The organism is Bacteroidetes bacterium GWF2_43_63 (assembly GCA_001769275.1).
Taxonomy (GTDB): domain Bacteria; phylum Bacteroidota; class Bacteroidia; order Bacteroidales; family DTU049; genus GWF2-43-63.
The window spans coordinates 115,344-173,014 of sequence record MEOQ01000045.1; the positions used below are offsets into that span (position 1 = coordinate 115,344).

Below are 57,671 nucleotides of genomic sequence, written 5' to 3' on the forward strand. Positions count from 1 at the left end.
TTCGAGGGAAAACAGACTCTAAATGGAATGTTTAAATTGTTATCTTTGTTTCAAAATCCACAACAATGAACGACGTACGCAACTACATTGAAAACAATAAGGAGCGCTTTCTGAACGAATTGTTCGACTTGATTCGGATCCCTTCCATTTCAAGTGAATCTGCTCACAAAAACGACATGATTTTAGCCGCAGAATATTGGAAAAAATCCATTCTTGATGCTGGTGCCGATTTTGCCGAAGTGAGCCCCACCACCGGAAATCCTGTGGTTTATGGTGAAAAGGTAATCGATCCATCTTATCCTACAGTCATTGTTTATGCCCATTACGACGTGATGCCGGTCGACCCGTTGTCGGAGTGGAAAACAAATCCCTTCGAACCGGTTATCATTGATGAAAAAATTTATGCCCGTGGCGCCGATGACGACAAAGGACAAGGTTTCATGCATGCCAAGGCCTTTGAATATCTCATGAAAAACAACTTGCTCAAATGCAATGTTAAATTCATGATCGAAGGCGAGGAGGAAATCGGAAGTCCGGCCATGGTGGAATGGTGTAAAAGCAACAAAGACAGACTGAAAGGGGATATTATTCTGGTTTCAGACACAGGAATGATTGCTGCCGATATTCCAAGCATCACTGTAGGATTGCGGGGATTGACCTACCTGCAGATAGAGCTTACCGGACCCAACCGCGACCTGCATTCAGGGCTTTTCGGCGGGGCAGTGGCCAACCCGATCAATATGCTTTCGAAAATGATTGCTTCGCTCACCGATGACAAGGGCAGAATTACAATTCCCGGATTTTACGATGATGTTGAGGTAGTGTCCGATGCAGAGCGGACTGCGCTGAATAAAGCGCCGTTCAGTGTCGATAATTATAAATCAGCCATTGATGTTGCTGAATTATTTGGCGAAGAGGGTTATACAACCCTGGAAAGAACCGGCATTCGTCCAACGCTGGACATGTGCGGCATCTGGGGCGGATATACAGGAGAAGGCTCAAAAACGGTGCTTCCGTCAAAAGCGTATGCGAAGCTATCGGCACGTTTAGTTCCTCATCAGAATAACCATAAAGTGGCAGAGCTGATCAAAGCACATCTTGAAAATATTGCTCCGGCTTCAACAAAAGTTAAAGTGGACATTCTTCACGGTGGGCAGCCTTATGTAATGCCAATTGAAGGAAAAGCATATCAGGCAGCGGATGCGGCACTGACCGAAATTTTCGGAAAGCGGCCTGTTCCAACCCGCAGTGGAGGCAGTATTCCGATTATTGCCACTTTTGAGGAGATTTTGGGTGTGAAATCGTTGCTCATGGGATTTGGACTTGAGTCCGATGCCATTCATTCGCCAAATGAAAACTTTCGGGTCGAAAATTTCCTGAACGGAATAGAAGCCATTGTGCGCTTTTATCTCAACTTTCAGAAGCAGGAAAATGCCTGATTTCTGCCTGGAAAATAATAACGGAAAACCGAAAAGCAAAAAATAAGTACTTTAGCCACATCAACAAAACGGAATCATGGTAAATAATCTGGGTAAGGAAAACTCAATTGTGAATCAGTTTATCAGCGAGCTGCGGGATGCTGAGATTCAACAGGACAGCATGCGTTTCAGAACTAATCTGGAACGTTTGGGCGAAATTTTCGCCTACGAAATCAGTAAAAAAATCAGCTATGTTCCCCGTCAGGTAACAACCCAGCTCGGCGAAGTTGATGTTCCTGTAGTTGACAAATGGCCCGTGCTTGCTACCATTATGCGTGCAGGTTTGCCTTTTCATCAGGGTTTTCTGAATATTTTTGATAAGTCCGAAAGTGCGTTTATTTCAGCGTTCCGGAAACATCATAAGGACGGCCGCTTTACCATTCAGGTGGAATATGTCAGTTGTCCCGATATTGAAGGGAAAACACTCATAATTGCAGACCCAATGCTTGCTACAGGTTCATCGCTTGTGTTGTCGGTTAAGGAATTGTTCCAATTCGGAATGCCCGAAGAAATTCATGTGGCAACCATAATCGCCAGTACGCAGGGCATTGAATATGTTCGCCAGCATCTGCCGCACCGCAAACTGAAGATCTGGGCAGCCGCGGTGGATGAAGAGCTGACGGCCCACGCCTACATTGTTCCGGGGCTGGGTGATGCAGGCGATCTTGCCTATGGCCGCAAAGACTAAATTCCTGATATGTTAAACATACTGTTTCTCACAAACAGGTTTTACGAATATCTCTACGTTGTTGCCATCAGCACCTACAAGTTTCTGTTTGCAGGACCTGTTGCGGTGGCAAGCGGCTTTAATTACTGGGAAATTTCTTTGTGTCTTGCGCTGGGTGGCATTATTGGTTTTATTGTGTTTTACTGTTTTTCGGCGGAAATCATTTTGGTTTTCAACCGATTGTTTCAGAGAGGCGTAAAAACACCCAGGACTGGCTGGATTAAAAGGTACCGCAGACAAGTGCGTTTACGAAAATTGGGGTTTCCGATGCTGATGATTTTTGGCCCGGCAATACTTTCGATTCCTCTCACTGCGTTCATTGTCCGGCGGTGGTTCAGGAATACAAAGTATATATTTGTTTACTTTTGTGTATCGGTTGTTTCCTGGGCTTTCATTTTTGGTACACTGGCCTGGCTTAATATTGTGTAGATGAATCTAAAAATAATAGGCGAAAGCTTTAATATTGCTGTTCGATCGGTACGAAGCCATTTGCTGAGGACCATTCTCACTGTGCTTATTATTGCCTTCGGAATCATGGCGCTCATCAGCATTTTAACAGCCATCGAGTCCATTAAGTTTTCGCTCAGTGAAAATTTCACCCGTATGGGGAGCAACACTTTCACTATTGTTGATACTCAGATGCGCGGAGGTCCGGGTGGAGATCATAACGACCGGGTGGAATTTGAAGATATTTCGTGGGATCAGGCAACTGCTTTCAAAGACAGATATCAGTTTCCTGCGGTAGTGTCTATTTATACGCACGCATCTGGTACTGCGACCGTCAGGTACAATCTCGAAAAATCAAATCCCAACGTTGGCGTAATGGGAATTGATGAAAATTATATGGTCACCAGTGGCCAGGAAATTGAAAAAGGACGTGGTTTTTCGCGGCACGAAGTGAATATGGGCCGAAATGTAACCGTGATTGGCAGCGACGTGGCGGAAATTTTATTCCCGACGGGCGAAAACCCGGTTGGCAAGCAGATTTCGGTAGGTCCGGTCCGCTTTGTAGTTGTTGGAGTCATGAAAACCAAAGGCAGCAGTTTTGGTTTTTCCGGCGATAATTCATGTCTGGTGCCCGTTACAACCGTGCGTCGCTATTTCAGCAGCTCAGATGTTTCGTTCAGAATCAATGTGATGCCGACAGATACAAAATTGCTGGATGCTGCAACAGGAGAGGCTACAGGCATATTCAGAACTATTCGTAAACTTAATGTCGGGCAGTCCGACAATTTCGAAATCCGGAAAAGCGACAGCATGGTTAATATGTTGCTCGAAAATTTGCGCTATGTGACCCTGGCGGCAACGCTTATTGGTCTTATTACACTCATGGGTGCATCTATCGGATTAATGAATATAATGCTTGTTAGTGTGTCGGAACGGACGCGCGAAATTGGCGTTCGAAAAGCAATGGGTGCCACGAGTGTGGCCATCCGGAACCAGTTTTTGATTGAAAGCATAGTGGTAGGCCAAATGGGCGGACTACTTGGAATTTTTCTGGGTGTGCTTGCCGGCAATGTTATCAGTATTTTTCTCGACAGCAATTTTATTGTTCCGTGGGGATGGATTATTCTGGGTTTTACGCTCACGCTTGCCGTTGGAATTCTTTCCGGAATCATACCCGCAAACAGAGCGGCGAAACTTGATCCCATCGAATCGCTGCGATATGAATAGCCGGTTGTTGACATATTGCCTGATTGCGGTGCTGCCCTTGGTGCTGATGCTCGAAGGCTGCAGCACCACGCGCCGTCATCCGGGTAAAATCTTGCTGGCTGACACAAAATTGATTATCGATAACAACGCCTTGGATTATTATGATCTTGACGGCCTGATCAGGCAGCACGAAAATCGTCGGTTTGTAGGCATGCGGCTCCATACAGGCGTTTACAACCTGGGTGAATCGATGAAGGATCGCACGGCAAAAAAAGAAGCCAGAATAAAAAAGAAAATCCAGAGAAAAAAAAGCAGACATCCGAATAAATACATCAACGAGCAGAAAGAGCTTGAAAAAGCAAAACGCGGAATGCGCAGCTGGCTTATGAATACGGTTGGCGAAGAACCTGTTTTTCTCGATTCCGGCCTCACCCGGCAAAGCGTTTTGCAGATGGAATTGTATTGCAAAAAACATGGATTTTTCAATGCTGAAATACAAGATACCGTTGTATACAACAGAAAGAAAAACAAAGCAAAAAAAGTTGAATACCGCATTTTAGCTGGCATTCCTTTCACTATTAAAAACATTGATTTTGTATCGGCCGATCCAAACATCAGTTCCTATCTGATTTCCGAAAAGAAAAACTCACTCATTCAGACTGGAGAAATATACAACGAAGATGTGCTGGAAAGTGAACGTATCCGCATCAATGATGATTTGAAAAATCTTGGATATTTTGCCTTCAGTCAGTCTTATATTCGCTACGAAGTAGATTCGGGCCTCGGCACCAATCAGCTCAATATAAAAGTGATTATCAATCGTCCGTTTGTACAGACTAAGGATTCAACTGCGTTTTACAATCACCGGAAATACAAGGTCCGGAAAATTTCCGTCTTTCCGGATTTTTCAGTCACCGACGAAGGGAAAATGGTTTATGACACGCTGGCATTTGTAAAACACCTGCGCAACAAAACAGAAACTGATACGATATATTTTCTTTTCCAGGATCGTATGCGGGTGAAACCAAAGGTTATTGCCCGAAAAATATTCATTCGCACCGGTAATTATTTCAATCTGAATAATGCCAACAAAACACAGGCTGAACTTAGCAGTCTGAACATTTTCAAATACATTAATATCCGCTTTGTACCCGACACAGCCGCGATCAGTCATGGTCAGCCTGTGCCCCTCGATGCCATTGTCGAACTTAGCTTGTCGCCCGTGCAGGCAATTAATGTTGAGGTCGAAGGTACCAACTCCTCCGGAAATCTTGGCACAGCCGGCAATCTGGTGTATAAAAACAGAAATTTGTTCAGAGGTGCCGAGCAGTTCAATTTTAAATTCAAGGGAGGTCTTGAGTTTCAGAAGACAATTTTTGAGGAGGAAAATGATGTCATCAACGGGCTCCCTTTCAACTCAGCCGAAATCAGCTCAGAAGTTGGCCTGACAACTCCCGTAAACAGTCGTTGGTTTACACAGAGCAGCCATCCGATGCTGAAGTACACAACTGGCTTTAGCTATCAGCTGAGGCCCAATTACGAGCGGTATATCAGTCACCTCAAGGCATCGCTGGAGTGGAAAGAGTCGGCAACAACGGTAATGCAGTTTTATTTGCCGATCAATCTTGTGCGCATTTTGCCGGATTCATTGTTTGCAGAGCGAATTTCGCAGTTTTCGAGAACCATCCGTTACAGCTACGAGGATCACTTTATTCCTGGATTTGGCTTCACAATGGTCTCAAGCAATCAGGCCCTTCGGAAAAACAAACCTTTTACGTATAAGAAAATTACGTTTGAGCAGGCCGGGGTAACGTTGTGGATGGGAAATGGCTTCAATAGCTGGCGTCAGGGCGAAATTTTCCGGGTACTCGGCATCAATTATTCACAATATGTCAAGCTGGATATTGATGTTCGCTATTACAAACCCTGGCTGAATGAGACTATGTTTGTGAGCCGTGCGTTTTTTGGCATTGGCTTGCCATATGGAAACAGCAGCCTGTTGCCTTTCGAAAAAAGCTATTCCGCCTCCGGCTCCAACGATATCCGGGCATGGAAATTCCGTTCCCTGGGGCCAGGTACTTATTCCGATACAGCCGATTTTGAGTTTGACCGGACCGGTGACATAAGTCTGGTGCTGAATTTCGAATACCGTTTTCCAATAATCAGCTGGTTCAATGGAGCCTTGTTTGTCGACGCTGGCAATGTGTGGCTCAAAAATGCCAGCGATGAGTTTCCGGGAGGCGAATTTAAATTGAATTCATTTTATAAGCAATTTGGTGTCGGCACAGGGTTCGGCCTCCGCCTTGATTTCGATTTTTTTATATTCAGAATTGATGCTTCCTTCCCATTAAGAGATCCTTCATCACCAGCAGGTGAAACGTGGGTTGGATTTGATAAGCCTTTCAATGGAACCACCCTGAGCTTTGGTATTGGTTATCCGTTCTGAGCCAAATGGTTTTTTGGATGATTTAAATCAGGTGAAGAAGCGTAATTTTAAAGCATTCTTAATTGATCTCATTTAAAATGCTTTTCATACTTTTGCGCCAAATTTAAACTCTGCTCGTTATGGACATGTTTTTACTAATGGTCATTGTGTTCGTGCTTGGTTATCTTGCCATCGCACTTGAACACCCTCTTAAAATTGACAAAGCCGCTTCTGCCCTTTTGATTGGTTCTTTAACCTGGGTCGTTTACATCTCAGGCGCATTCGATATTTTTTCCAGTGGTGCAAGCACTGCATGGAACGACTATTTTGCTGCAAACCCCGATGCCAATACAGTTGAAGGCATGCAGCATTTTATTGTTCACAATCAGATCATTGAGCATCTGGGTGAAATAAGCGAAATTCTTTTCTTCCTACTCGGTGCAATGACGATTGTTGAAATCACCGATCAGCACGAAGGTTTTAAAGTAATTACCGACCGAATCAAAACCACTCATAAAGTAAAACTGCTCTGGATTATCAGTTTTATTACTTTTTTCCTTTCAGCTATGCTTGACAACCTCACAACAACCATTGTGATGGTAGCCCTGTTGCGAAAACTAATTGGTGATAAACACACCCGTTGGTTCTATGCCAGCATGGTTGTTCTGGCTGCAAATGCCGGCGGTGCATGGTCGCCCATCGGCGATGTCACAACCATTATGCTCTGGATTGGCGGACAGGTAACAACAGTCAGCATTATTGTTGGTGTTTTCCTTCCCAGCCTTGTTTGTATGGTTATTCCGCTTAGCTTGCTTAGTTTCACCATGAAAGGGAACGTAACAAGACCTAAAATTGATGAAAGCAAAAAATCGAAAACAACATCTTTCGAACGAAATTTAATGTTGGCGCTAGGAGTAGGTGGATTGTTGTTTGTTCCGGTTTTTAAAACCATTACGCATTTACCTCCGTATATGGGCATGCTGCTCAGTTTGGCCATCATCTGGATGATTACCGAAATTCTGCATTTGAAAAAACCAAAAGAAGACAAGCTCAGTGTAGCTACCATCCTAACAAAAGTTGATGTTCCGACCGTGCTCTTCTTCCTTGGAATTTTGTCTGCGGTTGCCGCATTGCAATCTGCTGGTCAGTTAAGTGTTTTGGCGCAGGCACTCGACGATTCTTTAGGCGATGTTTATTTGATTGGTGGTGCAATCGGAGTTCTTTCGGCTGTGGTTGATAATGTTCCGCTTGTTGCCGGCGCCATGGGTATGTACCCAATAGCCGAACCCGGTGCAACGGGCTATCTGGCCAATTTTGTGCAGGATGGCTTGTTTTGGGAATATCTTGCCTATACGGCAGGAACCGGTGGCAGTATGCTCATCATTGGCTCTGCTGCAGGTGTTGCCGCCATGGGGCTTGAAAAAATTGATTTCATCTGGTATATGAAACATATTTCCTGGCTTGCATTGCTGGGGTATTTGGCCGGTATCGGTGTTTATGTGCTGGAGCATATGCTGATAGGATAATAAAAAGTTGTTTAAAAAAAAGAGGCTGAAATTTTCAGCCTCTTTTTTTTGGTTCATTTGTGAGCGATGATTATCAAAATTTCTGAACAAACCGATAACCAATTGAGGGCTCAGTAATTAGAATTTTCGGATGATTGGGGTCGTCTTCAATTTTTTTGCGGATTTGCCCTACAAAAACGCGCAAATATTGTGATTGTTCTGCATAGGTAGGTCCCCAGATCTGTTTTAAAATAAATTGATGTGTCAATACCTTGTTGCGATTGCTCGCCAAGAGCGTCAAAAGAGAATATTCTGTTGCTGTAAGTTTAACCGGCTCGTTGTTTTTTTTCACTATTCTGTTTGCTAAATCAATAAAAAGATCGGCTGCTTGAATTATATGGTTTTGATCTTTTTTTGCGACCTGCCGCAGCAAATTGCGGATGCGCGCCAGAAGTTCGCCTGTTCTAAATGGTTTAACAAGATAATCGTTGGCGCCTAAGTCAAGTGCCGACACTATTTCATTTTCAGAATCGCGACCCGACAATATAATTACTGGCGAAAAGAACCATTCACGGAGTCCTTTCAAAACATCCTTTCCGTCTGAGTCAGGCAGACCCAGGTCGAGCAAAATCAAATCTGGAGGTCTGCTTGAGGCCAGTTGAATTCCTTCTTTTCCTGTAGAAGCTTCAATAACGGAATAACCAGCGCTGTATAGTGTTAGCTTTAACAGCCTTCGAATCTGGATTTCATCATCAACAACCAGAATACATGGCTTATTCATCATCATTTTCCCTCCATTCTGTTGTTTCAACAGGAATATTCAATTGTACACTGGCTCCTCCATTTGCATTGTTTGAAAGGTTCAGAGTGCCACCATGCATGGTCAAAAATCCATTTACTATGGATAATCCCAGGCCAAGACCTTCATTTTTGTTTTTCTGGACAATGTCGTTTTTTTGCAAATCAATATTCGTAAAATTGAATCCCGGGCCATCATCTTCAACGGTTATTTTGAGAAGCTTGTTGCTAAAATCAGCTGTCACCTCTACCATGGATTTGTCCGGGGTGTGTAATACAGCATTATGAATAACATTATAAAGGGCCTGTTCGATTAAACCGAAATCAAGTTTGACTAAAAGCATTTTTTTAGGAAGCACTACGTTGATATTTCTATGGCTGAAATTTTCAGGTATTCGGTTTATTGCAGTATAAACAAGCTCGGTCACATCACACCATGTTTTGTTAGCCCTAAGAAATCCTGATTCAATGCGCGACATATTCAACAGGTTTTCCACTAACTGATTCAGCCGCTCTCCTGCAGTTAACACTTCGCGATTTAACTCGATCCTTTCTGTATCAGTGATGTTGGTGTCGGGGTTTAAAATATTTTCGCTAACACCAATGATGGTGGTGATAGGTGTTCTCAGTTCATGTGAAATTGATCTGAATAAGGTGTTGTAAAAGCCAAGTCGTTTAAGTTTTTCCTCTTTAAGCATAGCCTGTTTTTCAATTCGGCGAATTTGAGAAGTGAAAATACCATTAAGCAAAACAACAAGAAAATACATGCTAAGCATGAGCCCGTCTTCGGTTGTTATCGGATGAAATGAAAGAAATGGAGGAATGAAAAAGAAATCCCAAATAAAAACACTTATCACTGCAGAAACCAGCACTGGCCATACTGTGAAAACCATTGAAAGTATGGAAACCGTAAAAAGAAGTATCAACGCAATGCTTTTGTATCCAACCCAACCACTCAGAAAGTAGCAGATTATTGAGACAATAATGATTATCGAAACACTCAATGTGAATTGTTTCCACAACTGCATTTTCGTAAATGTGCGCATGCCAGGCCAATTTGAAATGCAAAGATACAAAAGCAAAGCTGTTTATCATTTTGGTTGCATCTGAGTGTATAAGGATTTTATAAAGATTTATTTTGAAGCTGTTTTGCTTAAAATCTGCATCTAATTTTGCAGACTGAAACAACTTTTCTCTGTGTCAATTTAAAATGAGGATTATGAACCTTTTTAATTTACCAAAAAGCGAAAGCAAACCGTTTACTGGAAAAACACTGGTCGGTATTCTTGCAACCATGTTGCTTTTAATGGTGCCCGTTTTTTCTTTTGCGTCAGGTGGAGGCTCATCATCGGCTGACATGCCTAATATTGGCGGTATCCGCATCGAGTTTTTCCTGTTTGCTGCAACCCTTCTCTGTGTTGCCATTTTTCATGACCACACTTTTTATGTAGCACTGACGGGGCTTGCAGTCATTCTGGGTTACAAATTAATCATGGACTCCGGTTTTAATTTCTTTGAACATTTCATCGGAAATCAGGAAACCAATCCATTTTTGGAGCAAATCACAAACAAGGAATCCCGTGTTGGTGAATGGGGAATTATGTTGAATCTGCTTGGTCTTCTGCTTGGATTTGCCGTGCTTGCAAAACTGTTTGAAGAATCAGGCGTGCCAGATAGACTTCCGAATATTCTCCCCAACAATTTCATGGGTCCGTTCATGTTGTTGGTTATGATATTTTTTCTTTCATCATTCCTTGATAATATTGCTGCGGCTCTGATTGGGGGCACCATTGCCCTGGTCGTGTTTAATAAAAAAGTACACATTGGTTATCTTGCTGCTATTGTTGCTGCCTCGAATGCCGGGGGTGCTGGCTCTGTCATTGGTGATACAACCACCACCATGATGTGGATTGACGGCGTAAATTTTGTTGAAGTTCTTCATGCATTTATTGCTGCTGGAACTGCTCTTATCATTATTGCCTGGTTTGCCGCACATCAGCAGCACAAATATCAGCCAATTATGAAAAGCTCGTCGGAAGGTACAAAAATCAAATATGGCAATCTGTTTACCGTACTAATGATTCTGGCCGGAGCAATCACAACCAATGTAATGTTCGATATGCCCTGGCTGGGAGTGTGGGTGGCTTTGGTTATTGGAATGATTTTCTGCAAAGTGCCATGGGGCGAGGTTTCTGGCTCTATCAAAGGTTCGATTTTTCTGCTTTCACTTGTTCTCTGTGCCTCGATGATGCCGGTTGACACCCTTCCCGAAGCTCATTGGAGTACCGCATTTATTCTTGGATTTATTTCGGCAGTATTCGACAATATTCCTTTGACAAAACTCTGTCTCGATCAGGGCCATTACGATTGGGGTATGCTTGCCTATGCTGTTGGATTTGGTGGTTCAATGATCTGGTTCGGCTCTTCGGCTGGTGTTGCCATTACCAACAAATTCCCCGAAGGTCGCAACGTTATGCTGTGGCTGCGCAAAGGCTGGCATGTAATGTTGGCTTACATTGTTGGATTCTTTGTTCTTCTGATTGTCTGGGGCTGGCAGCCAACAAGCAACAATGAGCATAAGGAACCGGCTACTGAATGTTCTTCACCCAATTGCAAAGTGGCTATTGAAAAGAAAAGTCGTGCAGGTATAGAACTCACTCCTGAACAGCAACAGTATTTGGATGAAAATCCTGACATTTCTACTTATCCGGAGAAATAATCATTAAAGGAATAATTGTTTTCCTAAAAAAAAAGAGGAGCTTAATACAGCTCCTCTTTTTTTTCTACATTTGAACCCTCATTATTTTTGAGTGAAGACAATCAAGGTATCGTTTATTCTGATTTTCTTTCTGCTTTCAGTGGTTGGCGGACAATATCTGCTATATAAAACCTATCGCTTTCATTTGCGTAATCAGGCCAAACAATCACTCCGCGAAATGGCCGCAGAAAATGCTGAGGTCCTTGCGTTTTCAAAAAAAGATTTTCGTCATGGGCTTCCTTTTATCAGAGTCGCAGATAAGGACGATGAAATTATTTTTCTTGGGGAATTCTTCGATGTAAAAAACATGAAGGTAAGCAGCGACAGCATTTTTCTGTATGCTTACCGCGACTCGAACGAAAAACATCTTGTAGCGCAATTCGAAAAATCGGCCCGCGAAAACGATCAAAGCCCGCTCGCCATGCTGCTTCATCAATTCTCGGGAATTTTTACTTTCATCTCTGGTGTAAATGAAATATCCTTTCCATTCAGGAACACATGTGATTTTGAATTTCTTCCTGTCGCAGACAAAAATTACGATTATTTAGCTGAAGCTGAAAGCCCGCCTCCTCGCTTGATTTGATTCTGTTATTGCATTTTGTCCGGAGGCACATTTCTGCCTTTCCGGAATAATTTCTTTATTAATCAAATCAGAAAGAATAATGAACAAAATTGTATTGTTTTTTGCAGGCATATTACTAATGTCGTGTCTGCAGGCTCAGGTGGTCACAGTCAAAGACCGTCTGTCCGGGTTGCCACTCGACCTGGTTACGCTCACAAGCGCTCAGCCCCATGCCTTTGCTGTAACCAATCCAGATGGTCAAGCTGATATCAGAGCGTTTAAAGGAGTGGAGAAAATTGAAATCCGTATCCTCGGATATAAAACCGAAACCATGAGCTACGCTCAGATTGAAGCGGCTGGTTTTGTTGTTACGATGACACAAACGGGCATCAACATCGATGGTGTTGTTGTATCAGCTACCCGCTGGAATCAGGTTTCATCGGGTGTTCCGTCATCGATTGTTTCAATTTCGCCCAAATCGATTGCGTTGCAGAATCCGCAAACAGCCGCCGATTTGCTGGGCTCATCGGGAAAAGTGTTTATCCAAAAAAGTCAGCAGGGTGGCGGAAGCCCCATGATACGCGGCTTTGCGACCAACCGCTTGTTGTACACGGTCGATGGAGTTCGCATGAATACGGCTATTTTCCGTTCAGGCAATATTCAGAATGTAATTTCGCTCGATCCTTTTGCTGTTGAAAATACCGAAGTCTTTTTCGGGCCAGGTTCAGTTATTTATGGAAGCGATGCCATCGGGGGCGTGATGAGTTTTCAAACGCTGACGCCCAAGCTTTCGATGACCAATCAGCCCTACACCAGCGGAAAAGCTGTGATGCGTTATTCTTCAGCAAATAATGAAAAGACCGGTCATTTCGACGTGAATGTTGGCTGGAAAAAATGGGCGATGCTCACCAGCATCAGCACGTTTGATTATGGTGACCTGAAGATGGGAAGCCATGGCCCGGATGAATATCTGCAGCCATATTATGTGCAGCGCCAGGACAGTGTGGACCGCATCATGACCAACAATGATCCGAGGGTGCAAACACCGACAGGGTTTTCACAAATGAACATGATGCAGAAAGTTCGCTTTTCGCCCAATGAAAAATGGGACATTCAGTATGGTTTTCATTATTCCGAAACCTCTGAATATTCGCGCTACGACAGGCTTATACGGTACAAGAACGGTTTGCCGCGCTATGCTGAATGGAACTATGGCCCTCAGAAATGGATGATGAATAATCTCAGTGTTTCGTACAACAAAAAAAATAAAGTGTTTGATCAGTTGTCGCTGAGAATTGCTCAGCAACATTTCGAGGAAAGCCGCATCAGCCGAGATATAAACAAGCCAACCAGAGAAACAAGAATTGAAAAAGTGGAGGCGTATTCTGCAAATCTCGATTTCAACAAAGGCATCGGAAAGAAGAATACTTTGTTTTATGGTGCTGAAATGGTCTGGAATGATGTGACTTCAATTGGCTTTGATGAAAATATCGAAACCAGTATTGTACAGGATGGACCTACCCGTTATCCGCAGTCAGTTTGGGCTTCCTATGGAGTTTATCTGACAGATCAGCATAAGTTTTCTGACAAATTCATGTTGCAGGGAGGTTTCAGATACAGCATGTATCAACTGGATGCAACTTTTGATACTACCTTTTATCCTTTCCCGTACACCACCACGCAACTCAATAAGGGTGCGGTTACCGGTAGTGTTGGATTTGTGTTGCGTCCATCAGACAAATGGGTGGTTACTGCAAATATTGCAAGCGCTTTCCGTGCACCAAATGTCGATGATATGGGAAAAGTGTTTGACTCCGAACCGGGCTCAGTCATTGTTCCCAATCCTGATCTGGAGGCGGAATACGCATATAATGCCGATCTTGGTGTGTCGAAAGTTTTTGGAGAATTTCTGAAAGTTTATACCACCGGCTACTACACGATTCTGCAAAATGCAATGGTCCGTCGCGATTTTCAATTAAATGGACTTGACAGTATTTTGTACAATGGCGAATTAAGCCAGGTGCAGGCCATACAGAATGCCGCGGTAGCCAATGTTTACGGTGTGCAGGCAGGCGTTGAAATCAAGCTCCCGAATGGCTTTGGTTTTGAAACGGATTATAATTTTCAGGTAGGCGAAGAGGAACTGGATGATGGCACTACAAGTCCGTCGCGTCACGCAGCACCGCGTTTTGGTGTGACAAGACTGGCCTATCATTCCGGCAAACTCGATTTGCAGTTATATGCGAATTATTGCGCCGAAGTTTCGTATGAAAATCTTCCCGAAGAGGAAAAAGGGAAAACCGAAATCTATGCTATAGATGATAACGGAAATACATATTCACCTGCATGGTACACCGTCAATTTTAAAGCGATGTATCAGCTGAATACTACTTTTGCTGTTAGCGCTGGATTGGAGAATATTACAGATCAGCGCTATCGTCCATATAGCTCTGGTATTGTTGCGCCGGGACGTAATTTTATTTTGTCGCTCCGGGCAAATTTTTAAAAATTTCTAATTAAAAAAAAGGCTCGCAATTTTGCGGGCCTTTTTTTTAGAAAACAATTTGCGCCTATCTTGCAAACGCTTTTATCCATGCGCATTTATCGCCGCTCTGAACTTCTATCAGAATAACACCTTTTGCATTTTCCTGCAAAACAGAAGTGCCGTTTTTATCTGTTGTATAGAATTGCTGTATAAGCCGACCATCCGATGAATAAATGCTGATCAGACTATTTTCTGCAGGCAACATCCAGTGCAGATTTCCATCGTTTGCAAAAACTTTCGCCCAGTCACTTGTTTCGTCAAAACCTATATTCTGATAATTGATTGGAGTGGAGCAACCTGTGCATTGGCCTGTATTATTGGCGCAAAGCATATAAGTGCCGGGCTGAGTTGCAGTATATGATTGTCCTGTTGCACCGGGAATAGTATCTCCATAAAGAAACCACTGATAATGGCTGAAAATCAGCGGTGAGGTGAACACAGAGTCATTGGTGATATTTACAAAAACATTGGGCACCGGCATAATGAAAAACTGAATGGAGTCTTCGCCAACACATCCATTAGTGTCTGTATAAGTAAGAGATACCCACATGTTTGTAGAAGGTGAAATAGATGGATTTGGATCGGTTGCGTTGGATACAACGCCAGCCGGACTCCACAGACAATTTGTAAACGCTGTGTTGACGCCTGGCTGCATGGAAGCGCCGTTGCAGAGATTGTAACTGGTAGCACTTATGGCATTCATGGCTTCAGTGCTCACCAATATGTCGAGCCCAGCTGAAATCAGAATTGAACTGTCGGTATATCTAATCGGATAATTCCCTGCGGCAAGATTCTGCAAAGTATTGCTGGTAGTGTATGTCGCACCATTATCATAGCTGAAGTAAACCGGTCCGTTGATGGTTCCGACATTCAGCGTTAAAGAACCGTCATTGTTTCCACAATGGGCTGGAGTGGTACTTTGACTTTGGAAAACGATGGTCTGAATTTTTGAAACTCCGCCTGCAGTGCCAATCCAAACGAATCCGTCGGAGTCAATTATTGCACTGGTTTGTGTAGCTGAAACAAGCCCGGCGGAGGTTCCGTAAGTTGTGAACACTCCATTGCGAAAATGGCTGGTTCCGTTACCACTGGTGGCAATCCACATGCGGCTTTTAGCATCTGATACAATTCCTCTGACATCGTTATGCGCAAGACCGTCTGTCGTTGAATAGGCCGTCCATATTGTTCCGTTCCATTTGTACAATCCACCTCCGATGCCCATGCTCGGGAGTGATCCAACCCAGATGTTTCCGTCGGCATCGGTGGTTGCAGACTGAACCTGATCTCCGTTGGTGTTAAAACCGTTAAGGCTGGTGTGGCTTGTCCAGACTGTGCCGGAAAATTTACTGACACCAGTTGCGGTTCCGAACCACATGTTGCCTGAAAGATCTTGGGTAATTGCAAGAACAGTATTGTGTTGAAGCCCGTCTGTTGTTGTGTAGTTGGTGAAACTGACGCCATTGTATTTGCTTACTCCGGCCGAATTACCAATCCAGATGTTGTTGGCTGCATCTGCGTAAACACAGCGCAGGTCATTGGTTGGCAGTCCTTGTGCCGTAGTATAGTTGGTAAATGTGGTGCCGTTGTATTTTGAAAGACCTGCCGTTGTTGCAATCCAGACATTGCCAAGTCCATCCACATCAATGCCTTTGACATTGTTGCCAATCAAACCTTCGGTGGTGGTCAGGTTTGTCCAGTTGCCACCGCTGAATTTTGACATTCCGTTTGCCGCGGTTCCAATCCACATGTTTCCGCTATTATCTGCTTTTAAAGATGTAATATTGTTGCTGCTGAGTGCACTATTCGAACTTGTGTAATTGGTTACGGAATGGTTTTGAGCAAATAGCCCAACGGTGGTCACTGTCAGAAGTATAAAAAACAAGTTTCTCATAAGGTGATTTTTTGAGTTAGATTCAAACAAAGGGATTTTGTTTAAGCAACGTCAAAAATACTAATTTTGAAGCATGAATGTAATGTGGCTTGTACTTTTGAGCATCGGTTTATGCTTCGATACGCTGGCAATCAGCATTTCCATCGGAATTAATGATCGTAAAGTCCGGTTCGGACAGGCTGTTCGCATAGCATTTATTATGGCTGTGTTTCAGGGAATAATGCCTGCATTGGGATGGCTTGGCGGCATGTCGCTCGAACAATATATAGCACCGGTAGATCATTGGGTGGCCCTTGTGCTGCTGACCATCGTGGGAGGAAAAATGATTATTGAATCATTTAGCAAAGAAGAAAAAGACCCGATGGATATCAGCAGCATGAAGCTCATTTTTACGCTCGCATTTGCAACCAGCATCGATGCTTTTGCCGTTGGAATTCCCCTGGCCTTTACCAATACAAACATCTGGATTGCTGCGCCTGTAATTGGCCTTTTCACGGGTGTTACCGCTATGATCGGAATGCTTATCGGTAAAAAAGCAGCCGGATTTTTGGGCCCGAAAATTCAAATTCTTGGCGGACTGATTCTGATCGGAATCGGCTTGAAAATTTTTCTGGAACACATGAATGCGTTGTAGTTCAGACAATGTCGCTTTGTAGCAGTGATCAGTGAGCTTTGCGTGATATCCGAAGAAGCTTAATTCATAATTCAGCCTTCACTTCGAACTTCAATGTTCATGATTCAGTGTTCGATGTTCATTTCGCCCTTTCCTTCAAAAATCAAAAATCTCAAATCTTATATCTGAATTCTCCCCAGTTCCACGCCGCAGCTGTTGATTTTGATTTTTCCGGCATCTGATATTTCGATTGCCAGCGACCTTCTCCAAAAACAGAATTATAGTATTCTACCATTGGCAATATGGTTTTGTCGAGATCGGGGTTCATTTCTTTGTTGTTTTTGAACATAGCAGAACGCTCCGGTATTAATTCTGAAGGCATGTCCTGAAGCGGAATGCAGACGGGGTATATTTTTTCAATCAGAAATTCCGTAAACTCCTGCGACTCTCCAATAAATTTATGGCGCACCTGCCATTCAAAAGTCGGGTGTTTAAAAATGTCTAAAAAACCAAGTCCGAAGTATTTTTGAAATAATTTCTCGTGTTGTTTAAAAAGACCGGGCTGTGTTTTTTGCGTCCGGATGACGGCTTCGCGGGGATTTTCAGAAAGCGACCAGGGCTGAACCTGGGGGGCAAAAGGACAATAGGAAAGACTCCAGATATATAAGTCATAAATCATGTCTTCCCATCTGCTTTTAATTTCGTCCCATTCAATTTTCATGGACTCAAACCGGTGATCAATCCTGCGGATTCCAAAATTTAATTCATCGCTGTTGGGAACATGAATGGTTGATGCTGCCGCCAAACGGTCAAATAATTCCAGCTTTTGTTTTTCGCATTCAATGTGGTGCGGACTTGCAGGCAATGCTTCGGTCATTCCAAGTAAAAACAACATGCCTTCGCGCGCAGCAATGGTTCCTTCCATGGCTTTATCCAAACCTTTTTCTATCTGTATTCTCAGATATCGTGGATAGGTCATTCCGGGCTCTTCGCCCAGTTTTATCATGTCATCTATTGGTTTTGTATAAAGCTCTGTTTTGAAAAGTGTGTCAATTTCAACATCGCTGTTATACGCATTTGGCCGGACATTGAGCTCTGCGTCAATATTTTTTTCACCTTCTTTTTTCACCAGATCCAGACCGCCGCTGCCTGCAAATGCGCCTTTGGCCAGCCCGTTCTTTTTCCCTTCGTTGCGGTGAGCAAAATCAAGCGTGTCCTTCATCGCTTTTTTCGGGTCGTAGTTTCTGGCTTCTTCTATCACCCTTGCTTTCTCATCTTCGATGCGTTTAATTGCATCGCGCAATGCATTCAGATTTTGCGTTAGCAATGCCGAATCGTCGTAGCCGATTTCTTTTTGTTGTTCCTGCGCCTGAGCACTCAGCAGGCGGCTGTAACAATCGCTTATTTTTATATAAATGTCCTCTTTCATCACCTGCATGTTGAAAGCCATCACATCGTCGTGGGTGCGCGTGAGCTCTTCGAGGCGGTTGTAGTGTTCACACATCTTCTCGAAATAATCTCCGCTCATGTTTTTGTCGCGACATTCCTGCACCATGTTTTTAAAAGTTCCAAGCAGGGCATCGCTCATCATTGGGTCAAGTGGCATAGCAGTTTTTTTAAATGTTCGCGATGGTTTTGTATTTCAAAATCTGTTCGTCGATCTGTTCGTCTTTATATGGCAGTAGTCTCCGGTGACGGAATTCTTTCACTACATCAGGATTGTGTTTCCATGCAGGATCGAGCATTTGCATTTGTTGCTCTGTTTCTCTGATAAGTTCTTTTATTCTGTCGGCAAAATACTGAGCACTTTTTTTCATGTCGGTCTGATAGGATGATGGCACAACTGCTTCAGAATAGGCTTCAATGCGATCAAGCAGCATCCAGCAATAATGGAACACCCGGTTGGCTTCGTCGAGCGAAATTTCACGCATACCGCGGGTATTCTCTTCATTAACCATGTTAATCAGGTTAAAAACCTCCGTGAATTGATCAGCTTTTTCAAGGATCCGTTCTGGTATTGCACCACGTATGGGTTCAATCAATTCCTGACAAATTGCCTTTTCCATGATGTTTTTGTCTTTCGTCAGGGCAACAGCACATAGCTGATTGAGATTCCCCAGACGGCCCCTGAATTCTTCCAGCTCATTACAACCTTGCATGGCTTCGCTCAGGTTTTTTTCTGCTTCATAGCTGTTTTTGTAATTGGGATTGCCCGCGAATCGTTCCGCTCTGACGCGGTAATACTCCTTGTAATCCTGTAATAAATCAGACATATCAATTGATTTTATTCGGTAAATATATAAAAAACCGGATATTAAATGTTAAATTTCACAAGGATTGAGGTTGCGGCAGCGATATTCTGGAAGCCTTGTAAACACTGATGTTTTAAAGGCTATGTGTAGATATTTATCGCATGATATGCCGAAATTAACTATTCGCATTTAATAAAAACATGACCGGATGCGTTAGTTATATTAATAATTTTTCCTACTTTAGTGTTTTAAAACAAAAGAAAGGTCGCCGATGAAACACCTGATTTTAATATTGCTGTTCCTGTCACCTGTGCTTGCAGCTATGTCTCAGCCGGCTGATACGGCCATCAACGTTGAAAACACGGAGATTGCAAAGATTTTCGACGAAATGACCCGTGAGAAATTCTACAACAGCGACAATTTTTTTCCGGAAAAAAACAAATATAATTATCCGGCGAATTTCGTCCCTGAGTATACTGATAGCATGGTAGCCGCCAGGGTAAAAGCCATGGACGTTGCTTCACCATTCGAATACCGTTACAATCCAGAGGTGAAAAAATGGATTGATTTCTATATTTCAAAACGCTATTTTATTGGTCGTCTCGTTGGTTTGTCGTTGTTGTATTATCCGGTTTTTGAACAGGCTTTTGATAAATACGGCGTACCTCTCGAAATGAAGCATCTGGCCATTGTTGAATCAGCGCTAAATCCCACCGCCAAATCGTGGGCCGGAGCTGCGGGCTTGTGGCAGTTTATGTATAAGACCGGATTGTTGTATGATCTGAATGTGACTTCTTATGTTGATGACCGCTACGATCCTGCGAAAGCAACCGAAGCAGCCGCTCATCATATGCAGGACTTGTATGCCATCTATCACGACTGGGCTTTGGTTCTTGCCGCTTATAATGCGGGCCCCGGAAATATAAACCGCGCCATCAAGCGTGCCGGAGGAGAAACAAATTACTGGAAAATAAAGCATTTGCTGCCAAAAGAAACGCAGGCCTATGTGCCGGCTTTTATTGCTGCCAGCTATGTGATCACCTATTACGCCGAACACAACATTAGCATTCAGCGCCCACAGTTTATGGACTGGGAGCTTGATACTGTGTCGGTCACCGAAACAATGTCGTTTCATTACTTTACTTCTTTTGTTGGAATCGATGAGGCGGAAATGGTTTTTTTGAATCCTCAGTATATCAAGAAAATCATTCCGGCTACGAAAAACAACCCCTGCGCGATTCGCCTGCCGCAGAAATATGTTCTGGCCTTTGTTGAGAAAGAACCACTGATGTATGACAGCATTCACAAGGTTGCAAAGGCCGACAGTGCGCTCATTGCCAACAATTCAGTTAGCACTACTGTCAGAACAAATCCTGTGAATACTACAACCAATAATTCAACAACCAGCAACAATACAACAACCAATACTTCTGGTACGAAAAATTATCATACAGTGAAAAGTGGTGAAACACTGGGAACCATCGCATCAATGTATAGTACCAGCAGCAGCAGTATACAGGCGTGGAACAATCTTTCTTCTACGGTAATATATCCGGGGCAGAAACTGCTTGTTTACGGAAAAACAGCGAACAACAGCAACAATATATCGAACACCAGCAACGGGAGTCTGAGCACAGTGTATTACACTGTAAAAAGCGGTGATACATTATGGAAGATTGCCAATGCAAATGGGGTTAGCGTGGATGCAATCAGAAAAGCCAACAATCTGAAATCAGATAATTTATGGGTTGGCCAGAAACTCAAAATCCACAAAAACAGCTGAGAATTATGAAAAGAATTTTTTTAGTTTTTTCTATCGGTGTTATTGCAACACTGATGACATCTTGTTTCAATGAAACAGAATCCGGATTGCCTCCTTCTAATGGAACTGTTGCCGAAGTACTTGTTGTTATACCCAATCAGCAATGGGAAACATCGGTAGGTGCTGCCGTGAAATCAATTCTGCTGGCCGAGCAGGAAGGGCTGAATCAGGCCGAGCCATTGTTTGAGCCAATGCAGATTCAGCATCAGGATTACAAGGGCTTGTTTGAGCGCAACCGAAAAACCATTCGGGTTTTCGTAAGTGATACCGTGAAGAAAAACCAGCTGATTGCCCGACGCGACGTGTTTTCTTCGCCGCAGCTTATCATTGACCTGCATGCCAAAAGCGATTCCGAAGCAATCCTGCTGCTTAATGAGCGGGCTAACTCAATTATTGAAATGCTTCATGATGTTGAGCGGAAGCGTCTGATTCTGGCTTTCCGCAGTACAAAGAACATTGCTCTCTGTGAGAAAATTGAAAAGCAATTCGGTTTTAGTCTTGTAGTTCCCGAAAGCTATTACGTTGCCAAATCAAACGATGGTTTTGCATGGCTCCGACTCGAAGCACCAAAGTACTCGCAGGCTATTCTGATTTATACTCGTGAATTCACCGACAGCGCTCAGTTTAATCCTACACAGATAATTGCATATCGCAATATGATTGCCAAGCAAAATATTCCGGGTGAGTTGCCTGGCTCTTACATGTCAACCGATACCATTGCTGAACCGGTTATGCGCAATGTGCCTTTTGCCGACACCCGTGCCATCGAAACCCGAGGGCTCTGGAAAACGGTTGGAGACTTCATGGGCGGCCCATTTCTGAGCTATACCTTCCATGACAAAAAAGCCAACAAAGTGGTTACGCTCGAAGGATATGTCTATTATCCAAGCATGGATAAACGCGACCTGCTCATGCAGCTGGAAGCGATTATGCATTCGTATGAGGTGAAGAAATAATTTTTCTGAAAGAATATCAGTCTGTCATCCACCTATCATGAACCGAATCGGGAGAGTAAACTGAACTCTGACCGGTTTGTTGAGTTGCATTCCAGGCTTCCATGAGGGCATAATGCTTACAACACGAATAGCTTCTTCGTCGCAGCCTCCGCCTATTCCCTGAACAACCCTGATGTTGGTTATTTTTCCATCCGGCTCCACTACAAAACTTAAGAAAACGGTACCCTGAACGTTGTTTTCTCTTGCGTATATTGGGTATTTGATATTTCGTGCAAGAAATTCAAACAAGGCATATTCTCCGCCCGGAAATTCTGGTTGAATTTCATTCAATGAAAACAAAACCGTATCAATGTTTTCTTCGATAATGAACTTTGTAGACAAGATGTACTCCATTGTCAGCAATGACTCATTTTTTAAAACAACAATGCTGTCAGCTCCTTTCCGAGCTCGTTTGTAGAAGTTGAATGAGATGTCTTCCCGACAGAAAGTCTGTTCTGTGAGGCAATAATATGCAGGGTCTTCAAAAACTATTGAATCTTTTATAATGCAGTGTTTTCTGAATAGTTCATATGATTTATCATCTCCGAAATTGCTCGCCAGTTCGAGATATTTGCACGATCCGCACTGATCACCGAGCTTGTTTTTCGCAATAGCCAGATTATAATATACATCTCTGTTCGGCTGAATTTTAGCTGATAGACCAAAGAGGGAATCAGCAGCCCTGTAATTTTCGGAATTGTAAGCCTCTACGCCTTTATCATAAAGCTTGTCAGCTTTTTTATTTTGCGCTTGGCCGTATGGTGAAAACAGAACTGATGAAATGATGAGAATGATTGATATTGATGTTTTCATAATGTATTTGTTTCCTGTTCACTTCATTTATTCATACTAAGCTAATCATTTAATATAAACTGGATTGGGAGATTGAAATAAGCCCTGACCGGCTTGCCTCTTTGTGTTCCAGGTTTCCATGCCGGCATTAAACTTATTACACGGATGGCTTCTTCGTCGCAGCCACCGCCTATTCCTTTCAGAACTTTAATATTGGAGAGTTCCCCGTCAGGCTCAATTATGTATGTGATATATACGGTGCCTTGTATTTCATTATTTCTCGCAGCTAGCGGGTATTTGATGTTATTTTTGAGGAACGTCATGAGCGCATCTACTCCGCCGGGAAATTCAGGTTGGGTTTCAGTAATTGTATATATATCCTCTGAGAAATGTATTAAAGTATCAACGTATTTTTCAATTTCAAACGATTTCGAAAGAATAATATCGTTTGTCAAAGTTGAGTCATTAACTAGAATGACGCAACTGTCAGCTCCACTCTGTAATCTTTTGAAGAATGTGAAAATTATTTCTTCATTACAGCTTTGTCTTTTATAAACAACATAATAGTTGTGATTTTCATATTTCAGTGTATCTATTTTAATGCAATACTTATTGTATCTTTTCATTGATGTTGTGTCACCAAAAATTCCAGCCAGATACAGATATTTACACGATTCGCACTGATCGCCTAGTTTGTTGTTGACTAGAGCCAGATTGACATAAACATCCCTAGTGGGGAATAATTCGGCAGAGAGTTTAAAGAGGGAGTCAGCTTTATTGTATTTCCCCGAGTTGTATGCATCAACTCCTTTGTCATTGAAGTATATTGCATCGATCCTTTGTGCCTGACACATCAATGATATCAACGCAAGAAAAAGTACAAATAATAATTTCATACTTAAGTTGTAGCTTTCTACAATTCAATTTTAATCTGATAATTTTCAAACTCCACAATCATCCCTTCCCGCAGTTTTCTTCGCCTTCTGAGCTCGGTTTCACCGTCCACTTTCACCATTCCCTCATCAATCACTTCGTGAGCCACTGAGCCGCTTTCAACCCAGCCCAGCAGTTTCATCAGCTGATCGAGCTGAATGTATTCCTGTCCCCGAAGGGAAAATGTTTCCTGTTTCATGTGTTCATTATTGGCCGCTGTCATTCAGAGTGTCCGCCATGCTTCGTCAGGCTCAGCACATGGCTGGCGGATGTATCGAAGAAAGGCAGCGGCTTGCTGTCAGCACTTCGATACACCTCGCTTCGCTTCAGCACTCAGTGTGACAGCAATTTTTACTAATATCTTTCCGACACAGCTTCCCAGTCCACCAGCTTCCAGAAGTCTGCAATGTAGTCGGGGCGCCGGTTTTGCTTATCAAGATAATAGGCGTGCTCCCACACATCGCAGGTGAGCAGCGGCTCCAGACCTTTGCGCATCGGGTTGCCCGCGTTGGATTCCTGAGTAATGACAAGCTTGCCGTCTTCATCGGCACTGAGCCATGCCCAGCCGCTTCCAAACAGCGTTGCAGCTGCCTGCGTGAATTGTTTCTGAAATTCTTCAAACGATCCGAAGTCGCGAACAATAGCATCCATCAGGTCTCCGCTGGGTTGCCCGCCACCTTTTGGCGTAAGACAGTTCCAGTAAAATGTATGATTCCACACCTGTGCTGCATTGTTGAAAATACCGCCTTCGGCTTCTACTACAATCTGCTCCAGTGGCGCTTTTTCGAAAGGTGAGCCGGGTAACAGATTGTTCAGATTATTCACATAGGCCTGATGATGTTTGCCATAGTGAAACTCAATGGTTTTTGCACTGATAATAGGCTCAAGTGCATCGGCTGCCCAGGGCAGAGGAGGTAATTCGAATTTCATAGTATTTGATTTTTAAAAAATGACGCCGATGTTAAAAGTTCCCATTACGATTTTTGAATCCGGATCGGTGCTGAGCATGGGTGTCAGTCCGTAACGCAATGCGAGATCGAATCGCAGAAACCAGAGGTCCATGCCGATGCCGCCGACTGCTGCCAACGAATAGGGTTTGAAATCATCGGCTTCAATATTCAGTAAAGAATCGTTCACGGCAGTTTTCAGAATCGACATAAATTCAATGCCGCCCATAAGTCGGACTGAGCTGCTGCCATCTTCGCTGCTGAAAATTTTCAAACCTGCCATTACGGGAAGTGCCATGAAGGTGCGATAGACAGTCGTTTCTACAGTTCCGAGAGAATCAGTAGTCATCATGTTGGCTGAACTCTGACCGAGATTGAGATTTCCCTCAATAAATAAATTGCCGCCGTAACGCAGCATGAGTCCGCCTTGCCAGCCAATGCGCGCGCTGGCGTCGGTGCTGTCGAGTTCTGTCTGAAATTTACTTAGATTCAAACCACCATGCAAGCCCATTTTCATGGAGGCATTACTGCCAGAGCCATCGGTTTGAGCATGAAGCAATGATGAAACAAAAAGTAATGTCGCAAATAAAAAGCCTTTGAATTTCATAGCGGGATTTTTTACAAATCTAATAAAAAAATGATTTTATAATCTATTTTACCGCAAACTAATTTAAATTTACCGAATTCTGTTCAATTTGTTGAAAATATTTATATTTGGTCAAATTTGTTTTTTCTAATTGTTAATCATTAAACTGTATTCCTATGAATAAGCATGTACTTCTCCTATTTGTCATTATTTCTTTTACAGTTTCTGTAACCGCCCAACAGGCCACCTTTATCAGGAATTATGGTGATTTGTGTCCCGATTTTGGAATGTCGGTATGTAATAACAACAGTGGCGGATATATTTTATGTGGCCAGTCCGAAAGCTACACTTCCGGCGCCATCAGTGCCATTGCCATCAGCATTGATTCGCTCGGCAATCAGGAATGGATGCAGACGTATGGGGGTTCTGACATCGATTTCGGACAAAGCATTGATAAGACGCCCGATGGCGGATATATTATCTGCGGCTTTACTACTAGTTTCGGAGCTGGCGGATACGATATATATCTGGTGAAAACCGATGCGAACGGTAATCAGCAATGGCAAAAAACATTCGGAGGTGCAGGCACCGAATATGGGTATTGCGTAAAAACGCTGCCCGACAGCGGATTCATCCTTTGCGGAAGCACCACCAGCTTTGGCGCTGGAGGTACCGATGCCATGCTTATTAGAACTGATGCGGCCGGAAATACTGTCTGGACAAAATATTACGGAGCCACCGGAAACGACGGCGTATACTCGCTTGCACGCACAAGCGACCATGGTTATGTATTGGCCGGATACACCTTTAATTTTGGCGCAGTGTCAGACGATGCATGGATAATAGAAACAGATTCTGCCGGAAATCAGCTCTGGGCCGAACATTTCGGAGGCAATGGTTCAGAAAGGGCAATGAGTATTGTGCAGGATGTCAATCATGATTTCGTTTTCTCAGGGTATTCAAACAGCTACGGTGGCGGTAGTCAGGACTTCTATCTTGTTCGGATCGATTCTGCCGGAACACTGCTGCAGGACACTGTTTTCGGTGGCTTGTCGGATGACAAATCCTTTGGAATTGCTGCTTGTGCCGACCATGGTTTTATTATGACAGGCCAAACAGAAAGCTATGGAAACGGTGGACTGGACTTGTATGTGATAAAGACAGATTCAGCTTTCAATCAGGATTGGAGTTCCAACTTTGGTGGTTTCGACGATGACCAGGGATTTAATATCATGTCCACAAACGATGGCGGATATATTACCATTGGAAATACATGGTCTTATCCTCAGTCTGCCTGGTCCAATATTCTTGTTGTAAAAATTGATTCAACCGGATTTGCTGATGGAATTTCAATATTCAATACAACGCAATCAATTTTGCGTGTCTTTCCAAACCCAGCTATCGATTTTATTTCCATTGAAACCGGAATAATCCATGATGGCGTTGCTGTAACCATTTCTGACATGATCGGTCGCGTAGTTTTTGAGCAGGAATTTACTGATGAAAAACCAATAATTGATGTGTCTCTATTCGAAAGTGGAGCATATGTATTAACGATGAAAACCAATGACACAAGTAGTTCAGGAATGTTTGTGAAACAGTGATTTTATTGATTTTTCTCGGCTTATTAATCTTTTGTATTGTTGTGTTTTGAATCCTATTCGTTTTCAATCTGATATACACCTACTATCTGAAGCTTCGCCAGTTCAAGACCTCAAAAATCATCCACCGCGGCGAATTCGAATTTCCTTCATCCTTCAAACTTCCTTGTTCCTTGTTCATGATTCACGAATGTGTCTTCCCTTCATCCTTCAAACTTCCTTGTTCCTTGTTCATGATTCACGAATGTGTCGTCCCTTCTTCCTTCAAACTTCCTTGTTCCTTGTTCATGATTCACTACCTTTGCAAAAAATCTCTCAGTGAATTATCTCTCCGTTGAAAATCTGACCAAGTCCTACGGCGAAAAGCTGTTGTTTCAAAATATTTCCTTTGGCATCGACGAAGGTCAGAAAGTCGCTCTCATCGCTGGAAACGGAACGGGCAAGAGTACGCTTCTTAATATTATTATGGGGCTCGATATTCCTGATTCGGGCACGGTGACCATGCGCAACGATATTCGCGTGGCCTATCTGCCACAGGCACCGCAGTTCGATCCGGAGCTGAGTATTCTCGATGTAGTACTGACGTCAGACAATTTGTATGTAAAAGCCACACGTGATTATGAGCTGGCTGTAGAGCTTGTCAATCACGATCCATCCTTGGCAAACCAGCACAAACTAAGTGAAGCTACTTCGCAGATGGATGCTCTTGCAGCATGGGATTACGATTCGCGTGTGAAAGAAGTGTTGAGTCGTCTCCGTATCGGAGATCTGACGCGCAAAATGGGAACATTATCCGGCGGTCAGATTCGAAAAGCCGCACTGGCACGTGTTCTTATTGATGAGTCCCACTTTGTGATTCTTGATGAGCCCACCAACCACCTCGACATCGATATGATTGAGTGGCTCGAGGAGTTTCTGCAAAAGCAAAAAATGTCGATGCTGGTAGTCACGCACGACCGATATTTTCTCGACAATGTGTGCGACGAAATTTTCGAACTCGACAACTGCAGCATGTATCAATACGATGGAGGCTATGCGTATTTTATTGAGAAAAAGTCTGAACGTGAAGCAGCTCAACGACTCGAAACAGAAAAGGCACGCAACATTTACCGCACCGAACTCGAGTGGATGCGTAGAATGCCGAAAGCCCGGACTCATAAATCAAAGTCACGTATTGAATCTTTTTACGAACTGGAAATCAAGGCCAAGCGCCGGCTTGAAGACACCCGACCCGAATTTCAGGTAAAGCAAACCCGGATGGGTAATAGCATTTTGGAAATCAACAATATTCATAAATCTTATGAGCCGGTTGGAAAAGTGATTGATGATTTCAGTCATATTTTCAAACGAGGCGAACGTGTTGGGGTTGTGGGCCCGAACGGATCAGGAAAAACCACGCTGTTTAAAATCATCATGGGGGAAGAACATCCCGATTTGGGCAGCCTGAAAACGGGTCAGACCATTGTATTCGGATATTTCTCGCAGATGAATCCCGAAATAAAAGAAGGCAAACGCGTCATTGAAGTTGTGAAAGATGTGGCTGAAGAAATTGTGATGGGAAATGCGCCGTCGGTTTCTGCATCGCAGTTTCTGCAATATTTTGGATTCGATCACAACACGCAGTACAATTATTATTCGAATCTGAGTGGTGGCGAAAAACGCAGGCTGCATCTGTGTCTTACGCTGATAAAAAATCCAAATTTTCTCATTCTCGATGAGCCCACGAACGATCTGGACATCGATACGCTGAATGTGCTCGAAGAATTTCTCATTGGTTATCCGGGCTGTTTGCTGGTGGCCACGCACGATCGCGCATTTCTCGATAAAATTGCTGATCATATTTTTGTGTTTGATGGTAATGGTAAAGTCAAGGATTGTTATTCCAATTACAGCGCCTATCGTTTGCAGAAACTGAAAGAAGAAAACCTGGAAAAAGCAGCTGCGAAGCCAGAAGAGAAAAGTGTAAAACCAAAGACAACTACCAATAAGCCGACCTTCAAACAGAAACAGGAATACGAAAAACTAACAGCAGATATTGCTTTGCTTGAAAAAGAAAAAGCTGCATTGCTTGAATTCATGAACAGTGGAAACGACGACCCAAAGAAGCTTACAGAAGCATCGACCAAATACTCCGACATCACAAATCGGCTCGAAGAACTGGAATTGCGCTGGCTGGAATTGAGCGAACTGTTTTGACGCATGCGGCATGCAGCATAAGGCATGCGGTTTACGGCTCAATGCACGCTCACCGCTGTCATTCTGAGTGTTTGAAGTGAAGACCTTGAAATATTAACAAGCTTCAAATGTATCGAAGAAGGCGGCGGGATAAACTCCGGGCATGCGGCTCTTCACTGGCGCGGATATGTCATCCGTGACAGTGAAACACATAGCACGGATTTCATCCCGATCGTTGTAGGGACCGCGCTATGTAGCCGTCTGTAACGATTGTCACCCTGTCACTTTGTAACGTCTGTAACGCGTAACGTCTGATACAATTGATATTTAACAGCTTCAAGAAAATGTAGAAATATGTTTTGTATTTTTACAATCCAACACAACAGTCATGACAGCTATAGCACCGGATACATTGCAATTTCTTCGCGAAGTAAAAGACAACAACAACCGCGAATGGTTTGCGCCGCAGAAGCATCGCTATGTAGCAGCTCGCGAAAACATTGGGAAATGGCTCGCAGAGCTTATTGAGCAAATGAAGTTAACAGATAACCGTATTCTTGCCAACCCGCCGCGCGGTGTAGGCCGCATTTACCGCGACATGCGCTTTTCGCCCGACAAAACACCGTACCGCACCTTCCTTGGCGCCATGATTTTTCGCGCACCCGAAGATAGAAATTGTGAGTTTTATATTCATTTCGAGCCGGGAAATATTTTTGCTGGCGGAGGCATTTATATGCCAGATCCCGCGCAGCTAAAGCTCATTCGCGACGACATGGCCTACAGCACAAAAGAGTTAGATAAAATTGTAAAGAAGCCCGACTTTAAAAAATATTTCGGCGAAATTACAGGTGATAAATTGCAACGCGCGCCCAAAGGCTTTTCACCGGATCATCCGGCCATTGAATGGCTGCGCTACAAGCAGTTTTTGGTGCTGCGGTCTTTCACTGATAAACAGGCGTTGCAGAAAAATTTTCAGGATGAAGTATATAAAACATTTCTTGCAGCCAGGCCCTTGTTTGATCACATTGACCGTGCGTTGAATTTTAAAGAGTAGTAAACGCTTCACATTTGCTAATTACCTGAGTAGCCAGTTTTCAATAATTTTTTTCCCTTGTGGTGTCATGATGGATTCCGGATGAAACTGCACTCCATGAATATCGAATTGACGATGTTGAAGTGCCATGATAATTCCTTTTTCCGATATGGCCGTTATCTCAAGATCTGCAGGAAAATTGTTTTCTGACACAGCCCAGGAGTGGTATAATCCCGCATCAAATCCGTCGTTCAGCCCTTTCAATAAAGTACATGAACCATTCAATATTTTTACTTTAGCTGTGATTCCGTGGCTGACAGGTGTTACCTGAAAAAGCTCTGCGCCAAACGCACAAGCGATAGACTGATGTCCGAGACAAACGCCCAGAATCGATGCACTGGTTGAATAATTCAAAATGACATCTCGCAGTAATGGCCTATCTGAAGGCAGTCCCGGTCCCGGCGAAATCATGATTTTACGATAAGTTGTAATATCAGTGTTATTCAGTTTATCCACCGGCACGACATGCACTTGTATATTGCTGAAAGTCTGCAGCAAATGCACCAGATTAAAAGTGAATGAATCGTGATTGTCGATGAGTAGGATTTTCAAAGCCGGGAATTATTTACTTTTGCAAAAGTACAATGAAAAAGGAAGACGCGCAAAATAGCATGAATAGACTGGGGCAGAAAGGCATTCCATTTCTGTTTGTGCTGGATTACGCCCTATCGGATTGTCTCGTAGTTCCATTGGCGGAAATAGATTCGTCTGAAATCATGTACAATTTGCAGGGAAAATCCAACGAAAATGCTGTTGTAGAAATTCCGGATAAAATTGAATTTTCCAAAACGCCTGTTTCTTTCAGCGAATATCAGAAAAAATTCGACATTGTTTTTCGGAATATTCAGCACGGAAATTCCTATCTCGCCAATCTCACACAGCCCACACAGGTTAACACCAATCTGTCATTGCAACAGCTTTATTGCGTTGGCAGTGCTAAGTTTAAATTGTATTTCAAAAATCAGTTTGTTGTTTTTTCACCAGAGCCATTTGTAAAAATATCTGACGCAAAAATATTTTCATACCCCATGAAAGGCACCATTGATGCGGGAATCGAAAATGCCGAACAAATTTTGCTTAATGATCAAAAAGAAACAGCAGAGCACAATACGATTGTCGATCTGATTCGGAATGATCTGAGTATGGTTGCTGAAAACGTCACAGTGCACCGGTTTCGATACATCGAAAAATTGTCCACCAATTATAAAACGTTGCTGCAAATGAGTTCTGAAATCTGTGGCGATTTGCCCGGTGATTATCTGCAACATCTCGGAGACATTGTATTTAAGCTGCTTCCGGCGGGTAGTATCACCGGAGCGCCGAAAGAAAAAACCTGCGACATCATTCGCGAAGCAGAAGGATTTGAGCGCGGATATTTCACTGGTGTCTTCGGGATTTTCGATGGAAAGATCCTTGAAAGCGCGGTCATGATCCGCTTTTTTGAAAATACCGCTGACGGCATGATATGCAAAAGCGGCGGTGGAATCACCTGCTTCAGCGAGGCGGCGAAAGAGTATCAGGAGATGGTTGACAAGGTTTATATTCCGCTGCGCGGCTCTGCTCCGCTGTGCGAAGTTTAAACCTCGCACAGCGACGTCCTTTCGCAAGAAAATATTAATTTAGCGCATAATTTGTTCTTTATGCTTCGTATCGCATTTTTCCTGCTGTTTCTCAGCATCGTTCCGGCGTTTGCCTGCACAAACCTGATTATAACCAAAGGCGCATCGAAAGACGGCTCGGTGATGATTACCTATGCCGCTGATTCGCACCGTCGCTACGGATATTTATTTCATTATCCGGCAGCTGATCACAAACCGGGCGCTATGGTCGATCTCATTCATTACGAAAACGGAAAGTTGCTTGGACAGATTCCTGAAGTCGCACACACTTACAATGTGATTGGTCTCATGAATGAACATCAGGTGGCCATGGGTGAAACAACCTTCGGTGGACTCGAACAATTACAGTCGCAACCCGGCGCCTTGCCCGATTACGGCTCGTTGATGAAGCTCGCACTGCAGCGCGCCAAAACCGCCCGCGAAGCCATTATGATCATTGCCGAACTTGTTGAAAAATATGGCTACGCCAGCAATGGCGAGTCGTTTTCGATCAGTGATAAAAACGAAGCATGGATTATGGAAATTATCGGCAAAGGAAGCTTCGAAAAAGGCGCTGTATGGGTTGCCATGCGCATTCCAGACGGGTATGTTTCGGCGCACGCCAATCAGGCACGTATCACCACTTTCCCATTTCAAAAGAAAAATGATTGGAATAATCTGAAACAGGAAGTGTATCACAGTCCCGATGTTATTTCATTTGCAAAAAAGCATGATTTTTACAAAGGATCGGATGCGGCTTTCAGCTTTTCAGATGTCTACAATCCGATTACTTTTGATGGTTCACGATTTTGCGATGCACGCGTCTGGGCTTTCTTCCGCAAGGTAAACAAAGACATCCGCGATAACCCTGCATTTATGAATTACTCTTGCGGAAATCTTGAATATGGTTGTAAAATGGTTAGTGGATGCGATAATCCAAATCTGTTTTGTTCCAATCGGCTTCCGCTCTGGGTGAAGCCTGACGAATTGATCGATATACAATTGGTAATGGCTACCATGCGCGATCATTTCGAAGGTACTCCCCTCGACATGCGCGATGGAATTGGTGCCGGCCCCTGGCATTGTCCCTATCGCTGGCGTCCTATGACTTTTGAAATCGACAGCATTGAATATGTGCACGAACGTGCGATTGCAACGCAGCAAACGGGTTACAGTTTTGTGGCCCAGAGCCGCTCCTGGCTTGATGATATCGTTGGTGGAATTTATTGGTTCGGTGTTGATGATGCCGATGGTTGTGTGTATGCGCCCATGTATGCAAGCATTTCAGAAATCCCATCCTCTTATGCATTCGGCACTGGATCTATGATTGAGTGGAATGACAACAGCGCGTTCTGGATTTTTAATCTCGTCACCAATTGGTGTTACACGCGCTACGACCTGATTCACCCGGAGATTGAGGCCTATCAGAAAGAAATTGAAAATGGATATTTTGCAAAAACCACCGACATCGATGCAGCTGCAAACGAGCTTCTGAAGAGCGATCCGGAAGTTGCCCGTAAATATCTGACCGAATACAGTTGCACGATCGGTAACAAGCTTGTTCAGGATTGGCGTGCATTTTTTTACTATCTGTTCATGAAATACATGGATGGCAATGTGAAGGAATCAGCCGATCATAAATTGCTTGACAACGGCAACAATAAAGGCATTCCGAAAAAAATTACTCATCCCGGCTATGGCGAAGACTGGCTGCGCCTGATGATGATGAACAGCGGTGAAAGATACATAGTGCCGAAGAAAGAATAGCATGATCTGCTAACGCAGACAGAAGTCTCTTCTCCAGTCGTGAGCAGCGAGCAGTGATCGTTGCGCTTTTGCTCTCTTCACAAAAGAGCGCTGTTCTCTAACATTTTTGCTGATCATGAAGCTTGAAAACAATATATATTTCAATCAGACATATCATTGTTTACATTGTTTCGGTCAGTAAATAGATGCTGTTTGTTTGCAATATATTTCGGTTAAGATATTTATTAGTATATTTGCCAAACAAATTGAACAAAATGAAAACACTAATTTCTGCTTTTTTGCTTTTCTTTTTTACTGCGACGCTGTTGTTTTCGCAAATCAGCACCGTAGAACAGTCAGTAAATAAGGTTAAAAAATTTGCTTCAGCAAAGGCTGATCCGAAAACAAAATCGTCAACTGAAAAAATATTTTGTTTCCCATTTGGAGGATATTCCAATGTGCCAACAGGACCTTCGTATTTTTATCTGAGTGATCCCAACAACATTTATCTGATTGACTCATCGGCAACACCCATTTACGCTGCTACATGGGCAAATGGTAAATGGTACGGTGCCGATTACGGTGCAATGACACTGTTAACTATCGACACTGCCAGTGGTGCCATGACAACAATAGGGAATATGGGAGTAGTGTTGAATGGATTGGCTTATGATACTGTGTCGAATATACTGTACGGAGTTTCTTCAACCGGATTGTACAGCATTGACATTACTAGCGGCGCATTGACATTAATTGGTGAATCCAATCTTACCTCTCCGACTTATATAAATCTCGCCTGTTCTCCCTCAGGTAAATTATATACGGTAAATATGAATGATGACATCTTGTATTTGCTGGACAAAACAACAGGTGCTGCTACTGCTGTAGGCACAGGGCTTGGGATTTTAATATCCTTTGCACAGGATATGGAATACGATTTCAACAGCAACACGTTGTATATAGCAGGATATATGGGCGGGGGATCAAGCGGACTTTTTGCCGTGGATACACTCACAGGAACTGTTTCGGCCAGTCTTGGAAATCTGGACAGCGCCGAGGTTTGCGGAATGGCTATTCCCATAAATTCAACAACATCATATAGTGTGGCGTTCAGCGTTGTAAACGGCCATGGTACGCTGTCAGCAACAGTGAATGGCCTTCCGATAAATTCAGGCGACATTGTTAATGCAGGAGAAACGGTTGATTTCGCTGCTCTTCCCGATTCCTTATATATTGTTAAAGAGTGGATAAACAATGCTTCGATAGTGAGTGGAAATACTACTGAAAATTATTCAATATCCGGACTAAGCGATAACGTTGTCGTTACCGTTGAGTTTGTTTCAACGGCAAGTTTTTCAGATTACGAAAAAATGGCCATTGCTGTATTTCCCAATCCTGCAACAGACTTCCTGACCATTCCGGTTGAAAGCTCAAGTGTTCTGAATGTCTGGTCAGCTGCCGGAACTTTGATTCTGACAAAAACAGTTGAGGCAGGAAATAAAACAATTGATGTGTCGGGTTTTGCAGCAGGAAAGTATTATATCATGCTCAGCGGAGAGAAAAACCAACATGCTGTGTTTGTTATTGAATAACAAAAACTCAAAAAGCTCAAAGCCGGTTCCCTGAAAAGAATCGGTTTTTTTATGAAAAGCAGATTTGGCCTATTGTGTTTCTGGTTTTTTTGCGATCAATCATTTTTCACCGCCCTCGTCATCTCTCTTTTTCCGGCGAAGCCTGGTAGTTTTTCAATTGCGAAGCCGCACGCTTTCATGGTTCGGCGCACTTCGCCTTTTGCGACATACGTGACAAGAATTCCTCCCGGTTTCATAGCTGCAAATATTTTTTCAAAAACGTCTGCGGTCCACATCTCAGGTTGAACGCCGGGAGAGAAGGCGTCGAAATATACAACATCAAAAAAATTATTTTCAAATTCAATTTGCTGAATTTTATTTTCGTGATAATGAAAAACAAAATAGTCACCAATAAGTACTTTTCTTTCTCTGTCTGCCTCATGTATGGCTCTTAGTGCTTCTTTCATGCGATCGCCTCCGGCTATATCGGCGTAATTGAGTTTTGCGATATTGTCAGCGCTTATTGGATTTGGTTCTGCAGCAAAATAACGCACGATCTTTTTATTGTTTTCTGCTTCAAGCAATGTCAGCGCTGCATTCAGTCCGGTTCCCAGTCCGACTTCGAGAATATTGATGGATGTAATATTATTTATTTTTGGTTTTAAACCGGCTTCGATGAACACATGTTTGCTTTCGGCTACAGCTCCGTGAATAGAATGGTAATGTTCATTTATCTCTGGCAGAAACAATGTGTGGGAGCCATCTTCAGTTACAATAAGCGTTTTCTTATTCATCGGTTATAAAGTATTTTGATGTCTTTTATAGAGTCTGGAAGTGCAACCGTTCCGATTAATGAACCGGTTGGATATGAATAAGCATTGATGTTTTTTCCGGATGAAAGGTAAAGAACGTCATCCGTTTCGTCATACACAACATCTCCAAACGTTGTTGCATTGCCGATTTCAGCATAAGTATTATCGTCGAAGGAATAAACAAAAAGACCATCGCTGTGACTGATGAGATGTCTGTCATAGTCGATTTGAGAAACACCATAGATTTCTCCAGCCGGGAGATTTTTCAGGTGTGTTATAACCATCGAATATGTGTTTAGGGTGCGCACGCTTGGCTGTGTTCCTTCATTGCAAAACAGAACAACGTCGTTGCCTGAAACACGAAAAAGATTCTGGACTTTGTAAGTACCGTACACCATATCTTTCAACAATCCTGAATACTCGTAAATAGCCCCTGTGAAAAACATGCTGCCATTAAAATATTCAAGAACCGATAAAAGATATATGCCGTCGTAGCTGACTTGATGCAGCCTGTAGTTGTCAAAAGTGTAAACAAATTTAAGATTCCCATTTCCAAAATATCCTTCAATTCGCCCGTCGTAATACCCTACAATCAGCAAATTATTACCCCAATACAATGACTCAAAATAGGGAAAAGGAGGATTATTGAGTGCGTTGACCTGATCAACAACGGAGCCGTTGGCAGCATCGAGAAAATATAGATTTCCTTTGTATTGACCCATGGAATAAATCAGTTGATTCTGGCTATTGACGGCACCTTCCTGAAAGTCGTCGGGCAATTGTTTGAAAAGTGAATAATTCAGTAAACTGTCAACTTTATATATTTTCACATTGTCATTGGCCTTTTCATGGCAGAATACAACGAGAGACCGGCTTTCTTTTGGTATTCCGGTTACTGTAAGTCGAATAAATTTGGTGGATGCGCTGTATCCGTTGCCAGCCTCGATATACAGGTAATGAGTGCCAGATAGCAAAGAGGTGTTCGAAATAATATATTCAGTATTTATTGAATAGTTTTCAGTGCCCGGATTGATGGTCACAGCTGGACAAGCCTGAACATATGCGGTTGTAAGCAAAACAATTTTCACGTACGTAATTGGAACGGCGGAAGATATGGACCCTGAGACCTGAAGCGTGTCGCCGGTTGTCGCAGCGCTGTTTTCAGAAGGAGAGTACATCTGTATGAAAGGCGGCTCGTAGGTCTCTTCGCGGCACGAAGAAACAGCTACTGCAACAATTAAAAAGAAAATAATCCAATTAAATCTCATTGTCGGAATTTGTTTATAAATTTAGCACGAAAAAACTAAATATACTTGTTATGGAAGATTATTTTTCACATATTTTGTTTCTTGACATTGAAACTGTTCCCGGGAGCAAGTCGTACAGCGCGTTGAATGAGCGCATGAAGCATCTCTGGGACAAAAAGGCCGAAAGTATGAAACGTGCCGAGAATGACACCCCGGAATCATTGTATGGAAAAGCCGGCATTTTTGCTGAATTTGGAAAAATCATCTGTATATCAACCGGTGTCGTCAATGGTGGGAAGGCTCATTTAAAAAGCTTCTACGGACACGATGAGGTCGTTTTGCTGAATGAATTTGCTGATTATCTTCGCGATCTGCCATCGCGCGGGGTGCGGCTTCTGTGTGCGCACAACGGAAAAGAATTCGACTTCCCGTGGATTTGCCGACGAATGATGATCAACGGAATCCGCATTCCGGAAATGTTGAATATTCAGGGAAAAAAACCATGGGAAATTGCGCATATCGACACTATGGAGCTTTGGAAATTTGGCGATTATAAGAACTTCACTTCACTCGATTTGCTCACTGAATTGTTCGACATTCCAACGCCGAAGGATGATATCAATGGTGCCGATGTTGCGCGGGTTTATTACGAAGAGGATGATCTGATCCGCATTATGCAATATTGCCAGAAAGACGTTATTGCGCTGATTCAGCTGTTGCGCAGACTCAACTACATGCCACTGATTCCGGAAGTGAATGTGAATTATTTATAGCTACTGACTTTTTAGAAGCCAGGGAAGTCTGTTTGGCGGAATGACGTAACTATTCGATGTTCCCGAGCTGGGTTTAGTCTTTTGTTTAATACTGCTGAGGCTGTCTTGGAACAAGCAGTTTCTACAAAAATAATATTCCATCGTCGTAAAGCGACGCAGGAGCGAAAGGATATGGAATCGTTGTTTTTGTAGCTGTTACGACGATTCCATATCCGCCAGCAGGCGGACGATGGAATATCGTAACGTTTTTTAATTTTGAGACAACCTCAATAAATATATTTACAATATACTATGCCCGAGCTGGTTGAAAGGCTTTACAGGAGCGTAATTCGGCGTGAATGCGTTTATTATTTGAGTGCAATGCTAAAATCTGATTTCCAACGCAAGCTCATACATGCGTCTGATATCGCCGTTCTTATCCCAGTATTCAGCTCCCAGTACCAGTTTGTTTTTTAGAAAACGATAAGCAATTCCCGTATTGATGCGGGTTAGAGAAATGTCGTTTTCAGATTCAAATTTGTCGTAGCGGCCAACAATGGAGAATTTTGTTTGCGGGATTTTAAATTCTCCAAAAAAAGCATATCCTGAATTTTTGTTGGATTGAAACAGTGTATCAACATAAGTCCCGGCATAATCGCCAACACCGCTATAATACTGAGCCATGAGCACATGATATTTGCTTTCGGAGGAGAGATACAGAACATTCATAATAAAGTCTGCGTCATTATTTGCAATGTTTGCTTTTCCGTTGGCATAGGCATACCCGAACTGCAGCCCGGGCATAAAAGCAGGCAGTGGGCGCAGTGTCAGACGTGCTTCAAACGTTTTATTGTTGTTGCGCTCAACATCATGATAGCCACCTCCATTGTATAATCCAAACGAAAAACTGCCATATTTTCCAGGATAAGCTGCATTTACTTCTTTCTGATATTGTTTATCAATCTCGCCCCCAATCAATCCTTCATAGATAAATCCAAAATCAGCTGAACTAAGCACATTTGTTTTTTCAAGAAACATGGGGCCCATCACCCGATAGGCGTTAATCTTTTGTTCAAATTCAATCCATGGACGGGGGACCATTCCTACGGAAATTGATCCTTTCTGAAATTTGGGCAGGAAATTAATTTTTTGCTGAAGATACAGGTATTTTAGACGCATCTCGACATTACCCGCATCATCACCTTCTGTATCGAGCGTTATATCCTGTGTGTAGCGTGCCGTCAGACTTTCGGTCAAGTGACTTTCAATGGTGAAATACCCACGTTTAAGTTCTATCTGATACAATGAATCCTGATCATCATAATTGCCGGAAATAAACCACTGTCCGGATATTTCAGTGTTTTTAATAAAAGCTTGTTTTGTTTTTGAAGTGTCTTGTGCCGACAGTTTCAGTGTCGAAAATATTACAATAATAACACTGAATATTGCTAATGATTTCTTCATTTTCGCTTCAATTTTGCGCAAAAATACAGCTTAAAGATTAAGAAATTGTTACCGAAATAATATTAATCAGGTCGAAATAAAGTATTGAGATTAAAGCACCGTATAGCTGCACGGCGCGCGACCTGTACTCTTTATTAACTTTCTTTGCGTCATGTTCTCAACAACTCAGCATTCTATGCGAGCAATCATTTATTGGCTTTGGCAAGCGTGAACGAAAACGTGGTTCCGACATCAATTTTTGAACGCACATGTATGGCTTGCTGATGCGCTTCGATAATATGTTTCACGATGGCAAGTCCAAGGCCGGTTCCACCCAATTTGCGGCTGCGACTTTTTTCGGTGCGGTAGAAGCGCTCGAAAATCCGCGGCAGATCGGCCTGATCTATACCAATTCCGCTATCCGCTACTTCTATTAAAAAATATTCATCCATGTCAAAGGCGCTGATGGTCGTCGAACCAAAGCGGTTTCCATATTTCAGCGAATTGTCGATCAGGTTGATGAGAACCTGCCGTATACGGTCAGGATCTGCGTGCACCATGATTTTCGAGTCAGACTGATTTTTATAATCGAGCACGATGCGACGTTTTTCAGCTTTAATTTCCATGAATTCAAACACATCTTTCACCAGTGCTGAAAAATTGAAATTTTCAAAATTCATTTTCATGGTGCCGCTTTCAAGCCTCGAAATTTCGTCGAGATCATTCACAATGGCAATCAGACGGTCGATGTTTTTTGCAGCTCGTTGCAGATATTTCACGTTGATTTCGTTGTCATGGAGGCCGCCGTCGAGCAGGGTCAGCACATAGCCCTGAATGGTTGTAATGGGCGTTTTGAGTTCATGCGAGACGTTTCCGATGAACTCGCGCCGGAATTCCTCGTTTTTTTTCAGAATTTCAATTTCGTTGGCTTTGTCACGTGTCCATTGTTCAACATCACGACTGACATTTTCAATAACATCGCCTTTTTCAATCTGCAGTTTTCTTGTGCTTCTTCCGAGTTTTGTGCTGCGGATTGATTTATAAATGAGTCTGATTTTATCGTATATAAAGCGATTGAGTGTGTACAGCAATGCAATAAAAACCACCAGGAATGTTGCCAAAGCCAATGTTGTAGCCACTATCCAGGAGGGGGCAAGAGTAAATTCAATAACAACCATGCTGATGACAAACACCAGAACGGCAAGCAAAGCTGCAATAAAAACCGATAATTGTCGCGGATTTCCGGGAACGATTTTCATTTTTTAATTTCAAAAGTATAACCAACACCTTTAACCGTACGAATCAGGCTCAGTCCGATTTTTTCGCGGATTTTACGAATATGAACATCAATGGTTCGATCGCCGACAACAATATCATTTCCCCAGACTTTGGAAAATATTTCTTCGCGCGTAAAAACTTTTCCGGGTTTGCTGGCCAGCAATGCGAGCAACTCGAATTCTTTGCGTGGAAGCAATATTTCCTGTCCTTCGCGAATAACAATATAGCGTTCGAAATTTATGGTGAGTCCTTCAAATTCAAGTTCCCTTGAGGATCCAGTACTGCTTTCGGTCGAAAAGCGACGCAAATATGTTTTGACTTTTGTCAGAAATACTTTAGGTGTAATGGGTTTGCTTATGAAGTCGTCGCCACCAGATTCAAGAGCCGCGATCTGTGCGAAATCTTCATTGCGCGCAGTCAGGAAAATAATGACTGATTTTTTCAGAGTATCATGTTTCCTCATTTCCTGACAGGCCGTGATTCCATCCATACCCGGCATCATAATGTCCAGTACAATCAGCTGAGGTTCGATGTCCAGCGCCTTGGTGATTGCCGATTGGCCATCGCGGGCGGTAAATACATTATAACCTTCCTTTTTCAGGTTGTAACTCATGATCTCGAGAATGTCCTTCTCGTCGTCCACCAGCAGTATTCGGATATTTTCGTTCTGATTCATTTGTGTAAATCAATTTGTCAGACAAAGTTATTAAAATACCGGAACGAGCATACGAAGTTACAATTGCTTAATATAAAAGTAATGAATACTGAATATGCAATGGAACATCGAACACTGAATAAGGAATGTTGAAGTAAACATCGAATCATGAACACTGAACAAGGAATGACGAAGTAAAGGCAGAAATATTTGAAGCGCCTTTCTACTTTATAAACTTTAAGAACTTTGGATTACTTCGTCATTAAACCTTCCTTGTTCCTTGTTCATTATTCTACAGCCCGCCCTCACCGCGGTAAAGCGACAATTTGCCATCAAGAGTAACTTTAAGTACGGTCATGTATTTGTCCTGCACTCCTTCTGGGACATCAATGTAAACAATACCCGGAACCTTGCTCCAGGAGATCTTTCCAACCACTTTGAAATCTGCGGGAGTGTTGGATCCAACCACTTCAATTTTTTTAATATCGTTGTTCAACCCTTTCAGAATCACATTTCCACTTTGATTTCCCTGCAGGAACAAATACAGGGCAGTCGAGTCTTTTGAAATGGTGGTTGGTCCATAAAAATGTCCGAGCGGCATTCCTGCAACTGATTCGAAAACCGCTTCGCTGTGTTTGGCATTCCATTGACCGAGTTCCTGCATAATAAACAGCTGTTCTTCAGGAATGGTTCCATCGGCTTTCGGGCCAATGTCGAGTAATAGATTGCCCCCAAAACTTATGCAATCGGCAAAAATACTTATGATTTCATAAGGCGTTTTATAGGCTGAATCTGTGATGTAATAGCCCCATGAATCATTCATGGTCATACACAATTCCCAGTTTTCCTTTTGTGGACGGACTACCGGAAAATGCTGTTCGGGCGTGGCATAATCGCCAAATCCCTGCAGACGGCCATTGATGATTGCATTCGGATTATTTTTCAAAATTCTTTCACGAATACCGGCCGCATCCCATTCTTCGGCACTGTGTTCCCAATCGCCGTCAAACCAGACCAGGTCGGGATTGTATTGCTCAAGAATTTCACTCAACTGGCCGTTGTTGAACTTAATGAATTTTTTCCATCGCTTTGGATCTGCACTGATTTCGTAACGACCCGAATCGCGCAGGAATCCGGGGTAATCTTCATGTGTCCAGTCAATCAGAGAATAATATAAGCCAAGTTTTAAGTCGGTTTTTCTTACTTCGTTCACAAACGGTGTAAGCACATCGCGCTTCGCCGGGGAACTTTTTTTTGTACTCAGGTCGTTGAATTTTGTGTCCCAGAGCGATACTCCGTCATGATGTTTCGAAGTAATAACTATGTATCTGGCTCCGGTTTTTTCGATCAGCGATACCCATCCGGCCGGATCGTATTTCTCTGCCGTGAATTCACTAATCTGAGCCATATAATCCTTGTGACTCATATGCCCGTTGTGAAACTCCCAGGACTCGCTGCCACGACCAGTGGAATAAATTCCCCAATGAATAAAAATGCCAAGTTTGGCATCGGAAAACCATTGCATTCTTGCTGAATGGCTTGTGTCGGTCTGCGCAATGGCTTGAGTCGCCAGCAGAAACAGCAGGGAAATATTAAGCAGATATTTCATGACTTTTAATCTTGAGACAAAGAAACAAAATGAACAGTGCTAAGCCAAATTGTTTTTGAAAAGCGGGCCAGTATTTATTTGAAATGACGCTACAAAAGTCCAAAAGTTGCTATTCAAGCGTATAATCAAAATCAATATCAGGAATTATATTGTGGCAAAAGACGAAATTTTCGAAATCCGAAAACCATTGAATGACAGTATTTGAATCAACAAAATAATTTTCGTTATTAATTATTTCATTATAGGAAGAATAAATCCACTCTTCCGGTCGTTGGAAAAAACCATGATAAACGGGGTTGTTGTGAATATACACAACAAGCGTTCGCAAGTAATCATCGGACAACACTTCTTTTCGCTGAAAGGGATGAATAAACAATCCGCCCATTCGTTTGTTTTGCTTATTGAACGCCTGCGTATAACTCGAAAACAAGTCGCCGAGCTGGCGGCTGATCCATATTTGAAGAAACGCTTCTACTTCCGATGCCGAGCCGTTTGAGCTTTTGAGGTCTTTTAAAGCTTCGAGTTTTCTAGAAGTCTTTTTATAGGCATTGAAGCGGGAGCTTGGGGATGTTTTTGCTGCGCTAAAGAAAGGTGGCAACTCCTCTTTCGCCATAAACTTCAACGAAGTTTCAAACTTCGTTGAAGTTGGCGAAGAAGTTTCAAACTTCGTTGAAGTTGGCGAAGTTGAAGTTGGTTTAAGCATCTCTTCCAGCGCAGCAACAATCTCTTCGCAGCTTTTTACCCGAACCAGAAAATGAAAGTGGTTCGGCATCAGGCAATATGCGTAGGTGTCGAAAAACGCTGATAAATGAAATTTGTATTTCTCGAGGAAAAACGAGAAATTTTCACCTTTGCGAAAAATATTTTCAAACCCGTTTGCATGATTATAAATATGGTAATATTTCCCGGATTCCAGATACATTATTGTTTGAAAATATTGCAGACTAGAACTGAATATAAATAAACGGCATCGCGTCGAGACTGTAAAGCTGATAGAGTAATATTATAAGAACGGCCAGGGTTGCGGCTTTGAGCGACCAGTGGGTTTTAGTAAATCCACCTAGGATTCCTGCGTACATTTTTATTGGCAGATATTGCAAAATCAAACCGCCCAGCATCAACAGGAACGGGGTCATATAAATACCAAGCCATTGCGGAAACAGGGCAAAATCTGCAGTCAGAATAAAATTATAGAATTCGCCGGCTTTGGCTAAGTTGGGAACTTTAAGCAATACGGCTGTAAAAACCAGAAAATGAAAAGTGATAAAAATGCTGATGAAAGAATAAATGCTTTTTGGCATCCATTTTTGGATTTTTGATCTGGTGTTCTGGCTAATCACATCCCAGGCGATGGCTGCTCCATGCAAAAGGCCCCACACCACAAAGGTAAGGGCTGCACCATGCCACAGGCCGGATACAAAAAATGTGATGAACACAGCCAGCAATATGAGCGATTTTCCACCCCGGCGCCACGCGAAGGCCATGGGTTGATACAAATATTCATTGAGCCAGTTGTATAATGTGATGTGCCAGCGGCGCCAGAATTCAGTGATGTTGCCTGCAATGAACGGCTTGTTGAAGTTGTGCTCAATGGTAAATCCCATCAGGCAACCAAATCCAACCATCATGTCGGTGTAGCCGGCAAAATCGAAATAGAGTTGCAGCAAACCTCCATAAGCGGCCATCAGCGCGTCAAGCCCGGTAAAATATTGCGGACTTTCGAAAACGCGATCCACCAGATTTGCAGCAATAAAATCTGCGAAAACAATTTTTTTGATTAGTCCAAGCATGATTAAAAACAGTCCTTTGCTCAGGATGTTTTTGTCAATGATTGGTTTTGAAATAAATTGAGGAAGTAAATCGCGCGCCTTCGAAATGGGCCCGGCCAGAATATTTGGAAAAAACGAAACATACAGCACATAGCGGAACCAGTTGCGCTCGGGCTCTTCGATGACTTCGCGGTGGATATCGAAAATGTAGGTGAGCGATTTAAAAACAAAGTAGGAAATGCCGAGTGGCTGAACGATTTTCAGCACCAGGGGCTCTGTTCCCGGGTGAACAAAACCCGTCCATGTTTCAAGCAGAAAATTGGTGTATTTGAAATATAAAAGGGCGCCAACATTGATGGCTACAGACAGCACCAGAAGCCATTTTTTACTTGCATCACTTTTTGATTTGTGTATGCCTTTTCCAATAAAAAAATCAATGGTGGCCATCAGAATCATCACTCCGACAAAAAGTCCGCTAATTTTGTAATAGAAGTATAAGCTGAAAAGCAGGAGGACACTGTTCCGCAAAGTGCGGTTGTTGAACGATAGCGAATACAGCAGATAGAAGAATGCGAAGAGTATGAAGAATGTGACAGACTGGAATATAAGCGGCTGTCCGGGCAGATATTGAAGCGAATACAGAAAGTCGGTAAACGAAAAATTCATACTACTTGATGCTTAGTTTTTGTCCGACATTCAGATTGTCGGATGTCATTTTGTTATCCTTCTTGATTTTATCGACGGTCGTATTGTATTTTTTTGCGATTGACCAGAGCGACTCACCGCTTTTCACAATATGAACAGTGCCGAGTTTGTTGCTTTGAGTCTGAGTGGTCTGTTGTTGTGTTGTAGTCTGTGTTGACGTTTTTTGGGCCGTTCCTGCGGTATAAATCACCAGCGTTTTCCCGGCAACAATATTACTTGATGTCAGCCCATTCCATTTTTTAATATCGTCAACAGACACTTTGTATTTCGCCGCAATCGAGCCGAGGTTGTCGCCACTTTTTATGGTATACACTACTTTCTTACTTCCGCTGCTTGTTTGCTGCGTAGAAGTATTCTGCACCGTAGTATTTTGTGTTGTTGTGTTTTTTACAGCTGTTTTGCTCACTAGCAGCTTCTGGCCTGCATTAATACGGGTGGAAGAAAGATTGTTCCATTTTTGAAGATCAGAAACCGTTACTCCATAACGCTTTGCAATGGTGCTTAGATTGTCGCCGGATCGCACAATATAGTACTGGCCTGTTCCCTGACCTGATGTTTTTATTCCACCTGTCTGATTTTTGTAATTCTCAATTTTGTCAGTCGCAGCAACTTCCTGACGGTTGTAATAGGTGGATTTATTAATAACCCAATTACCAAAATTGGTAGTATCGATGTGATCATTGAAAACGAGCAGGCTATCGGGATAGCGCGACAGGTAAGCAATGTATGAATTGAGCAGGGCATTGCAATACAATTCGCCTTTCACTTTGTAGCCCTTGTAACTAAGATGGCAGCGGTCGCGCTGCGACAATCCGTTCTTTGCCCAATTCAGCATGGATTGAGGCCCGCCGGATATATTGTAATAATCATAAAGAACAACATTCTGTTCTTTTGAAAGCAATCGGGTGAGCATGCTGTAATCTTTGCAGTTGGTAATATTTCTTCCGCGATAATAAATATCTTGTGCATTTGGCAGCATGAAAACAGCATTGGGTGCCGACTCGCGGAAAAGCGCGATCGATTTGTTGATGCTGCTCATGATGTATTGATAGTTGAATGTGCCGCGAAAAAAATCATTAATTCCCAAATCAAAAATCACAAGATCGGGCTTCACTGCCTTTAGCTGCGTAGAAGTAAGGTTTTGATTGAAAAAACTGTGATAGCCTGCGCCGTTGATCCCAACGCTGATGTATTGAATACCGGAGTTGGCCACGCTCTGGATTTCGATACCATAACACTCGAAATATTTTTGTTCGGGCGATGTTTTGTTCACAACAAGTGTCAGTGTGTCCGATGCTTTTGGCAGAATTACCTCGACATACGGAAGGCTGTCGGAATGGCAATCTGCATCAACCCACGTGTTGGTGCCACCGGCTTTTATTTTCGCATCGAAACTTTCTTTTCCTTTGTGGCAATAGATGCGAATCCTTTTAAAATCGGGCTGAATGGAGTAGTAGTGTTTTCTGAAAATCAGCTTGAATCCTGCGGTTGAGTCGGTCGTGAATACCGTGATGCCACTGATGCCAATATTCATTTTTGGCTTTAGCTCTACATTTTTCGATGCTGACCAGACTCCATGCGACTGAGCAAAATAATCAAACGCAGAATGGGTGCCGGCTGCCTGATAAGGGAAAACTATCCCGCGTCCACCGAAGCCAAAAATCTGCTGAAGCATTGCCCGGGTGATACCCGTTCCAATGTCGCTCTGAATGTGAGAATCGCCAATATGTAGAATGACGACTTTTTCCTTGTTGGATTTTTTTAGCTTTTCGAAAAATGGTGCTATGGCATCGATCTGATACCACTCAAGCATGTTTTTATCGTACTGTAAAAAATCGAAAAATTCGCTGTACTTGACGGCTTGCTTCAGGTAATTTGTATCAGTTGGATTCTTCTGAGCATGGCTTTTCAGGCCGAAGAACAGAAGTCCGGTGATCAACACAAATATTTTGAAATTACCTGTCATCATTTACCGGCAGTTGTTCCGTGAATTAAATATTTATTGTATTCGCCCATAATGGCGAGGAAAAGTTCATTGACAACAATCTCACGTCCTTTGTCGCTGTAATGTCCGTCACGCGATGCCCAGCCCTTTTTATTCCAGGCCAGCACAGAGTTTTCGCCACCCATCAGCTGATACAGATCGAAAAATGCACAACCGTTTTTCAGCGCTACTTCTTTCTGAACATCACGAATTCGGCTTACCATCGGGTACGATGCATAGGTTCCGCCAACACTGCGTGCAACATCGTTCACACCAATTACAAGCACGGATGCATCGGGCAGGGCTTTGCGGAAATGCGCGTAGAGCCGGTCGTAGCTGTTTTTGATGTTGTTCAGCGACGCTTCATTTTTCACATAGGGTGTAACGTTTCCGCCAAACTGGAGTATTACAAGTTTGTTATTTAGCTTTATGAATTGTGCTTTCAAAAAATCGTTTTGAATAGTCATAAGTCCGTCGCCGCTATGTCCGCGTAGACCATAATTGTCAAATTGAACTCCGGCACCGGGATCAAAGCTCAGTCCGTAAATCTCAGGACTGGGGCCGGTGAACACGAATTTTAATGCTGCCGGATTCGATTTAAGCGGAAGCTTCAAAACATTGAATGGATCGGGACTATCAAGCACAACTTCGGCCAAAAGTTCATTGGTTTTTGAATTATAAACTTTCAGCTCAGCTGTTTCAGTTGCTTTTCCATACCATAATTTTGCAACACTGTAGCCGCGGAAAAGTTTCAGATATACAGTTGCATTTGCGTAGGAACAAGCTGGAATTTTTATTTTGGTTGTATCTCCGTTTTCTCCGATGCTGTCGCGTGTGCATTCCGGAGTTGAAAAACGATAACGGAACACAGCTCCTCCGGCACAATACAACCCTTTGGCAGAGCGATTATGAAACACAGTGTGGCGAACCCAGTTGGGGCTTGTGCTTCGCGTATAACTAACCGGCGAAGTCACATCGTCGATTGGAACATAACCAACTCCACTGCCGCCAAACTTGTCCTGAAACATGATCCGGAGCAGGCTTGTGATGCGGTCTCCCTCGATTTGCGAATCGCCATAATGGCCGATACGAATGAGCGAAGAATCGCTTTTTTGCAGATATTTGAAAAAATTCTCCAGCGCAGTGCCACCTTCGGCAGCCGAAGGATTAAGGAAAAAATCGCTGGAATTAAACACTGATTCATCAAGAATGCTCATGCGTTTTATAGCATCCTCGTTCACGCCGTAGGCGCGCGATTCAAGCATCGCAATCACACTGTCTACATTTTGTGTATTGTCCTTTACTTTAAAATTCAGAATTTCTTCCTTTGGAATAAAAGTAATAATCCTGTTGCCTACAACAATCTCGCTTTTTGGCCAGAAACAGGATGCTGCAAGCAGGAGTACGCCTGTCAGCACAATAATTGCAAAGACCTGATATCTCTTCATTTTATGCGATCAGCTTTTCATTGATGATGGTCAGCATATCGCCGACGTTTTTCATTTTCACCATTTCTTTCAACTTGAAACGGAATCCAAAAGCCTCTTCCACTTTTGCAATCATGGTTAAATGTGTGAGGCTGTCCCATTTGTCAACATCGTTGGCTGTCATTTCAGGGTTGATAACAAGAGCTGGTGCCTGAAACACGTCTCTGAAAATTTCCTGAACCTTTGAATTGATTTCTTCGTTGTTCATAGTATTATTATCCTTTCATTAAATTCATTATGTCGACTTTCATTAACAGCATTCCGGCTCCGGGAAAGTATTTCAGCACGTCCGGGTCGTCACAATAAGTACGTTCTGTAATGGTGAATCCCATTTTTTCGTATGCGTGAATGGCTGTTTTGTTCTCAATGTAAGTCATCAGTTCGGCATTGCTGACCGGATACTGCTGCAATAGATATTTTGCAACATGCGCTTTGAAGAGCTTTGTAATTAGTCCCTTGCCTCTGTGTTCTTCCGCGACAAATGCAGATTCAAACTGCAGATCTCCATCCGTGCGATGCACCATCATTTTGTCGGTGATGTGTTTTTGGTTCTGCACAAATTCCAGTGCCCCTTTCGGATAGTATTGCTGCATGAGCACCGAACGCACCATCCATGATGAAACACCATCAAGGCCCTCAATCCATGCGGAAATACAAGCCACAGGTTTCCCTTCATATTCTGCAACAAGAAAGTGAAACGGCGAAAATTCGCATCCTTCCACTTCTTCGGGCATCATGGCTTCAATAGCGTCGCGTGCCTGCTCGTAGCTGATTCCGAACAAGGCAGCATAACTTGTGTTTGTGCCGGTTGAGCCGATATCTGCTTTCAGAATGGCTTCAGCCAGAAAACGATAATCGCTTTCCTTCGCGCGGCGTATGGTGTAGTTGAGATCAGTCATGTCCAAGTACCAGATTATTAATTTCTCTGCGGTTTATTTTGCCATTGTTGTTTAGCGGAAAGCTGCTTATGAAGCGGAATTCGGAAGGAATCATATAGAATGGCATTTTGCTTTTCAGATAATCGTTCAAGTCGTGTATCGCGTCTTCGCTGCCTTCAATGGCTGCAACAATAACGTCGTTTCCTGTAGTATCGTGTGCGGCCATGGCAACTACTCTGCGATTTTCGTAAAACGAAGCAATATGATGTTCTATTTCGCTCAATTCCACACGGAAGCCGCGGATTTTAACCTGATAATCTTTACGTCCAAGATAAAAGTACAAGCCGTTTTCACGAATACATATATCCCCGGTGCGGTAAAAATTCTTCCCATTTATTTCAACAAACGCTTCGCGGTTTTTTTCTTCATTCTTCAGATAACCCGTAATTACCTGACCTCCGTTGAGGAGCAGTTCTCCTTTTTCGCCATCCGCCACAATTTTATTCTCATCATCAACAATCACTGCATCAATGTCGAGCGTAGGCCAGCCGATACTGACAATGCCATTGCGCGAAGGAATTTCATTTTCCGGCATGCGATACCACACGGAATAAATAGTTGCTTCGGTAGGTCCGTACAGATTTTGAAATTCCGCATTTGGACAGCATTTCTTCCACTCAAGAGTGAGTCCGTGCGGAACCGCTTCGCCGCTGAGACACATGTATTTCATTTTTTCGAGCATGATCTCATCGAAGTATGGCCGTAGATAAGCAACCACGCTGGGAACGAGAATGGCAAACTCGATTTCATATTCTTCGAGCAGTCTGAAAATTGTTGGATACTTAATATTGTTGTTCGGAACTGAAAACAAAGTTCCTCTGCAAATAAACGGTGACAAAATGGAAACAATGCTTAGGTCGAAACTGAGATCGAACATCTGCAGAAAGCGGCTGCCCGGGCCAAGTTGGTAATTCATTGTTTCGAGGTTGCGCAGAAAAGAGCGCACATTGCCGTATGAAACCGGAACACCTTTTGGCTGACCTGTACTGCCGGAAGTAAAAAGAATATAGGCCGTGTCATTGTCTTCGGGCGATGCAGGATGGTCAAAAATATTTTCTTTCAGATCGCACGTACATACGAATTCGGAATTGGCTTGCACTTTTTCTGTGCTGTGCAGAATGAGTTTTATTTCAGCCTGCTCAACAATGCTCGCAATGCGGTCGGACGGGTGGTAGGGGTTGAGTGGTACATAAATATTTCCGGTGGCCCAGATGGCCATGGCTGCGGCATAAGTGTCGGCATGATCCGAAGCCACAACACCGACAGCAGCTTTTTTCAAGCCACGCGAAGTAAGCAAAGATGCAATGGCATCGATTCGATTGCGAAACGAAGTGTAGGAATAAAAAACGTCCTCAACGCAAATGGCATTCAGCTTTTCATCGTAGTCTGGAAGAAACGGAAATATCACCTTGTTTGTTTTTTGCAAAAGTAGTCATTTCAGGCAATATTTTTGCAGTGCGGCGCGCTATTCATTGACACCCTTTTGTTAATCATGCGAACATTTTTTCTTCTTCTTGCCCTTTTTATTGTCAGTCCGGTTATACATGCACAGACCGACACCAGTCTGAGAGCCATGAATGAGCGGGAAATTGAATTGTACAGGCAGATTATGGAATACCGATCAAAAAAGCGATTGAAAAGTATTCCTGTTTCATCATCGCTTACAAAAGTAGCTCAGTGTCATGTCCGCGATTTGAACAATTACCCGCCTGCAAAAAAATGTGGTATGCACAGTTGGAGCGAAAATGGGCCATGGAAGCCGGTTTGCTACGATGCTGCGCGCAATGGCCCCGAGTTGATGTGGAGTAAGCCATCGGAACTGACTTCGTATATCGGCAGGGGTTACGAAAACTCATTCTGGACAACAGATACTTCTTTCAGGGCTGAAGATGCACTTGCTGCCTGGAAATCGAGTCCTCCGCATAATTCTGTAATCATAAACCTCGGTATGTGGAAAGACTCGAAATGGAAAGCCATTGGATTGGCTGCCGAAGGGAATTATGCAGTAGTCTGGTTTGGCGAGAATGAAGATCCAGCCGGGAACATTGATTTACCGGAATAATTATTTTCTGAAAGGTCTTACAACATTGACCGGATCAGCAGGAACAGCCCGCCCGACATGACAATGGTAACCGGGATGGTAATAACCCAGGTGAGCAGAATGTTGTAAATGGTTTTCATTTGCAGATTGTGCCAGCCGCCTTCATACACCATAGATCCTGCAATGCCGGATGAGAGCACATGGGTTGTACTTACCGGCAAGCCAATGGTTGACGAAGACATGATGGTTGCGGTTGCTACTATTTGGGCGCTGGCGCCTTGTGCATAACTCATCTGCGTTTTGCCGATTTTTTCACCAAGTGTTGTTACAATACGTTTCCAGCCAATCATAGTACCGAGCCCAAGTGAAATTGAAACCATCAGAATCACCCACCAAGGTGCATATTCCGTGTAAGAGTCCATTTCCTTAATATCGTTTTTCAGCATTTTGCTTTCTTTATGATTCAACACAAGTGCATTGTTCTTAACGACAGAAGGACTTTTTAGAAACTCATTCATTTTTTTCTTAATGGTAAGAATGTCTTTTCTTGCATTGAATCGGTCGAGCTTGTCTGATTGTTCAGGATTCTGTGCTATCAGTAAATTCCCTTTAAGATCAGAAATACAGGATGTCAGTGTAGTATATACAGGCAGATCGGCCACCAGGATTTTTGTAGTATCGGTTTTGCCAATATAATACTCAATGTGATTTACATTACCGATCATATTGGATGGGTTTTTCGAAATATCGAGTGCGAAGTGTGCAGGCAGCAAGCTGATCAGAATAATCATAATCAATCCAACTCCTTTCTGTCCATCATTGGAGCCATGCGAATAACTTACGGTGGTGCATGTCCCGATCAGCAGTAAACGCACCCAAAAAGGCGGCTTTTTCTCCGGATCGGCAGGTTTGAAAAACTTTTTCTTTCGGATGGTTCGTTTTAAAATGTGCATCAAAAGAATTGTAAGCCCAAAGCCGATTACCGGTGAAATCAAAAGTGCGCTGAATGCTTCAATAACTTTTGTCCAGTTAAGCGCTGCACCACTTGAGTCTGAAATGAAAAGAAAGGCAAGACCAACGCCGAAAATACTTCCAATGAGTGTGTGCGAGCTGGAGCAGGGAATACCGAAATACCAGGTGCCAAGGTTCCAGATGATGGCTGTCAGAATTAGCGAAGCAACCATCGCAACATTATGACTGATGTTTTGGTCGAGCAGAATTTCGAGGGGCAGCAGATTAATAATACCAATTGCAACCGCAATTCCACCAAAATAAACGCCTAGAAAATTGAAGATTCCGGACCAGATTACTGCTACCCGGGGTTTCAGCGAACGTGTGTAAATGACCGTTGCAACTGCATTGGCCGTATCGTGAAATCCATTGATAAATTCAAACGCCATGGCTGCCAATATGCAACCAAACAACAGGATGGTCATCCCTAAATCAAGTCCGAACATTTTTTCTAATTTCCTGCAAATTTCCTGGAAATTCCAATATGAATTTAATGTTACGCATTAATAACCATTTGGTAACAATAAATTAATATTGACCCGGATCTGTCAGTTGATTCCGGGTCAATATTAATTGAAAAACAAGCTGCTAGATCAAGCGGTAATCAGTGTCGGCCGCCTGGCTTTTGGTTCTGATATCGAGTTCTGTCAATTCATTTACAAAGCGCGTGATATTCTGAATTTCGGTGGTGATGTTGAAAAACAGCAGACTTGAGCGTGATGCATTTTCTTTGCGTTTCACCCGCTCGATCTGAGAACGCCGGACAATTTTGATTTTATCGCAAACGACATTGGCTATCTGATGCAGATCGTCGGCCAGGCCACGACCCGAATCTTCCATCACAATTTTCTTTGAGAAGTCGCATAACTGCTGCAGATCTTCGGACAAAGACTCGAAATCGCGCATTTGATTTTTGCCGAGATTTTTATGCTGATTATTGATGTGATTATACACAGGGTGCGTCAAATAACCAAGACTGACTGAGATTTCACGGAGGATTTCAGCGTTTTTGAGATAGTATTCGCCATAGAGCACGTAATTGTCTCCCAGTGCTGAAATTGAGCTGTTGACGGTTGAGCTGAACAATTCTGTCCGCTTATTAATGTCTTTCACAATTTCATCAGCTTCTTTCAGCTTTTTCAGTTTTTCTTCTTCAAGGCCTTCACGGATTAAAGTGACGACTTCAGGAATTTTCTCTATTACATACGAAACATTGGTTCTGCATAAGTCGAGAATTTCGCTTTCGCCGGTATTCTCATCAATGCGTAACATGTTTTCTTTTTCCTGATAATCCTTTTCGCGACGACGGTGAATAACTTTGCTGCGGACAAGAAAGAATATGGCAAATACGGACAGAAGAACGACTGAAACAATGCTGCCCAGATAGAGCACATAGGCAAGCAGTGCGGCAGAAAGGAAGGCCAGAAATGCTGTAATGAACCAACCGCCAATTACAGTGGTAACTCCGGAAACGCGATACACAGCGCTGTCGCGGTCCCAGGCGCGGTCAGCCAGTGATGTTCCCATGGCCACCATGAAAGTAACATAGGTTGTTGAAAGCGGGAGTTTGAGCGATGTTCCGAATGCAATGAGACTTGATCCGACGGTGAGATTTATTGCAGCGCGTACCATGTCAAATGCCGGTGCATCGGGACTGTTGCTCATTGGAGGAGCAGCAAACCGTTTTTCGATCCAGCGATGGACAGCAGGAATGCGTACCAGTGTAAAGAAATTTCCGATTGAAACAGCCAGTTTTACAAGCGAACGAGCTACCGGATTGGTGTCGAAATTTTCAACACCTTCGTTCTGACGCGACAATCCAACCTCGGTGCGGATAACGGTTCGGGTTTTTTTATTGAGCCACAAAGTCAGCAACATGATTAATCCAGCCCCCATCAGAAATCCAACCGGAACCTTGGCCGGAGTACTTAATGTCTCCATTGTCATTGTTGGATCTCCGGTTACAGAATAGGCCTGGTAGGCATCGAGACCAGCCAGTGATGGTCCGAGAAAGTTTACGAGGTCATTACCAGCAAATGCCATGGCGATTGCAAAAGTTCCATAAATCACAATGACCCGAAAAACATTTACTCTGAAAAGCAATTGCAACATCAACAGAATTACAGCGGCCCCTGCCATTACTGAAGTAAGCATCAATGCAAGGTGCTGGGCCACATATTCTTTCATGTCCTTATCGATGAAAGTGGCCGATTTCATTCCTTTGAAAAATATAAAATATGAAATAAGGGCGATTGCAATGCCACCGAAAATGGCTCCGCCGATTTTATATCTTGAGAAGTTGAAACTGAAAACAGTTCGCGCAATTTTTTGAATAAGCAATCCGAAAAAGAAAGCGATGGCAATGGATACAAAAATAGCAATGATCATTGCAAAAGCTTTTTCTGTATTCATGTACATATCGAGATCGCCAATTGCCTGCCCATTTTCAACAAGTTTTGCCACTGAAAAAGTAAAGGAAGCACCCAGCAACGCCGCAACCAGAGAAACGGTTGTCGATGTTGGCAGTCCAAGCGTATTGAAGAAATCAATCAGCAGCACATCGTTGAGCATTACGGCCAGATAAATCATAATGACTTCTTCGAACATAAAATATTGCGGATGAAACACCCCTGATCGCGCCACGTCCATCATGCCGCCGGCAAACAAGGCGCCAACAAAAACACCCAGCGAAGCTATCACGAGCAACCACTTGAAAGTGAGACTACGGGAGCCGTACCCGGAGTTGAGAAAGTTTACTGCATCGTTGGCCACACCGACGGTGAGATCCATTATTGAGAGCAGAAAAAGTACGACCAATACACCTATAAAATAATATTCCATTGTACGGAGTTTTTAATGATGCAAAAATAAAGGTACAAAAACAACTCTACATTAGCGCTATGTTAAGAAATTATTAGGTGGGATAGTAAGAGGATGTCTCAAAATTGAAAATCGTTACGATATTCCATCGTTCCGGCCGGTTCGAAATCCCTCGAAGGGTTCTGAACCCTTCGAGGGATAATATTCGGCCGGAATATGGAATCGTCGTAACAGCTTCAAAAACAACGATTCCATACCCTTTCGCTCCTACGTCGCTTTCGGACGATGGAATATTATTTTTGAAGAAGGCGATATTTTGAGACATCCTCGTTGTTGCAGCAACAAAAAATGGGTTTAGCTTTTACACTAAACCCAATAGAGATTATTTAAACAGAAACAATGAACTCAGACTTACATTCCTCTCAGGTTTTCTTTGCGGACGCTGTCTTTCTGCTCGTTGGTTTGTTTGAAATTGTATTTGAGCACTGCACTTTCCCAATCACCATACATTGGGTTTGGAAGAACGATAAAACGCTTTCCGAATTCCGATTTGTTTTCGTCGGTAACGGTAAAGCGATCATCAACCGTTTTGTTTTCAAAAATACCGCTAAAATCATTCATATTGTCGCCAATCAGCAACACAATATTATGAGTTGCCGATACTTTGTCGCGACGCTCGTTTTTGCTACTGGTCTTGTCGCGCAGCAACAAATGTTCATCATCGATCATAGGGAAACCAAGTGCCCGCATATTTTTTATGGTAGCATCCTTTTCGGCAATTTTTCGATTGCTGACATAAAACACATCGACGCCTTTTGAAACAGCGTATTTCATAAATTCAACTGCACCGGGAATGGCCGTGGCAGATGCTTTGTCGATCCATTCACCCCAACGTTCAGGGTAACCGAAGTTTCCGAGAATATTCGCAGCTTCGTAGGGGCTATTGTCTACCATGGTTTCGTCAATATCTACAACAACAGCAAGTTTTTTAGGGCCTTTATAACTTTCAAGTGTTTGATCGATCGAAATCCGTGCAGTATTGAATGCCTGATAGCACATAGCGCGCATTTCTGCTGAAGTCTGATACCAGAGTACCGCCATCAGCATGTAGTCGTAATCAAAATTGTTTACATAAACCGTGTCGTGAACAATCACCGTTTTTTCAACAATACGCTCAGTCTGACATGCAGTCAGGGTGAGTAAGCCAACTAAAACAACAACGAACAGATTTTTCATGGGTTTTTGTTTTGATGAAAAAGGCCGGACAAAGCCGGCCCTTAAAGAATTGGGTTGAATAATTAATCAGCAAGTTTTTTATACTTGTTGTAACGCCATTTTGCATTGTCTTCGCAAGCGGCAAACAGTACCTTTGCTTCATCGGGAAATGCCTGTTCAAGTGAAGTAAAACGCACTTCGCTTTTCAGGAACTCCTGGAATTTGCTCCAGTCCGGTTCTTTTGAATCGAGAATAAATGGATTCTTTCCTTCGGTTTCGAGCTGCGGATTGAAACGATAGTTTTGCCAGTAGCCCGATTCCACTGCATGTTTGCCCTGTGCCTGGGTTTTGCCCATGCCGGCACGCAAACCATGGTTGATGCAAGGCGAGTAAGCAATGATGAGTGATGGTCCCGGATAAGCTTCAGCTTCGCGGATGGCTTTCAGATACTGACTCTGGTCGGCACCCATTGAAACCTGGGCAACATACACATAACCGTATGACATGGCCATCATGCCGAGATCTTTCTTGCGGGTTTTCTTTCCCGAAGCAGCAAACTTGGCAACAGCACCAGTTGGTGATGATTTCGAAGCCTGACCGCCGGTATTTGAATACACTTCAGTGTCAAGAACAAGAACGTTGATGTCTTCGCCGCTGGCAAGTACATGGTCGAGTCCGCCGTAGCCGATATCGTATGCCCAGCCGTCGCCGCCAAATACCCAAAATGATTTTTTAATCAGGTATTGTTTTTTGTCAACGATTTCTTTTGCAATTTCTGAATTGTCTTTTTCAGCAATAGCCACAAGTTTTGCAGATGCTGCTTCAGATGCTTCAGCGTT

General features: G+C 43.1%; 48 protein-coding genes (1 of these 48 only partly in view). 20 read left to right on the plus strand and 28 right to left on the minus strand.

What is annotated here, in order from left to right; genetic code table 11:
• Positions 1 to 65 precede the first annotated feature (65 nt).
• The 6 genes from A2W93_10395 to A2W93_10420 all read left to right on the plus strand — a co-directional run bounded on the left by A2W93_10395 (position 66) and on the right by A2W93_10420 (position 7,809).
• Positions 66 to 1,439, plus strand: coding sequence for a peptidase M20 (locus A2W93_10395; protein ID OFY52930.1), 1,374 nt, complete (start codon positions 66 to 68; stop codon positions 1,437 to 1,439).
• A 73-nt stretch (positions 1,440 to 1,512) separates the two neighbouring features.
• The gene (locus A2W93_10400) at positions 1,513 to 2,166 is read left to right on the plus strand and encodes a uracil phosphoribosyltransferase (GenBank protein ID OFY52931.1); all 654 of its coding nucleotides are present in this window, start codon (positions 1,513 to 1,515) and stop codon (positions 2,164 to 2,166) included.
• Between the two features lie 9 nt (positions 2,167 to 2,175).
• Positions 2,176 to 2,634, plus strand: a complete 459-nt coding sequence (locus A2W93_10405; GenBank protein ID OFY52932.1) for a hypothetical protein — start codon at positions 2,176 to 2,178, stop codon at positions 2,632 to 2,634.
• A complete protein-coding gene (locus tag A2W93_10410) occupies positions 2,635 to 3,879 on the plus strand; it encodes a hypothetical protein (GenBank protein ID OFY52933.1) in 1,245 nt (414 codons plus the stop codon).
• Positions 3,872 to 6,304, plus strand: coding sequence for a hypothetical protein (locus A2W93_10415; protein ID OFY52934.1), 2,433 nt, complete (start codon positions 3,872 to 3,874; stop codon positions 6,302 to 6,304). The genes A2W93_10410 and A2W93_10415 overlap by 8 nt, the downstream gene beginning before the upstream one ends.
• A 125-nt stretch (positions 6,305 to 6,429) precedes the next feature.
• Entirely contained in the window at positions 6,430 to 7,809 is a 1,380-nt protein-coding gene (locus A2W93_10420) for a sodium:proton antiporter (GenBank protein OFY53003.1), read from the plus strand.
• Between the two features lie 73 nt (positions 7,810 to 7,882).
• On the opposite strand, the gene A2W93_10425 is transcribed toward A2W93_10420, so the two are convergent.
• Positions 7,883 to 8,569: a DNA-binding response regulator gene (locus tag A2W93_10425; protein ID OFY53004.1), complete on the minus strand. Its 687-nt coding sequence runs from the start codon at positions 8,567 to 8,569 to the stop codon at positions 7,883 to 7,885.
• Positions 8,562 to 9,632, minus strand: coding sequence for a hypothetical protein (locus A2W93_10430; GenBank protein OFY52935.1), 1,071 nt, complete (start codon positions 9,630 to 9,632; stop codon positions 8,562 to 8,564). Before A2W93_10430 ends, A2W93_10425 begins: the two co-directional genes overlap by 8 nt.
• A 164-nt stretch (positions 9,633 to 9,796) precedes the next feature.
• On the opposite strand from A2W93_10430, the gene A2W93_10435 reads away from it, so the two are divergent.
• The 3 genes from A2W93_10435 to A2W93_10445 all read left to right on the plus strand — a co-directional run bounded on the left by A2W93_10435 (position 9,797) and on the right by A2W93_10445 (position 14,412).
• Positions 9,797 to 11,305 carry a hypothetical protein gene (locus tag A2W93_10435; GenBank protein ID OFY52936.1) on the plus strand — a complete coding sequence of 503 codons (1,509 nt, stop codon included), beginning with the start codon at positions 9,797 to 9,799 and terminating at the stop codon, positions 11,303 to 11,305.
• A gap of 91 nt (positions 11,306 to 11,396) precedes the next feature.
• Positions 11,397 to 11,927, plus strand: a complete 531-nt coding sequence (locus tag A2W93_10440) for a hypothetical protein (GenBank protein OFY52937.1) — start codon at positions 11,397 to 11,399, stop codon at positions 11,925 to 11,927.
• Positions 11,928 to 12,006: 79 nt separating this feature from the next.
• Entirely contained in the window at positions 12,007 to 14,412 is a 2,406-nt protein-coding gene (locus A2W93_10445; protein OFY52938.1) for a TonB-dependent receptor, read from the plus strand.
• Between the two features lie 64 nt (positions 14,413 to 14,476).
• Here the strand turns inward: A2W93_10445 and A2W93_10450 are convergent, their stop codons facing one another.
• The gene (locus A2W93_10450; protein OFY52939.1) at positions 14,477 to 16,342 is read right to left on the minus strand and encodes a hypothetical protein; all 1,866 of its coding nucleotides are present in this window, start codon (positions 16,340 to 16,342) and stop codon (positions 14,477 to 14,479) included.
• A gap of 73 nt (positions 16,343 to 16,415) precedes the next feature.
• On the opposite strand from A2W93_10450, the gene A2W93_10455 reads away from it, so the two are divergent.
• Complete coding sequence (locus tag A2W93_10455; protein OFY52940.1) at positions 16,416 to 16,976, plus strand: hypothetical protein; 561 nt, start codon at positions 16,416 to 16,418, stop codon at positions 16,974 to 16,976.
• Positions 16,977 to 17,127: 151 nt separating this feature from the next.
• Here the strand turns inward: A2W93_10455 and A2W93_10460 are convergent, their stop codons facing one another.
• Together A2W93_10460 and A2W93_10465 are read right to left on the minus strand one after the other, a co-directional pair.
• Positions 17,128 to 18,543 carry a hypothetical protein gene (locus A2W93_10460; protein ID OFY52941.1) on the minus strand — a complete coding sequence of 472 codons (1,416 nt, stop codon included), beginning with the start codon at positions 18,541 to 18,543 and terminating at the stop codon, positions 17,128 to 17,130.
• Positions 18,544 to 18,571: 28 nt separating this feature from the next.
• Positions 18,572 to 19,228, minus strand: coding sequence for a hypothetical protein (locus A2W93_10465; GenBank protein ID OFY52942.1), 657 nt, complete (start codon positions 19,226 to 19,228; stop codon positions 18,572 to 18,574).
• 250 nt (positions 19,229 to 19,478) lie between these two features.
• Between A2W93_10465 and A2W93_10470 the strand changes: the two genes are divergently transcribed.
• Together A2W93_10470 and A2W93_10475 are read left to right on the plus strand one after the other, a co-directional pair.
• Positions 19,479 to 20,990 (plus strand): hypothetical protein, encoded by a 1,512-nt coding sequence (locus A2W93_10470; GenBank protein ID OFY52943.1) that lies wholly within the window; start codon positions 19,479 to 19,481, stop codon positions 20,988 to 20,990.
• Complete coding sequence (locus A2W93_10475; GenBank protein OFY52944.1) at positions 20,951 to 21,985, plus strand: hypothetical protein; 1,035 nt, start codon at positions 20,951 to 20,953, stop codon at positions 21,983 to 21,985. Before A2W93_10470 ends, A2W93_10475 begins: the two co-directional genes overlap by 40 nt.
• Positions 21,986 to 22,009: 24 nt before the next feature.
• Here the strand turns inward: A2W93_10475 and A2W93_10480 are convergent, their stop codons facing one another.
• The 5 genes from A2W93_10480 to A2W93_10500 all read right to left on the minus strand — a co-directional run bounded on the left by A2W93_10480 (position 22,010) and on the right by A2W93_10500 (position 25,303).
• Complete coding sequence (locus A2W93_10480) at positions 22,010 to 22,837, minus strand: hypothetical protein (protein ID OFY52945.1); 828 nt, start codon at positions 22,835 to 22,837, stop codon at positions 22,010 to 22,012.
• Positions 22,838 to 22,878: 41 nt separating this feature from the next.
• Positions 22,879 to 23,670: a hypothetical protein gene (locus A2W93_10485; GenBank protein OFY52946.1), complete on the minus strand. Its 792-nt coding sequence runs from the start codon at positions 23,668 to 23,670 to the stop codon at positions 22,879 to 22,881.
• Positions 23,671 to 23,729: 59 nt separating this feature from the next.
• Positions 23,730 to 23,948 (minus strand): hypothetical protein, encoded by a 219-nt coding sequence (locus A2W93_10490; GenBank protein ID OFY53005.1) that lies wholly within the window; start codon positions 23,946 to 23,948, stop codon positions 23,730 to 23,732.
• Positions 23,949 to 24,103: 155 nt separating this feature from the next.
• Complete coding sequence (locus tag A2W93_10495) at positions 24,104 to 24,679, minus strand: superoxide dismutase (protein ID OFY52947.1); 576 nt, start codon at positions 24,677 to 24,679, stop codon at positions 24,104 to 24,106.
• Between the two features lie 12 nt (positions 24,680 to 24,691).
• Positions 24,692 to 25,303 (minus strand): hypothetical protein, encoded by a 612-nt coding sequence (locus A2W93_10500; protein ID OFY52948.1) that lies wholly within the window; start codon positions 25,301 to 25,303, stop codon positions 24,692 to 24,694.
• A gap of 155 nt (positions 25,304 to 25,458) precedes the next feature.
• Here A2W93_10500 and A2W93_10505 point away from each other — a divergent pair, with 155 nt between their 5' ends.
• The 3 genes from A2W93_10505 (at position 25,459) to A2W93_10515 (ending at position 30,112) form a co-directional block, all read left to right on the plus strand.
• Positions 25,459 to 26,886, plus strand: coding sequence for a hypothetical protein (locus A2W93_10505; protein OFY52949.1), 1,428 nt, complete (start codon positions 25,459 to 25,461; stop codon positions 26,884 to 26,886).
• Between the two features lie 315 nt (positions 26,887 to 27,201).
• Positions 27,202 to 29,079 carry an ABC transporter gene (locus A2W93_10510; GenBank protein OFY52950.1) on the plus strand — a complete coding sequence of 626 codons (1,878 nt, stop codon included), beginning with the start codon at positions 27,202 to 27,204 and terminating at the stop codon, positions 29,077 to 29,079.
• Between the two features lie 367 nt (positions 29,080 to 29,446).
• Positions 29,447 to 30,112: a hypothetical protein gene (locus tag A2W93_10515; GenBank protein OFY52951.1), complete on the plus strand. Its 666-nt coding sequence runs from the start codon at positions 29,447 to 29,449 to the stop codon at positions 30,110 to 30,112.
• Positions 30,113 to 30,133: 21 nt separating this feature from the next.
• Here A2W93_10515 and A2W93_10520 read toward each other — a convergent pair whose 3' ends face one another.
• Positions 30,134 to 30,703: an aminodeoxychorismate/anthranilate synthase component II gene (locus A2W93_10520; protein ID OFY52952.1), complete on the minus strand. Its 570-nt coding sequence runs from the start codon at positions 30,701 to 30,703 to the stop codon at positions 30,134 to 30,136.
• Between the two features lie 32 nt (positions 30,704 to 30,735).
• On the opposite strand from A2W93_10520, the gene A2W93_10525 reads away from it, so the two are divergent.
• The 3 genes from A2W93_10525 (at position 30,736) to A2W93_10535 (ending at position 35,087) form a co-directional block, all read left to right on the plus strand.
• The gene (locus A2W93_10525) at positions 30,736 to 31,731 is read left to right on the plus strand and encodes an aminodeoxychorismate synthase component I (GenBank protein OFY52953.1); all 996 of its coding nucleotides are present in this window, start codon (positions 30,736 to 30,738) and stop codon (positions 31,729 to 31,731) included.
• A 60-nt stretch (positions 31,732 to 31,791) separates the two neighbouring features.
• Complete coding sequence (locus tag A2W93_10530; GenBank protein OFY52954.1) at positions 31,792 to 33,516, plus strand: hypothetical protein; 1,725 nt, start codon at positions 31,792 to 31,794, stop codon at positions 33,514 to 33,516.
• A 233-nt stretch (positions 33,517 to 33,749) separates the two neighbouring features.
• Positions 33,750 to 35,087 (plus strand): hypothetical protein, encoded by a 1,338-nt coding sequence (locus A2W93_10535; protein ID OFY52955.1) that lies wholly within the window; start codon positions 33,750 to 33,752, stop codon positions 35,085 to 35,087.
• A gap of 95 nt (positions 35,088 to 35,182) precedes the next feature.
• Here the strand turns inward: A2W93_10535 and A2W93_10540 are convergent, their stop codons facing one another.
• Complete coding sequence (locus A2W93_10540; GenBank protein OFY52956.1) at positions 35,183 to 35,860, minus strand: hypothetical protein; 678 nt, start codon at positions 35,858 to 35,860, stop codon at positions 35,183 to 35,185.
• Positions 35,857 to 37,146 (minus strand): hypothetical protein, encoded by a 1,290-nt coding sequence (locus A2W93_10545; protein ID OFY52957.1) that lies wholly within the window; start codon positions 37,144 to 37,146, stop codon positions 35,857 to 35,859. Before A2W93_10545 ends, A2W93_10540 begins: the two co-directional genes overlap by 4 nt.
• Positions 37,147 to 37,196: 50 nt before the next feature.
• On the opposite strand from A2W93_10545, the gene A2W93_10550 reads away from it, so the two are divergent.
• The gene (locus A2W93_10550; GenBank protein ID OFY52958.1) at positions 37,197 to 37,898 is read left to right on the plus strand and encodes a 3'-5' exonuclease; all 702 of its coding nucleotides are present in this window, start codon (positions 37,197 to 37,199) and stop codon (positions 37,896 to 37,898) included.
• 363 nt (positions 37,899 to 38,261) lie between these two features.
• On the opposite strand, the gene A2W93_10555 is transcribed toward A2W93_10550, so the two are convergent.
• The 11 genes from A2W93_10555 to A2W93_10605 form a co-directional block, all read right to left on the minus strand.
• Entirely contained in the window at positions 38,262 to 39,341 is a 1,080-nt protein-coding gene (locus A2W93_10555) for a hypothetical protein (protein OFY52959.1), read from the minus strand.
• Positions 39,342 to 39,526: 185 nt separating this feature from the next.
• Positions 39,527 to 40,579, minus strand: coding sequence for a hypothetical protein (locus tag A2W93_10560; protein OFY52960.1), 1,053 nt, complete (start codon positions 40,577 to 40,579; stop codon positions 39,527 to 39,529).
• Positions 40,576 to 41,274 (minus strand): DNA-binding response regulator, encoded by a 699-nt coding sequence (locus A2W93_10565; protein OFY52961.1) that lies wholly within the window; start codon positions 41,272 to 41,274, stop codon positions 40,576 to 40,578. Before A2W93_10565 ends, A2W93_10560 begins: the two co-directional genes overlap by 4 nt.
• 271 nt (positions 41,275 to 41,545) lie before the next feature.
• The gene (locus A2W93_10570; GenBank protein ID OFY52962.1) at positions 41,546 to 42,862 is read right to left on the minus strand and encodes an alpha-L-fucosidase; all 1,317 of its coding nucleotides are present in this window, start codon (positions 42,860 to 42,862) and stop codon (positions 41,546 to 41,548) included.
• Positions 42,863 to 42,971: 109 nt separating this feature from the next.
• Positions 42,972 to 43,784 carry a hypothetical protein gene (locus A2W93_10575; GenBank protein ID OFY52963.1) on the minus strand — a complete coding sequence of 271 codons (813 nt, stop codon included), beginning with the start codon at positions 43,782 to 43,784 and terminating at the stop codon, positions 42,972 to 42,974.
• Between the two features lie 22 nt (positions 43,785 to 43,806).
• Positions 43,807 to 45,297 carry a hypothetical protein gene (locus tag A2W93_10580; GenBank protein OFY52964.1) on the minus strand — a complete coding sequence of 497 codons (1,491 nt, stop codon included), beginning with the start codon at positions 45,295 to 45,297 and terminating at the stop codon, positions 43,807 to 43,809.
• Between the two features lies 1 nt (position 45,298).
• Entirely contained in the window at positions 45,299 to 47,305 is a 2,007-nt protein-coding gene (locus A2W93_10585) for a hypothetical protein (protein OFY52965.1), read from the minus strand.
• Positions 47,302 to 48,768, minus strand: a complete 1,467-nt coding sequence (locus tag A2W93_10590) for a hypothetical protein (GenBank protein ID OFY52966.1) — start codon at positions 48,766 to 48,768, stop codon at positions 47,302 to 47,304. Before A2W93_10590 ends, A2W93_10585 begins: the two co-directional genes overlap by 4 nt.
• A gap of 1 nt (position 48,769) precedes the next feature.
• Positions 48,770 to 49,015, minus strand: coding sequence for an acyl carrier protein (locus A2W93_10595; protein OFY52967.1), 246 nt, complete (start codon positions 49,013 to 49,015; stop codon positions 48,770 to 48,772).
• Between the two features lie 7 nt (positions 49,016 to 49,022).
• Positions 49,023 to 49,706, minus strand: coding sequence for a hypothetical protein (locus A2W93_10600; GenBank protein ID OFY52968.1), 684 nt, complete (start codon positions 49,704 to 49,706; stop codon positions 49,023 to 49,025).
• Positions 49,699 to 51,171, minus strand: coding sequence for a hypothetical protein (locus A2W93_10605; protein ID OFY52969.1), 1,473 nt, complete (start codon positions 51,169 to 51,171; stop codon positions 49,699 to 49,701). Before A2W93_10605 ends, A2W93_10600 begins: the two co-directional genes overlap by 8 nt.
• A gap of 66 nt (positions 51,172 to 51,237) precedes the next feature.
• Here A2W93_10605 and A2W93_10610 point away from each other — a divergent pair, with 66 nt between their 5' ends.
• Positions 51,238 to 51,807, plus strand: coding sequence for a hypothetical protein (locus A2W93_10610; protein OFY53006.1), 570 nt, complete (start codon positions 51,238 to 51,240; stop codon positions 51,805 to 51,807).
• A 17-nt stretch (positions 51,808 to 51,824) separates the two neighbouring features.
• Here A2W93_10610 and A2W93_10615 read toward each other — a convergent pair whose 3' ends face one another.
• The 4 genes from A2W93_10615 to A2W93_10630 all read right to left on the minus strand — a co-directional run.
• On the minus strand, positions 51,825 to 53,243 hold the full coding sequence (locus A2W93_10615; protein OFY52970.1) for a nuclease PIN: 1,419 nt from the start codon (positions 53,241 to 53,243) through the stop codon (positions 51,825 to 51,827).
• 142 nt (positions 53,244 to 53,385) lie between these two features.
• Complete coding sequence (locus tag A2W93_10620; GenBank protein ID OFY52971.1) at positions 53,386 to 55,638, minus strand: hypothetical protein; 2,253 nt, start codon at positions 55,636 to 55,638, stop codon at positions 53,386 to 53,388.
• Positions 55,639 to 56,028: 390 nt separating this feature from the next.
• Complete coding sequence (locus A2W93_10625; GenBank protein OFY52972.1) at positions 56,029 to 56,853, minus strand: 5'-nucleotidase, lipoprotein e(P4) family; 825 nt, start codon at positions 56,851 to 56,853, stop codon at positions 56,029 to 56,031.
• A 62-nt stretch (positions 56,854 to 56,915) separates the two neighbouring features.
• Positions 56,916 to 57,671: the 3' portion of a pyruvate:ferredoxin (flavodoxin) oxidoreductase gene (locus A2W93_10630; GenBank protein ID OFY52973.1), read on the minus strand. The gene runs 2,760 nt beyond the window's last position; only the last 756 of its 3,516 coding nucleotides appear in the window; the start codon falls outside the window, past its right edge; the stop codon is at positions 56,916 to 56,918.

Excerpts from the sequence above, each read along its gene's own strand:
- A2W93_10555 (OFY52959.1), bottom strand. The coding sequence starts at position 39,341 with ATGAAGAAATCATTAGCAATATTCAGTGTTATTATTGTAATATTTTCG.
- A2W93_10625 (OFY52972.1), bottom strand. The coding sequence starts at position 56,853 with ATGAAAAATCTGTTCGTTGTTGTTTTAGTTGGCTTACTCACCCTGACT.
- A2W93_10560 (OFY52960.1), bottom strand. The coding sequence starts at position 40,579 with ATGAAAATCGTTCCCGGAAATCCGCGACAATTATCGGTTTTTATTGCA.
- A2W93_10570 (OFY52962.1), bottom strand. The coding sequence starts at position 42,862 with ATGAAATATCTGCTTAATATTTCCCTGCTGTTTCTGCTGGCGACTCAA.
- A2W93_10455 (OFY52940.1), top strand. The coding sequence starts at position 16,416 with ATGAATGTAATGTGGCTTGTACTTTTGAGCATCGGTTTATGCTTCGAT.
- A2W93_10460 (OFY52941.1), bottom strand. The coding sequence starts at position 18,543 with ATGAGCGATGCCCTGCTTGGAACTTTTAAAAACATGGTGCAGGAATGT.
- A2W93_10465 (OFY52942.1), bottom strand. The coding sequence starts at position 19,228 with ATGTCTGATTTATTACAGGATTACAAGGAGTATTACCGCGTCAGAGCG.
- A2W93_10495 (OFY52947.1), bottom strand. The coding sequence starts at position 24,679 with ATGAAATTCGAATTACCTCCTCTGCCCTGGGCAGCCGATGCACTTGAG.
- A2W93_10445 (OFY52938.1), top strand. The coding sequence starts at position 12,007 with ATGAACAAAATTGTATTGTTTTTTGCAGGCATATTACTAATGTCGTGT.
- A2W93_10395 (OFY52930.1), top strand. The coding sequence starts at position 66 with ATGAACGACGTACGCAACTACATTGAAAACAATAAGGAGCGCTTTCTG.
- A2W93_10500 (OFY52948.1), bottom strand. The coding sequence starts at position 25,303 with ATGAAATTCAAAGGCTTTTTATTTGCGACATTACTTTTTGTTTCATCA.
- A2W93_10550 (OFY52958.1), top strand. The coding sequence starts at position 37,197 with ATGGAAGATTATTTTTCACATATTTTGTTTCTTGACATTGAAACTGTT.
- A2W93_10420 (OFY53003.1), top strand. The coding sequence starts at position 6,430 with ATGTTTTTACTAATGGTCATTGTGTTCGTGCTTGGTTATCTTGCCATC.
- A2W93_10595 (OFY52967.1), bottom strand. The coding sequence starts at position 49,015 with ATGAACAACGAAGAAATCAATTCAAAGGTTCAGGAAATTTTCAGAGAC.
- A2W93_10490 (OFY53005.1), bottom strand. The coding sequence starts at position 23,948 with ATGAAACAGGAAACATTTTCCCTTCGGGGACAGGAATACATTCAGCTC.
- A2W93_10505 (OFY52949.1), top strand. The coding sequence starts at position 25,459 with ATGAATAAGCATGTACTTCTCCTATTTGTCATTATTTCTTTTACAGTT.
- A2W93_10430 (OFY52935.1), bottom strand. The coding sequence starts at position 9,632 with ATGCGCACATTTACGAAAATGCAGTTGTGGAAACAATTCACATTGAGT.
- A2W93_10425 (OFY53004.1), bottom strand. The coding sequence starts at position 8,569 with ATGAATAAGCCATGTATTCTGGTTGTTGATGATGAAATCCAGATTCGA.
- A2W93_10450 (OFY52939.1), bottom strand. The coding sequence starts at position 16,342 with ATGAGAAACTTGTTTTTTATACTTCTGACAGTGACCACCGTTGGGCTA.
- A2W93_10470 (OFY52943.1), top strand. The coding sequence starts at position 19,479 with ATGAAACACCTGATTTTAATATTGCTGTTCCTGTCACCTGTGCTTGCA.
- A2W93_10575 (OFY52963.1), bottom strand. The coding sequence starts at position 43,784 with ATGTATCTGGAATCCGGGAAATATTACCATATTTATAATCATGCAAAC.
- A2W93_10530 (OFY52954.1), top strand. The coding sequence starts at position 31,792 with ATGCTTCGTATCGCATTTTTCCTGCTGTTTCTCAGCATCGTTCCGGCG.
- A2W93_10620 (OFY52971.1), bottom strand. The coding sequence starts at position 55,638 with ATGGAATATTATTTTATAGGTGTATTGGTCGTACTTTTTCTGCTCTCA.
- A2W93_10415 (OFY52934.1), top strand. The coding sequence starts at position 3,872 with ATGAATAGCCGGTTGTTGACATATTGCCTGATTGCGGTGCTGCCCTTG.
- A2W93_10410 (OFY52933.1), top strand. The coding sequence starts at position 2,635 with ATGAATCTAAAAATAATAGGCGAAAGCTTTAATATTGCTGTTCGATCG.
- A2W93_10540 (OFY52956.1), bottom strand. The coding sequence starts at position 35,860 with ATGAATAAGAAAACGCTTATTGTAACTGAAGATGGCTCCCACACATTG.
- A2W93_10610 (OFY53006.1), top strand. The coding sequence starts at position 51,238 with ATGCGAACATTTTTTCTTCTTCTTGCCCTTTTTATTGTCAGTCCGGTT.
- A2W93_10405 (OFY52932.1), top strand. The coding sequence starts at position 2,176 with ATGTTAAACATACTGTTTCTCACAAACAGGTTTTACGAATATCTCTAC.
- A2W93_10515 (OFY52951.1), top strand. The coding sequence starts at position 29,447 with ATGACAGCTATAGCACCGGATACATTGCAATTTCTTCGCGAAGTAAAA.
- A2W93_10485 (OFY52946.1), bottom strand. The coding sequence starts at position 23,670 with ATGTGTCAGGCACAAAGGATCGATGCAATATACTTCAATGACAAAGGA.
- A2W93_10475 (OFY52944.1), top strand. The coding sequence starts at position 20,951 with ATGGGTTGGCCAGAAACTCAAAATCCACAAAAACAGCTGAGAATTATG.
- A2W93_10600 (OFY52968.1), bottom strand. The coding sequence starts at position 49,706 with ATGACTGATCTCAACTACACCATACGCCGCGCGAAGGAAAGCGATTAT.
- A2W93_10615 (OFY52970.1), bottom strand. The coding sequence starts at position 53,243 with ATGTTCGGACTTGATTTAGGGATGACCATCCTGTTGTTTGGTTGCATA.
- A2W93_10585 (OFY52965.1), bottom strand. The coding sequence starts at position 47,305 with ATGATGACAGGTAATTTCAAAATATTTGTGTTGATCACCGGACTTCTG.
- A2W93_10545 (OFY52957.1), bottom strand. The coding sequence starts at position 37,146 with ATGAGATTTAATTGGATTATTTTCTTTTTAATTGTTGCAGTAGCTGTT.
- A2W93_10590 (OFY52966.1), bottom strand. The coding sequence starts at position 48,768 with ATGAAGAGATATCAGGTCTTTGCAATTATTGTGCTGACAGGCGTACTC.
- A2W93_10435 (OFY52936.1), top strand. The coding sequence starts at position 9,797 with ATGAGGATTATGAACCTTTTTAATTTACCAAAAAGCGAAAGCAAACCG.
- A2W93_10480 (OFY52945.1), bottom strand. The coding sequence starts at position 22,837 with ATGAAAACATCAATATCAATCATTCTCATCATTTCATCAGTTCTGTTT.
- A2W93_10525 (OFY52953.1), top strand. The coding sequence starts at position 30,736 with ATGAAAAAGGAAGACGCGCAAAATAGCATGAATAGACTGGGGCAGAAA.
- A2W93_10580 (OFY52964.1), bottom strand. The coding sequence starts at position 45,297 with ATGAATTTTTCGTTTACCGACTTTCTGTATTCGCTTCAATATCTGCCC.
- A2W93_10565 (OFY52961.1), bottom strand. The coding sequence starts at position 41,274 with ATGAATCAGAACGAAAATATCCGAATACTGCTGGTGGACGACGAGAAG.